At 73.1% G+C, this 55,060-nt stretch carries 56 protein-coding genes and 1 pseudogene (1 of these 57 cut by a window edge); 30 read left to right on the forward strand and 27 right to left on the reverse strand.

Annotation, left to right across the window (positions count from 1 at the left end):
* Positions 1-53: 53 nt before the first annotated feature.
* Complete coding sequence (locus ACFCY1_RS27560; protein ID WP_117491689.1) at positions 54-1,952, reverse strand: ABC transporter ATP-binding protein; 1,899 nt, start codon at positions 1,950-1,952, stop codon at positions 54-56.
* A gap of 185 nt (positions 1,953-2,137) precedes the next feature.
* Positions 2,138-3,871 carry an ABC transporter ATP-binding protein gene (locus ACFCY1_RS27565; RefSeq protein ID WP_049651919.1) on the reverse strand — a complete coding sequence of 578 codons (1,734 nt, stop codon included), beginning with the start codon at positions 3,869-3,871 and terminating at the stop codon, positions 2,138-2,140.
* A gap of 310 nt (positions 3,872-4,181) precedes the next feature.
* Between ACFCY1_RS27565 and ACFCY1_RS27570 the strand changes: the two genes are divergently transcribed.
* Together ACFCY1_RS27570 and hemW are read left to right on the forward strand one after the other, a co-directional pair.
* The gene (locus ACFCY1_RS27570; RefSeq protein ID WP_049651918.1) at positions 4,182-6,104 is read left to right on the forward strand and encodes a long-chain fatty acid--CoA ligase; all 1,923 of its coding nucleotides are present in this window, start codon (positions 4,182-4,184) and stop codon (positions 6,102-6,104) included.
* Between the two features lie 59 nt (positions 6,105-6,163).
* Positions 6,164-7,393: a radical SAM family heme chaperone HemW gene (hemW, locus tag ACFCY1_RS27575; protein WP_049651917.1), complete on the forward strand. Its 1,230-nt coding sequence runs from the start codon at positions 6,164-6,166 to the stop codon at positions 7,391-7,393.
* A 109-nt stretch (positions 7,394-7,502) separates the two neighbouring features.
* On the opposite strand, the gene ACFCY1_RS27580 is transcribed toward hemW, so the two are convergent.
* The 3 genes from ACFCY1_RS27580 to htpX are packed head-to-tail and all read right to left on the reverse strand — an operon-like array spanning position 7,503 to position 9,896.
* Positions 7,503-8,330 carry a DUF3097 domain-containing protein gene (locus tag ACFCY1_RS27580; protein ID WP_049651915.1) on the reverse strand — a complete coding sequence of 276 codons (828 nt, stop codon included), beginning with the start codon at positions 8,328-8,330 and terminating at the stop codon, positions 7,503-7,505.
* Between the two features lie 31 nt (positions 8,331-8,361).
* The gene (locus ACFCY1_RS27585) at positions 8,362-8,946 is read right to left on the reverse strand and encodes a hypothetical protein (protein WP_375876392.1); all 585 of its coding nucleotides are present in this window, start codon (positions 8,944-8,946) and stop codon (positions 8,362-8,364) included.
* 29 nt (positions 8,947-8,975) lie between these two features.
* On the reverse strand, positions 8,976-9,896 hold the full coding sequence (gene htpX, locus ACFCY1_RS27590) for a zinc metalloprotease HtpX (RefSeq protein ID WP_049651913.1): 921 nt from the start codon (positions 9,894-9,896) through the stop codon (positions 8,976-8,978).
* 287 nt (positions 9,897-10,183) lie between these two features.
* Between htpX and hrcA the strand changes: the two genes are divergently transcribed.
* From hrcA to ACFCY1_RS27665, 15 genes are all read left to right on the forward strand, one after another.
* Positions 10,184-11,218, forward strand: a complete 1,035-nt coding sequence (gene hrcA, locus ACFCY1_RS27595) for a heat-inducible transcriptional repressor HrcA (protein WP_049651912.1) — start codon at positions 10,184-10,186, stop codon at positions 11,216-11,218.
* Between the two features lie 75 nt (positions 11,219-11,293).
* On the forward strand, positions 11,294-12,430 hold the full coding sequence (gene dnaJ / locus ACFCY1_RS27600; protein WP_049651911.1) for a molecular chaperone DnaJ: 1,137 nt from the start codon (positions 11,294-11,296) through the stop codon (positions 12,428-12,430).
* 88 nt (positions 12,431-12,518) lie between these two features.
* Positions 12,519-13,268 carry a 16S rRNA (uracil(1498)-N(3))-methyltransferase gene (locus ACFCY1_RS27605; RefSeq protein WP_375876393.1) on the forward strand — a complete coding sequence of 250 codons (750 nt, stop codon included), beginning with the start codon at positions 12,519-12,521 and terminating at the stop codon, positions 13,266-13,268.
* A gap of 152 nt (positions 13,269-13,420) precedes the next feature.
* A complete protein-coding gene (locus ACFCY1_RS27610) occupies positions 13,421-16,666 on the forward strand; it encodes a PDZ domain-containing protein (protein ID WP_375876394.1) in 3,246 nt (1,081 codons plus the stop codon).
* A gap of 151 nt (positions 16,667-16,817) precedes the next feature.
* Positions 16,818-17,171 (forward strand): histidine triad nucleotide-binding protein, encoded by a 354-nt coding sequence (locus ACFCY1_RS27615; protein ID WP_049651083.1) that lies wholly within the window; start codon positions 16,818-16,820, stop codon positions 17,169-17,171.
* A 6-nt stretch (positions 17,172-17,177) separates the two neighbouring features.
* Complete coding sequence (locus ACFCY1_RS27620) at positions 17,178-18,101, forward strand: ribonuclease Z (protein WP_117487723.1); 924 nt, start codon at positions 17,178-17,180, stop codon at positions 18,099-18,101.
* Positions 18,102-18,417: 316 nt separating this feature from the next.
* Positions 18,418-19,452 carry a PhoH family protein gene (locus tag ACFCY1_RS27625; RefSeq protein ID WP_375876428.1) on the forward strand — a complete coding sequence of 345 codons (1,035 nt, stop codon included), beginning with the start codon at positions 18,418-18,420 and terminating at the stop codon, positions 19,450-19,452.
* 14 nt (positions 19,453-19,466) lie between these two features.
* Positions 19,467-19,961 carry an rRNA maturation RNase YbeY gene (gene ybeY, locus ACFCY1_RS27630; protein ID WP_049651086.1) on the forward strand — a complete coding sequence of 165 codons (495 nt, stop codon included), beginning with the start codon at positions 19,467-19,469 and terminating at the stop codon, positions 19,959-19,961.
* Between the two features lie 19 nt (positions 19,962-19,980).
* Positions 19,981-21,306 carry a hemolysin family protein gene (locus ACFCY1_RS27635; RefSeq protein WP_049651087.1) on the forward strand — a complete coding sequence of 442 codons (1,326 nt, stop codon included), beginning with the start codon at positions 19,981-19,983 and terminating at the stop codon, positions 21,304-21,306.
* Between the two features lie 33 nt (positions 21,307-21,339).
* On the forward strand, positions 21,340-21,576 hold the full coding sequence (locus tag ACFCY1_RS27640; RefSeq protein WP_063780135.1) for a hypothetical protein: 237 nt from the start codon (positions 21,340-21,342) through the stop codon (positions 21,574-21,576).
* Positions 21,577-21,614: 38 nt separating this feature from the next.
* Positions 21,615-22,166, forward strand: coding sequence for a DUF4383 domain-containing protein (locus ACFCY1_RS27645; RefSeq protein WP_049651089.1), 552 nt, complete (start codon positions 21,615-21,617; stop codon positions 22,164-22,166).
* Positions 22,167-22,194: 28 nt separating this feature from the next.
* The gene (locus tag ACFCY1_RS27650) at positions 22,195-22,548 is read left to right on the forward strand and encodes a cytidine deaminase (RefSeq protein WP_049651100.1); all 354 of its coding nucleotides are present in this window, start codon (positions 22,195-22,197) and stop codon (positions 22,546-22,548) included.
* 160 nt (positions 22,549-22,708) lie between these two features.
* Positions 22,709-22,885, forward strand: a complete 177-nt coding sequence (locus ACFCY1_RS27655) for a hypothetical protein (protein ID WP_158077653.1) — start codon at positions 22,709-22,711, stop codon at positions 22,883-22,885.
* Positions 22,886-22,955: 70 nt separating this feature from the next.
* Positions 22,956-23,885 (forward strand): GTPase Era, encoded by a 930-nt coding sequence (gene era, locus ACFCY1_RS27660; protein ID WP_049651090.1) that lies wholly within the window; start codon positions 22,956-22,958, stop codon positions 23,883-23,885.
* Between the two features lie 123 nt (positions 23,886-24,008).
* Entirely contained in the window at positions 24,009-24,713 is a 705-nt protein-coding gene (locus ACFCY1_RS27665; protein WP_049651091.1) for an alpha/beta fold hydrolase, read from the forward strand.
* 57 nt (positions 24,714-24,770) lie between these two features.
* Here ACFCY1_RS27665 and ACFCY1_RS27670 read toward each other — a convergent pair whose 3' ends face one another.
* Positions 24,771-25,037, reverse strand: coding sequence for a protealysin inhibitor emfourin (locus ACFCY1_RS27670; RefSeq protein WP_049651101.1), 267 nt, complete (start codon positions 25,035-25,037; stop codon positions 24,771-24,773).
* Positions 25,038-25,161: 124 nt separating this feature from the next.
* Complete coding sequence (locus ACFCY1_RS27675; protein WP_049651092.1) at positions 25,162-26,181, reverse strand: M4 family metallopeptidase; 1,020 nt, start codon at positions 26,179-26,181, stop codon at positions 25,162-25,164.
* Between the two features lie 342 nt (positions 26,182-26,523).
* Between ACFCY1_RS27675 and leuA the strand changes: the two genes are divergently transcribed.
* From leuA to ACFCY1_RS27695, 4 genes are all read left to right on the forward strand, one after another.
* A complete protein-coding gene (gene leuA / locus ACFCY1_RS27680) occupies positions 26,524-28,320 on the forward strand; it encodes a 2-isopropylmalate synthase (protein ID WP_375876395.1) in 1,797 nt (598 codons plus the stop codon).
* A gap of 239 nt (positions 28,321-28,559) precedes the next feature.
* Entirely contained in the window at positions 28,560-29,255 is a 696-nt protein-coding gene (locus ACFCY1_RS27685; protein ID WP_117487720.1) for a TerB family tellurite resistance protein, read from the forward strand.
* A gap of 223 nt (positions 29,256-29,478) precedes the next feature.
* Positions 29,479-30,225, forward strand: coding sequence for a DNA repair protein RecO (recO, locus tag ACFCY1_RS27690; RefSeq protein WP_049651095.1), 747 nt, complete (start codon positions 29,479-29,481; stop codon positions 30,223-30,225).
* Between the two features lie 4 nt (positions 30,226-30,229).
* Positions 30,230-31,063 carry an isoprenyl transferase gene (locus tag ACFCY1_RS27695; RefSeq protein ID WP_049651096.1) on the forward strand — a complete coding sequence of 278 codons (834 nt, stop codon included), beginning with the start codon at positions 30,230-30,232 and terminating at the stop codon, positions 31,061-31,063.
* 77 nt (positions 31,064-31,140) lie between these two features.
* Here the strand turns inward: ACFCY1_RS27695 and ACFCY1_RS27700 are convergent, their stop codons facing one another.
* From ACFCY1_RS27700 to ACFCY1_RS27715, 4 genes are read right to left on the reverse strand one after another with little or no spacing between them, the layout of a single operon-like run.
* The gene (locus ACFCY1_RS27700) at positions 31,141-31,551 is read right to left on the reverse strand and encodes a Fur family transcriptional regulator (protein WP_049651097.1); all 411 of its coding nucleotides are present in this window, start codon (positions 31,549-31,551) and stop codon (positions 31,141-31,143) included.
* Positions 31,552-31,586: 35 nt separating this feature from the next.
* Entirely contained in the window at positions 31,587-32,516 is a 930-nt protein-coding gene (locus ACFCY1_RS27705; protein ID WP_049651098.1) for a metal ABC transporter permease, read from the reverse strand.
* Entirely contained in the window at positions 32,513-33,277 is a 765-nt protein-coding gene (locus ACFCY1_RS27710) for a metal ABC transporter ATP-binding protein (RefSeq protein WP_049651099.1), read from the reverse strand. The genes ACFCY1_RS27705 and ACFCY1_RS27710 overlap by 4 nt, the downstream gene beginning before the upstream one ends.
* A gap of 14 nt (positions 33,278-33,291) precedes the next feature.
* Positions 33,292-34,335, reverse strand: coding sequence for a metal ABC transporter substrate-binding protein (locus ACFCY1_RS27715; protein ID WP_375876396.1), 1,044 nt, complete (start codon positions 34,333-34,335; stop codon positions 33,292-33,294).
* A gap of 191 nt (positions 34,336-34,526) precedes the next feature.
* Here ACFCY1_RS27715 and ACFCY1_RS27720 point away from each other — a divergent pair, with 191 nt between their 5' ends.
* Positions 34,527-35,909, forward strand: coding sequence for a glycine--tRNA ligase (locus ACFCY1_RS27720; protein ID WP_030233601.1), 1,383 nt, complete (start codon positions 34,527-34,529; stop codon positions 35,907-35,909).
* Between the two features lie 162 nt (positions 35,910-36,071).
* Here the strand turns inward: ACFCY1_RS27720 and ACFCY1_RS27725 are convergent, their stop codons facing one another.
* The 9 genes from ACFCY1_RS27725 to ACFCY1_RS27765 all read right to left on the reverse strand — a co-directional run bounded on the left by ACFCY1_RS27725 (position 36,072) and on the right by ACFCY1_RS27765 (position 44,014).
* Positions 36,072-37,232, reverse strand: a complete 1,161-nt coding sequence (locus ACFCY1_RS27725; protein WP_375876397.1) for a hypothetical protein — start codon at positions 37,230-37,232, stop codon at positions 36,072-36,074.
* Positions 37,233-37,300: 68 nt separating this feature from the next.
* A complete protein-coding gene (locus tag ACFCY1_RS27730; RefSeq protein WP_375876398.1) occupies positions 37,301-38,461 on the reverse strand; it encodes a hypothetical protein in 1,161 nt (386 codons plus the stop codon).
* Positions 38,458-39,036 carry an NADAR family protein gene (locus tag ACFCY1_RS27735; RefSeq protein WP_375876399.1) on the reverse strand — a complete coding sequence of 193 codons (579 nt, stop codon included), beginning with the start codon at positions 39,034-39,036 and terminating at the stop codon, positions 38,458-38,460. Before ACFCY1_RS27735 ends, ACFCY1_RS27730 begins: the two co-directional genes overlap by 4 nt.
* 88 nt (positions 39,037-39,124) lie before the next feature.
* A complete protein-coding gene (locus ACFCY1_RS27740) occupies positions 39,125-40,234 on the reverse strand; it encodes a threonine aldolase family protein (protein ID WP_375876400.1) in 1,110 nt (369 codons plus the stop codon).
* Between the two features lie 27 nt (positions 40,235-40,261).
* Positions 40,262-40,918, reverse strand: a complete 657-nt coding sequence (locus ACFCY1_RS27745) for a hypothetical protein (protein WP_375876401.1) — start codon at positions 40,916-40,918, stop codon at positions 40,262-40,264.
* A gap of 97 nt (positions 40,919-41,015) precedes the next feature.
* Positions 41,016-41,873 carry an alpha/beta fold hydrolase gene (locus ACFCY1_RS27750; protein WP_375876402.1) on the reverse strand — a complete coding sequence of 286 codons (858 nt, stop codon included), beginning with the start codon at positions 41,871-41,873 and terminating at the stop codon, positions 41,016-41,018.
* Positions 41,874-42,090: 217 nt separating this feature from the next.
* The gene (locus ACFCY1_RS27755) at positions 42,091-42,660 is read right to left on the reverse strand and encodes a DUF6939 family protein (protein WP_375876403.1); all 570 of its coding nucleotides are present in this window, start codon (positions 42,658-42,660) and stop codon (positions 42,091-42,093) included.
* Between the two features lie 110 nt (positions 42,661-42,770).
* Complete coding sequence (locus ACFCY1_RS27760; protein WP_375876404.1) at positions 42,771-43,208, reverse strand: nucleoside deaminase; 438 nt, start codon at positions 43,206-43,208, stop codon at positions 42,771-42,773.
* Complete coding sequence (locus ACFCY1_RS27765; protein ID WP_375876405.1) at positions 43,205-44,014, reverse strand: LLM class flavin-dependent oxidoreductase; 810 nt, start codon at positions 44,012-44,014, stop codon at positions 43,205-43,207. Before ACFCY1_RS27765 ends, ACFCY1_RS27760 begins: the two co-directional genes overlap by 4 nt.
* A 93-nt stretch (positions 44,015-44,107) precedes the next feature.
* Between ACFCY1_RS27765 and ACFCY1_RS27770 the strand changes: the two genes are divergently transcribed.
* Together ACFCY1_RS27770 and ACFCY1_RS27775 are read left to right on the forward strand one after the other, a co-directional pair.
* On the forward strand, positions 44,108-44,554 hold the full coding sequence (locus ACFCY1_RS27770) for an Lrp/AsnC family transcriptional regulator (protein WP_074000737.1): 447 nt from the start codon (positions 44,108-44,110) through the stop codon (positions 44,552-44,554).
* A 213-nt stretch (positions 44,555-44,767) separates the two neighbouring features.
* Positions 44,768-45,895 carry a serine hydrolase domain-containing protein gene (locus tag ACFCY1_RS27775; protein WP_375876429.1) on the forward strand — a complete coding sequence of 376 codons (1,128 nt, stop codon included), beginning with the start codon at positions 44,768-44,770 and terminating at the stop codon, positions 45,893-45,895.
* Between the two features lie 73 nt (positions 45,896-45,968).
* Here the strand turns inward: ACFCY1_RS27775 and ACFCY1_RS27780 are convergent, their stop codons facing one another.
* The 3 genes from ACFCY1_RS27780 to ACFCY1_RS27790 form a co-directional block, all read right to left on the reverse strand.
* Complete coding sequence (locus tag ACFCY1_RS27780; RefSeq protein ID WP_049656043.1) at positions 45,969-46,202, reverse strand: hypothetical protein; 234 nt, start codon at positions 46,200-46,202, stop codon at positions 45,969-45,971.
* Positions 46,203-46,362: 160 nt separating this feature from the next.
* Positions 46,363-46,896, reverse strand: coding sequence for a MarR family transcriptional regulator (locus ACFCY1_RS27785; RefSeq protein WP_375876406.1), 534 nt, complete (start codon positions 46,894-46,896; stop codon positions 46,363-46,365).
* Positions 46,893-47,387, reverse strand: a complete 495-nt coding sequence (locus tag ACFCY1_RS27790; protein ID WP_375876407.1) for a MarR family winged helix-turn-helix transcriptional regulator — start codon at positions 47,385-47,387, stop codon at positions 46,893-46,895. The genes ACFCY1_RS27785 and ACFCY1_RS27790 overlap by 4 nt, the downstream gene beginning before the upstream one ends.
* Before the next feature lie 159 nt (positions 47,388-47,546).
* On the opposite strand from ACFCY1_RS27790, the gene ACFCY1_RS27795 reads away from it, so the two are divergent.
* Entirely contained in the window at positions 47,547-49,151 is a 1,605-nt protein-coding gene (locus ACFCY1_RS27795; RefSeq protein WP_375876408.1) for a sensor histidine kinase, read from the forward strand.
* A 91-nt stretch (positions 49,152-49,242) separates the two neighbouring features.
* Positions 49,243-49,947, forward strand: a complete 705-nt coding sequence (locus tag ACFCY1_RS27800; protein WP_074000739.1) for a response regulator transcription factor — start codon at positions 49,243-49,245, stop codon at positions 49,945-49,947.
* Positions 49,948-50,157: 210 nt separating this feature from the next.
* Here ACFCY1_RS27800 and ACFCY1_RS27805 read toward each other — a convergent pair.
* A pseudogene (locus ACFCY1_RS27805) lies at positions 50,158-50,451 on the reverse strand (phosphatase PAP2 family protein); the annotation flags it as partial.
* Between ACFCY1_RS27805 and ACFCY1_RS27810 the strand changes: the two are divergent.
* Together ACFCY1_RS27810 and ACFCY1_RS27815 are read left to right on the forward strand one after the other, a co-directional pair.
* A complete protein-coding gene (locus ACFCY1_RS27810; protein WP_375876430.1) occupies positions 50,417-50,596 on the forward strand; it encodes a hypothetical protein in 180 nt (59 codons plus the stop codon). The pseudogene ACFCY1_RS27805 and the gene ACFCY1_RS27810 overlap by 35 nt on opposite strands.
* Before the next feature lie 320 nt (positions 50,597-50,916).
* A complete protein-coding gene (locus ACFCY1_RS27815) occupies positions 50,917-51,513 on the forward strand; it encodes an alpha/beta hydrolase (protein ID WP_375876409.1) in 597 nt (198 codons plus the stop codon).
* A gap of 526 nt (positions 51,514-52,039) precedes the next feature.
* On the opposite strand, the gene ACFCY1_RS27820 is transcribed toward ACFCY1_RS27815, so the two are convergent.
* The 3 genes from ACFCY1_RS27820 to ACFCY1_RS27830 are packed head-to-tail and all read right to left on the reverse strand — an operon-like array spanning position 52,040 to position 54,019.
* Complete coding sequence (locus tag ACFCY1_RS27820) at positions 52,040-52,456, reverse strand: type II toxin-antitoxin system VapC family toxin (RefSeq protein WP_375876410.1); 417 nt, start codon at positions 52,454-52,456, stop codon at positions 52,040-52,042.
* Complete coding sequence (locus tag ACFCY1_RS27825; protein WP_375876411.1) at positions 52,453-52,746, reverse strand: type II toxin-antitoxin system Phd/YefM family antitoxin; 294 nt, start codon at positions 52,744-52,746, stop codon at positions 52,453-52,455. The genes ACFCY1_RS27820 and ACFCY1_RS27825 overlap by 4 nt, the downstream gene beginning before the upstream one ends.
* Positions 52,747-52,777: 31 nt before the next feature.
* The gene (locus tag ACFCY1_RS27830) at positions 52,778-54,019 is read right to left on the reverse strand and encodes an MFS transporter (protein WP_375876412.1); all 1,242 of its coding nucleotides are present in this window, start codon (positions 54,017-54,019) and stop codon (positions 52,778-52,780) included.
* 78 nt (positions 54,020-54,097) lie between these two features.
* On the opposite strand from ACFCY1_RS27830, the gene ACFCY1_RS27835 reads away from it, so the two are divergent.
* Both ACFCY1_RS27835 and ACFCY1_RS27840 read left to right on the forward strand, forming a co-directional pair.
* Positions 54,098-54,460 (forward strand): MerR family transcriptional regulator, encoded by a 363-nt coding sequence (locus tag ACFCY1_RS27835; RefSeq protein ID WP_074000745.1) that lies wholly within the window; start codon positions 54,098-54,100, stop codon positions 54,458-54,460.
* A gap of 61 nt (positions 54,461-54,521) precedes the next feature.
* Positions 54,522-55,060, forward strand: partial view of an alpha/beta fold hydrolase gene (locus tag ACFCY1_RS27840; RefSeq protein ID WP_375876413.1) — the 5' portion only. 310 nt of this gene lie beyond the right edge of the window; the window shows 539 of its 849 coding nt (coding positions 1-539); it begins with the start codon at positions 54,522-54,524; its stop codon lies off the right edge, out of view.

Here is a 55,060-nt window from a genome sequence, read left to right on the forward strand (position 1 = left end):
CCTAGCATCATCACTCGACCTTCCCGCGTTCTCCGACGGTCTTCGGGGGAGCGTCAGTCCACCTCGGCCACGGCCTCGGCGAACTGCGCCTGGTAGAGCCGGGCGTAGGCGCCGTCGGCGGCGATCAGGTGGTCGTGCGAGCCCTGCTCGACGATCGAGCCGTTCTCCATCACCAGGATCACGTCGGCGTCCCGGATGGTGGAGAGCCGGTGGGCGATGACGAAGCTGGTGCGGCCGGTGCGCAGCCGGGCCATGGCCCGCTGGATCAGCACCTCGGTGCGGGTGTCGACGGAGCTGGTCGCCTCGTCCAGGACCAGGATGGACGGCTGGGCGAGGAACGCCCGGGCGATGGTGATCAGCTGCTTCTCGCCGGCGCTGACGTTGGTGCCCTCGTCGTCGATGACGGTGTCGTAGCCGTCCGGCAGGGTGCGCACGAAGCGGTCGACGTGGGCGGCCCTGGCGGCCTCGACGACCTGGTCGCGGGTGGCCGACTCGGCGCCGTAGGCGATGTTGTCGGCGATGCTGCCGCCGAACAGCCAGGTGTCCTGGAGCACCATGCCGATGCCGGAGCGCAGTTCCTCGCGGGACATCGCGGCGATGTCCACGCCGTCGAGGGTGATCCGTCCGGAGCTGACCTCGTAGAACCGCATCAGCAGGTTGACCAGGGTGGTCTTGCCGGCGCCGGTGGGGCCGACGATGGCGACGGTCTGGCCGGGCTCGACCTTGAGCGAGAGGTCGTCGATGAGCGGCTTCTCGGGGTCGTAGCGGAAGGACACGTCCTGGAAGGCGACCCGGCCGCGCACCACGTCGGGCCGTTCCGGCATGGCCGGTTCGGCGCTCTGCTCGGGGGCGTCCAGCAGCTCGAAGACGCGCTCGGCGGAGGCGACGCCGGACTGCACCAGGTTGGCCATGCTGGCGACCTGGGTGAGCGGCTGGCTGAACTGCCGCGAGTACTGGATGAACGCCTGGACGTCACCGATGGACAGCGCGCCGCTGGCGACCCGCAGACCGCCGACGACGGCGACCAGCACGTACTGGAGGTTGCCGATCAGCATCATCGCGGGCTGGATGATGCCGGAGATGAACTGGGCCTTGAAGCTGGCGTGGTAGAGCGCCTCGTTGTGCTCGCGGAAGGTCTCCGCGGACTCGTGCTGGCGCCCGAACACCTTGACCAGGGTGTGGCCGGTGTACATCTCCTCGATGTGGGCGTTCAGTTGGCCGGTGGACTTCCACTGCTGGACGAACTGCGGCTGGGCCCGCTTGCCGACCCTGGTGGCGACGACGACCGAGACGGGCACCGAGACCAGGGCGATCACGGCGAGCAGCGGGGAGATCCAGAACATCATCGCGAGCACGCCGACCACGGTGAGCAGCGAGTTGACGACCTGTCCCATGGTCTGCTGCATGGACTGGCCGATGTTGTCGATGTCGTTGGTGACCCGGCTGAGCACCTCGCCGCGCGGCTGCTTGTCGAAGTAGCTGAGCGGCAGCCGGGCGAGCTTGGCCTCGACGTCCTGGCGCAGCCGGTAGCTCGCGGCCTGGATGGCCCGGGTGGCGAGCCGGCCCTGGAAGATGCCGAAGACGGCGGAGGCGAGGTAGATGCCGAGCACCCAGAGCAGGACGGTGCCGATGGCGCCGAAGTCCATGCCCTGGCCGGGGGTGAAGTGGACGGCGGAGAGCAGGTCGGCGACGCCGCCCTCGCCGTGGGCGCGCAGCCCGTCGATGACCTGGTCCTTGGACATGCCGGTCTGGAAGCGGGCGCCGACGACACCGGCGAAGATCAGGTCGGTGGCGTCGCCGAGGATCTTGGGGCCGATGACGGCGCAGCCGATGCCGAGCACGCCGAGGACCAGGACGCCGATCAGGGTGTTGCGTTCGGGGCGCAGCAGGCCGAGGACGCGCTTGCCGGAGCCCTTGAAGTCCATGGACTTCTCGGTGCCCTGGCCGCCCATGAAGCGGCCGGGGCCGGCCGGGCCGCGGCGGGCGGCGGCGGCCTGGGAGTCGCTGGGCAGTTCGGCGTCCTTGGCGGCGTCCTTCGGGGCGCCGTTCGCCGGGGCGCCGTCCACCGGGGCGTCCTCGGGAGCGGTGCCTCTCGGGGCGGGCCCCTTGGCCAGGTCGGGCTTGTTGCCGGGCGTGGTCACGCCGCCTCCTGCTCGGTGAGCTGGGAGAGCACGATCTCCCGGTACGTCGGGTTGTCGGCCATCAGCTCGTGGTGGGTCCCACTGCCGACGACGGCGCCCTCGTCGAGGACGATGATCCGGTCGGCGTCGCGGATGGTGGACACCCGCTGGGCGACGATCAGGACGGTGGCGTCGGAGGTCTCGCGGGCGAGGGCCTTGCGGAGCCGGGCGTCGGTGGCGTAGTCGAGCGCGGAGAAGGAGTCGTCGAAGAGGTAGACGGAGGGCCGGCGGACCAGGGTCCGGGCGATGGCCAGGCGTTGGCGCTGGCCGCCGGAGACGTTGCCGCCGCCTTGGGCGATGGGGGCGTCCAGGCCTTCGGGCAGCTTCTCGACGAACTCCTTGGCCTGGGCGATCTCCAGGGCGTGCCAGAGCTCCTCGTCGGTGGCGTCGGGCCGGCCGTAGCGGAGGTTGCTGGCGACGGTGCCGGAGAAGAGGTAGGGCTTCTGCGGGACGATGCCGACGCTCTCGGCGATCGCGGCGGGGGCGAGTTCGCGGACGTCGACGCCGTCGAGCAGGACCCGGCCGGAGGTGACGTCGAAGAGCCGGGGGACGAGGCCGAGCAGGGTGGACTTGCCGCTGCCGGTGGAGCCGATGATGGCGGTGGTCTGGCCGGGGCCGGCGGTGAGGTCGATGCCGCGCAGCACCGAGGCCTCGGCGCCGGGGTAGCGGAAGTCGACGCCGCGCAGTTCCAGGGTGCCGCGGTGCGGGACCTCGGTGACGGGGGCGGCGGGCGGGACGACGCTGCTGTCGGTGCCGAGGACCTCCTGGATGCGCTCGGCGCAGACCTCGGCGCGCGGCACCATCATGAACATGAAGGTGGCCATCATGACGCTCATCAGGATCTGCATCAGGTAGGAGAGGAACGCGGTGAGCGCGCCGATCTGCATGGCGCCGCTGTCGATGCGGTGGGCGCCGAACCAGAGCACGGCGACGCTGGAGACGTTCACCACCAGCATGACGGCGGGGAACATGATGGACATCAGCCGGCCGACCTGGCGGGAGACCTGGGTGAGGTCCTCGTTGGCGTCGGCGAAGCGGGCCTGCTCCTGGTCGTCCTTGACGAAGGCGCGGATGACCCGGATGCCGGTGATCTGCTCGCGCAGGACCCGGTTCACGGTGTCGATCCGTACCTGCATGCTGCGGAACCTGGGGCGCAGCGCGCGGACCAGCAGGACCACGACGACGCCGAGCACGGGGATGACGGCGAGCAGCAGGCCGGACAGCGGGACGTCCTGGTTGAGCGCCATGATGATGCCGCCGACGCACATGATCGGCGCGGCGACCATGAGCGTGAAGCTCATCAGGGCGAGCATCTGGACCTGCTGGACGTCGTTGGTGGTGCGGGTGATCAGCGAGGGGGCGCCGAACTGGCCGACCTCGCGGGCGGAGAAGCTCTGCACCCGGTCGAAGACGGCGGCGCGGACGTCCCGGCCGAAGGCCATCGCGGTGCGGGCGCCGTAGTAGACCGCGCCGATGGAGCAGAGGGCCTGGAGGACGGTGACCGCGATCATCACCCCGCCGACGCGCAGGATGTAGCCGGTGTCGCCCTTGACCACGCCGTCGTCGATGATGTCGGCGTTGAGCGTCGGCAGGTAGAGCGCCGCGAGGGTGGACACCAGCTGGAGCAGCACCAGCAGGGTGATCGGTCGGGAGTACGGGCGCAGGTACGCCCTCAGCAGTCTGATCAGCACTAGCACACTCTTGTCGTCGCCGGTCGGGTTCGCACCCCAATTCTCGGTGTTCTGTAGCGTCGTACAGGTCATTCGGCGTCCGGGAGCCGGAGGTTTGCCGGGCCTTTGCCGAACGGCGGGGTGCGGCACCGGTCGCGCGGGGCCGTGCCGTCGGGCGCCGCCCCCTTACGGAATGACCGGTTTCCCCCTAGGCTGCTGATTGCCCCTTTGTTACTGACCGGTACCGCTCAGGTGAACCGGGGGCCCGGCGACCGCCCCCACGGACGCCGCGACAATCCCTCAGACGGCCACCCGCCACCGGAGGTCCTCGTTGAGTTCCGCGCAGTCCCTGATCGACTCCGGCAGGCCCGACCTCGTCGCCGGGCGCCCCGCCTCCGTCGCCCACCTGTTCCTGGAGCGGGTCGCCCTGACCCCGAACGCCGAGGCCTACCGCTACCCCTCGCCGGTGGACGAGCAGGCCGCCGACGGCGCGCCCGGCGCCGAGCAGTGGCGCTCGCTCACCTGGGCGCAGACCGCGGTCCGGGTCAAGGCGGTGGCCGCAGGCCTGATGGCGCTCGGCATCCGGCCCGAGGACCGCGTGGCCCTGGCCTCCTCGACCCGCCTGGAGTGGATCGTCGCCGACCTCGGCGCCATGTGCGCGGGCGCCGCGATCACCACCGTCTACCCCAGCACCAACGCGGACGAGACCGCGTTCATCCTCTCCGACTCCGGCTCCCGGGCGCTGTTCGCCGAGAACGAGGCCCAACTGGCCAAGGCCGTCGGGCAGCTCGACCAGCTGCCCGAACTGCGCACCGTGATCCTCTTCGACGCGCCCGCCGAGGCCCCCGAGACCGGCGGCCTGGACCTGCTCACCCTCGCCGAGCTGGAGGAGCGCGGCACCCGGTACCTGGCGGAGCACCCGGACGCGGTGGAGAAGGCCGTCGACGGGCTCGGCAAGGAGCAGCTGGCCACCCTCATCTACACCTCCGGCACCACCGGCCGCCCCAAGGGCGTGCGCCTGGTGCACGACTGCTGGGCGTACGAGGGCCGGGCGCAGGAGGCCAGCGGCCTGCTGGGCCCCGACGACGTGCAGTTCATGTGGCTGCCGCTGTCCCACGTGTTCGGTAAGACGCTGATCTCCGGGCAGATCGCCACCGGGCACGTGATGGCGGTGGACGGCCGGGTGGACCGGATCATCCACAACCTGCCCGCGATCCGGCCGACCATCATGGCCTCCGCGCCGCGCATCTTCGAGAAGGTCTACAACGGCATCGCGGGCCGGGCCCGGGCCGAGGGCGGCGCCAAGTACAAGATCTTCCTGTGGGCGGCCAAGGTCGCCCGCGAGCACGCCCGGGCGGTCCAGCAGAGCCGCATCGCCACCGGCACCGAGAGCGCCCCGCTGGGCCTTCGGGTGCAGCACGCGCTGGCCGACAAGCTGGTGTACGCGAAGATCCGGGCGGCCTTCGGCGGCCGGCTGCGCGGCGCGGTCTCCGGCAGCGCCGCGCTCGCCCCGGAGATCGGCTACTTCTTCATCGGCGCCGGGGTGCCGATCCTGGAGGGCTACGGCCTGAGCGAGACCAGCGCCGGCTCCTGCGTCAACCGGGCCGAGGACGTGCGGATCGGCACCGTGGGCCGCCCGCTGCCCGGCACCGAGGTGCGGATCGCCGAGGACGGCGAGATCCTGCTGCGCGGCCCCGGCGTCATGCGCGGCTACCACAACCTGCCGGAGAAGACCGCCGAGGTGCTGGAGCCGGACGGCTGGTTCCACACCGAGGACATCGGCGAGCTCAGCCCGGACGGCTTCCTGCGGATCACCGACCGCAAGAAGGACCTGTTCAAGACCTCCGGCGGCAAGTACGTGGCGCCCAGCGAGGTCGAGGGCAAGTTCAAGGCGGTCTGCCCGTTCGTCAGCAACATCCTGGTGATCGGCAACGGCCGCAACTACTGCACCGCGCTGATCGGCCTGGACGAGGCCGTCCTGCTGCCGTGGGCCGCCGAGCACGGCCTGGCCGGGAAGTCCTACGCCGAGCTGGCCGTCGAGCCGGCCGTCCACGAGCTGATCGAGGGCTTCGTCAAGCGGGTCAACGGCGACCTCCAGCGCTGGCAGACGATCAAGAAGTTCCACCTGCTGCCGCGCGACCTCGACATCGAGCACGGCGAGCTCACCCCGAGCCTGAAGATCAAGCGCCCGGTGGTCGAGCGGACCTACGCGGACGCGGTCACCGCCATGTACGCGGGCGCCAACGAGGCCTGACCGGCCCCGCCCCCGTACGGCCCGCCGGGTTCGGTCGGGCCGTACGGGACAATGGGCTCATGCCCTCCGCACTCCCCGACGGCGATCCGGTGCCGTCCGACGGTTCCCTGCCCGCACACGCCCTCGACGGGCTGGGCGACCGGCCGTTCGGCTTCTACCTGCACGTGCCGTACTGCGCCAGCCGCTGCGGCTACTGCGACTTCAACACCTACACCGCCACCGAGCTGCGCTCCTCCGGGGCCGTCGCCTCCCAGGAGACCTACGCGGACAACGTGGTCGCCGAGATCCGCCACGCCCGGAAGGTGCTGGGCTCCGCCGACCTGCCGGTGCACACCGTCTTCCTCGGCGGCGGCACCCCGACCCTGCTGCCCGCCCGCGACCTGGTCAAGATGCTCGCCGCGATCCGCGAGGAGTTCGGGCTCGCCGACGGCGCCGAGGTCACCACCGAGGCCAACCCGGAGTCCGTCGACCCGGCGTACCTGGCCGAACTGCGCGAGGGCGGCTACAACCGGCTCTCCTTCGGCATGCAGAGCGCCCGCCCGCACGTCCTGAAGCTGCTCGACCGCCACCACACCCCGGGCCGCCCCGAGGCCTGCGTGGCCGAGGCCCGCGCGGCCGGCTTCGAACACGTCAACCTCGACCTCATCTACGGCACCCCGGGCGAGTCCGACGACGACTGGCGGGCCTCCCTGGACGCCGCCATCGGCGCCGGGCCCGACCACGTCTCCGCGTACTCGCTGATCGTCGAGGAGGGCACCCGGCTCGCCGCCCGCGTCAAGCGCGGCGAACTGCCGATGATCGACGACGACGTGCACGCCGACCGCTACCTGATCGCCGAGGAGGCGCTCGCCGCCGCCGGCTACTCCTGGTACGAGGTCTCCAACTGGGCCACCACCCCCGAGGGCCGCTGCCGCCACAACGAGCTCTACTGGACCGGCGGCGACTGGTGGGGCGCCGGCCCCGGCGCCCACAGCCACGTCGGCGGCGTCCGCTGGTGGAACGCCAAGCACCCCGCCGCCTACGCCCAAGCCCTCGCCGAGCACCGCACCCCGGCCCTGGCCCGCGAGGTGCTGGCCGACGAGGACCGCCGCGTCGAACGCATCCTGCTGGAGCTCCGCCTGGTCGACGGCATCCCCCTCGACCTCCTCACCGACACCGGCCGCGAGGCCGCCGACCGCCACCTCGCCGACGGCCTCCTCGCCCCCGGCCCCTACGCCCGGGGCCGCGCCACCCTCACCCTCCAGGGCCGCCTCCTGGCCGACGCCGTCGTACGTGACCTGGTGGACTGACCGAGGGCTTACCGTGTGCGCACCTCTCCGAGCGGACCAGCCTCTTCGGCGAGGCCGTTCCTGTGGATCCGATGGGTGTGAGTCTGGTGACTGCCGACTTTCCCCGCCGTCACTCCGGCAGGGCCGTGAAGTCGATCAGTTCCTCGACCCGGCCCAGGAGTTCGGGCTCCAGGTCCTTGTAGGAGTCGACCTTCGAGAGGATGTGCTTCCAGGCCGCGGGGGTGTCCACCGGCCAGCCGAGGCGGCGGCAGGTGCCCTCCTTCCAGTCCTCGCCCCTGGGGACGGCGGGCCAGGCGGGGATGCCGACGGAGGAGGGCTTCACGGCCTGCCAGATGTCGATGTAGGGGTGGCCGACGACCAGCACCGAGTCGCCGGTGACCCGGGCGGCGATGCGGTGCTCCTTCGTGCCCGGGAGCAGGTGGTCGACCAGGACGCCGAGGCGGCGGCCGGGGCCGGGGGCGAAGTCGGCGACGATCGCGGGCAGGTCGTCGATGCCGCGCAGGTACTCGACGACCACGCCCTCGATCCGCAGGTCGTCGCCCCAGACCCGTTCGACCAGCTCCGCGTCGTGCCGGCCCTCGACGTAGATGCGGGACTCGCGGGCGACCCGGGCGCGGGCGCCGGGGACGGCGACGGAGCCGGAGGCGGTGCGGCCCGGGGTGCGGGCGGGGGCCGGGCCGGCCGGGCGGACCAGGGTGACGACCCTTCCCTCCAGCAGGAAGCCGCGCGGCACCAGGGGGAACACCCGGTGCTTGCCGAACCGGTCCTCCAGGGTGACGGTGAAGCCCTCGGCGGTCTTCTCGCAGCGCACCACGGCCCCGCAGTAGCCGGTCGCCGCCTCCTCGACCACCAGGTCCCGCTCGGCGGGCACCTCCGGGGCGGGCTGCTGCTTCTTCCACGGCGGGGTCAGGTCGGGTCCGTACTGGCGGCTGCGCATACGGGTGATCATAGGGAGGGCGGACGGCGCGTCAGAGGCCCGGCGCGCCCCAGACCGGGAACCAGCGGCTCAGGTCCTTCTCCAGCCGCAGGTCGTTCCCCAGCATCGCGTTGACCTGCAGTTCCAGCGGACTGTTGCGCCGCTCCCCGCCGCCGGGCATCGGGGCGAAGGGGTAGAACGTCCCCCGCTTGTAGAGGTAGACGAGGGCCAGCGACCGCCCGTCCGGGTCGCGGAAGCCGACCAGCGAGCAGAGCAGCTGCGGCCCGAAGCCGTTCGCCTCCAGTTCGCTGTTGACCGCGTGCAGGTCGTTGACCAGTTCGGGCAGTTCCTCGGGGCGGTGCCGGGCGAGCAGCCAGGAGTAGCCGTAGCCGTCCTTGGAGGCCTCCACGGGGACGCCGCCGCGCTCGGTGTCGGCGTCCAGCAGCGCCCGGACCTGCTGCTGGACCTGGACGAAGGCCGCGCCCTCGACGGCCGCGAAGCAGACCGAGCCGAGCCCGGTGGGGGTGAACCCGGCCCCGGCCTCCAGGGTGAGCGCGGCGGACGGCACGCCGAACAGCTGGTCGAGGTCGGGCTTGACGGGCTTGGTGCGGCCGAACAGGGCGTCCAGGATTCCCACGGCGGTCCTCTCGGGTCGAAAACTGAGGCTCAGCGGCCGAGCTGCTCGGAGATCTTCGCCAGCTGCTCCAGCCGCTTCTCCAGGCTCGGGTGGGTGGAGAACAGCTGCGAGGCGGCCTCCCGGGCGCTCAGCGCGGGGGCGAAGTAGAAGGCGTTGTACGGCTGGGCCTGGCGCAGGTCCTTGCTGGGGATGGCCGCGATCTGCCCGGTCACCTTGGTGAGCGCCGAGGCGAGGGCGCTGGGGTGTCCGGTGAGCTGGGCGGCGGCCCGGTCGGCGGCGAGTTCGCGGTAGCGGGACAGCAGCCGGGTGAGCAGGAAGCTGATCGCGTAGACGACGACCGACACCAGCGGGATGATCAGCGCCAGGACGGCCGCGTTCTGGTCGTTGTTGTTGCGCCCGCCGCCCATGAACCCGCCGTACATCGCGATCCGGGTCATCGCCCCGGCGAGGACGCCGAGGAAGCCGGCGATCGTCATCACCGCGACGTCCCGGTGGGCGACGTGCGACAGCTCGTGCGCGAGGACGCCCTCCAGTTCCTCGGGCTCCAGCCGGCGCAGCAGCCCGGTGGTCACGCAGACCACCGCGTTCTGCGGGTTGCGGCCGGTGGCGAAGGCGTTCGGCATGTCGTTGTCGGCGACCGCCACGCGGGGTTTGGGCATGTCGGCCAGGGCGCAGAGCCGGTCGATGGTGCCGTGCAGCTGGGGGAACTGTTCCGGGGACACCTGGCGGGCGCCCATCGCCCGTTCGGTGATCTTGTCGCTGAACCAGAACTGGGCCACGAACAGCCCGCCGGAGATCAGGACGATCAGTGGCCAGGCGCCGCGCAGCAGCGCGATCAGCAGGCCGGTGAAACCGACGTACAGCAGCCCGATCACGAACATCGTCGCGACCATGCGGCCGGTCAGGCCGCGGTCCGGCGCGAAACGGGTGTGCTGGCCCGAGCTCGACATCGCTTGCTCCTCCATTCGCCGTCGCTTTCGATGCTGCCACCCGGACGGCCTCCCGGCACCACCCCGGCGCCGGGAGGATCGAACCGCCGGGGCCCCGCGGGCCGTGAGCGGAACTGCGGGGAGGATCACCCCGGTCCGGCCGTTCCTGCCGTAGGACCCGGGCCTTACACTGGCAGGTACGGTTTTGGCACTCGCGTGTTCAGAGTGCCAGGGCAAGGGTCTTCGGAGCGGCCCGCAGCAGCAAGGGACACAGTCGGACAACGTGCGAAGACGGAGGTGCGTGCCCCATGGCCGGTGAGGTCCGCCAGCTGGACGAACGCAAGCTCGCCGTGCTCCGCGCGATCGTGCAGGACTACGTGGGCACCGAGGAGCCGGTCGGCTCCAAGGCCCTGGTGGAACGGCACAACCTCGGGGTCTCGCCGGCGACCGTCCGCAACGACATGGCGGCGCTGGAGGAGGAGGGCTACATCCACCAGCCGCACACCAGCGCCGGCCGCATCCCGACCGACAAGGGGTACCGCCTCTTCGTCGACAAGCTCGCCGAGATCAAGCCGATGAGCGCCCCCGAGCGCCGGGCCATCCGGCACTTCCTGGACGGCGCGGTCGACCTGGACGACGTGGTCGCGCGCACCGTGCGGCTGCTCGCCCAGCTGACCCGGCAGGTCGCGGTGGTGCAGTACCCCTCGCTGACGCGCTCCACCGTCCGGCACATCGAGCTGGTGGCGCTGGCCCCGGCCAAGGTGATGCTGGTGCTGATCACCAACACCGGCCGGGTCGAGCAGCGGATGGTCGACTGCCCGGGCCCGGTCGGCGAGACGGTGCTGGCGGACCTGCGGGCCCGGATCAACGCGAGGGCCGCCGGCCGGCGCCTCCCGGAGGTCCCGGGGCTGCTGGAGGAGCTGCCGGCGCAGTTCGAACCGGCCGAGCGGCCGACCGTCAGCACGGTCCTGGCGACCCTGTTCGAGACGCTCGCCGAGCAGAACGAGGAGCGGATCATGCTGGCCGGCACGGCCAACCTGACCCGCTTCGGGCACGACTTCCCGCTCAGCATCCAGCCGGTGCTGGAGGCCCTGGAGGAGCAGGTCGTCCTGCTCCGCCTCCTGGGTGAGACCGCGGACGCCGCGATGACGGTCCGGATCGGGCGGGAGAACACCTACGAGGGGCTGACTTCCACGTCCATCGTCTCGGTCGGCTACGGTTCGGGCGACGAGAGCGTGGCGAAACTGGGTGTGATCGGTCCGACCCGGATGGACTACCCGGGCACAATGGGGGCGGTGCGAGCGGTGGCGCGGTACGTGGGCCAGATCCTGGCCGAGTCCTAGCAAAGGCCGCCGTCGGAAATCCGACGGCGGTGACCAGTCGCAGCACTACTACAGGCGGAACAAGCGGAGCATTTGGTGGCCACGGACTACTACGCGGTACTCGGCGTCCGACGGGATGCGGGGCAGGACGAGATCAAGAAGGCGTTCCGGCGCCTGGCGCGCGAACTGCACCCGGACGTCAACCCGGACCCGAAGACGCAGGAGCGGTTCAAGGAGATCAACGCCGCTTACGAGGTGCTCTCCGATCCGCAGAAGCGCCAGGTCTACGACCTCGGCGGGGACCCGCTGTCCCCGGGCGGCGGCGCGGGCGGTTTCGGCGCCGGCGCGGCGGGCTTCGGCTTCTCCGACATCATGGACGCCTTCTTCGGCGCCGCGGCCGGCCAGCGCGGCCCGCGCTCGCGCACCCGCCGGGGCCAGGACGCCATGATCCGGCTGGAGATCACCCTGGAGGAGGCCGCTTTCGGCACCACCAAGGAGCTCCAGGTCGACACCGCCGTCACCTGCACCACGTGCAGCGGCGAGGGCGCGGCCCCCGGCACCTCGGCGCAGACCTGTGACATGTGCCGCGGCAAGGGCGAGGTCTCCCAGGTCACCCGGTCCTTCCTGGGCCAGGTCATGACCTCCCGCCCCTGCCCGCAGTGCCAGGGCTTCGGCACCGTCGTGCCGACCCCGTGCCCGGAGTGCGCCGGCGACGGCCGGGTGCGCGCCCGCCGCACGCTGACCGTCAAGATCCCGGCCGGTGTCGACAACGGCACCCGGATCCAGCTGGCCGGCGAGGGCGAGGTCGGCCCCGGCGGCGGCCCGGCCGGCGACCTGTACGTCGAGATCGCCGAGACCACCCACACGATCTTCCAGCGGCGCGGGGACGACCTGCACTGCACCGTCACCATCCCGATGACGGCGGCCGCGCTCGGCACCCAGGTGCCGCTGCAGACCCTGGACGGCCTGGAGGAGGTCGACATCCGGCCCGGCACCCAGTCCGGCCAGTCGATCCCGCTGCACGGCCGGGGCATCACCCACCTGCGCGGCGGCGGCCGGGGCGACCTGATAGTGCACGTCGAGGTGAAGACGCCCAGCAAGCTCGACCCCGAGCAGGAGGAGCTGCTGCGCCGCCTCGCGGTGCTGCGCGGCGAGGAGCGGCCGTCCGGCCAGTTCGCGCCGGGCCAGCAGGGCCTCTTCTCCCGGCTGAAGGACGCCTTCAACGGCCGGTAGCCGTCCGCGGAGGGGTGCCGGGGGGGCAATGACCCCGGCACCCCTTTCGCGTGTCCGTCCCACTTCCGCACGAAAGAGGTTCCCCGTCATGACCGCGCCCGTCTTCGTCGTCGAGACCGAGCGGATCGCCGCCGCCGCGCCCGGGGCCGTGGTGCGCCTGGACGGCCCGGAGGGGCGGCACGCGGCCGCGGTGAAGCGGCTGGAGCCGGGCGAGGCGGTGACCCTGGCCGACGGGCTGGGGCTCGGCGTGGACGGCACGGTCGCCGAGGTGCTCGGCAAGGACGCGATCGACGTGCGGGTCGCCGCCGTGCGCCGCGAGCCGGAGCCCGCGCCGCGGATCGTCGTGGTCCAGGCGCTGCCCAAGGGCGACCGCGGCGAGCTGGCCGTGGAGACCATGACCGAGGTCGGCGTGGACGTGGTGATCCCGTGGGCCGCCTCGCGCTGCATCACCCAGTGGAAGGGCGAGCGCGGCGCCAAGGCGCTCGCCAAGTGGCGGGCCACCGCGCGGGAGGCGGGCAAGCAGTCCCGCCGGCTGCGCTTCCCCGAGGTCCGCGAGCCGATGACCACCAGGCAGCTGGCGCCCGTCCTGGCGGGGGCCGCGTTCGCCGCCGTGCTGCACGAGGAGGGCGCCGAACCGCTGGCGCACGCCGTGCTGCCGGAGGGCGGGGACATCGTCCTGGTGGTCGGCCCGGAGGGCGGGGTCTCCCCGGAGGAGCTGGCGGCCTTCGCCGGGGCGGGCGCCGGGCCGTACCGGCTGGGCCCCTCGGTGCTGCGCACCTCCACCGCCGGGGTGGCCGCCGGCGCGCTGCTGCTCGGGCGCACCGGCCGCTGGTCGTAGCACCCCGGGCGCACCCCTGGCAGGCCGTCGGCGCGCCCCTCGGCGCGCCCCCGTACACCCCGGCGGCGACCGCGGCACGGCCGTCCGCGGACGGCGCCGGGAGTCTGGGAAAAACGGCGCGGACGGTCCGTGTACCTGCCTAGGCTGGCCGGGTGACGGACTCCCAGAGCACCTCCCCGAACTCCTCGGCGGGCGCCTACCTTCGCCATCCCCACCTGCACGGCGACCTGCTCGCCTTCGTCGCCGAGGACGACCTCTGGCTCGCCCCGCTGGACGGCGGCCGGGCCTGGCGGCTGACGGCGGACCACCTGCCGGTCCACCACCCGAGGTTCTCCCCGGACGGGCGGCACCTCGCCTTCACCTCCACCCGGGACGGCGCCCCCGAGGTGCACGTGGTGCCGGTGGACGGCGGCCCCTCGCGCCGGCTCACCCACTGGGGCAGCCACCAGACCCGGGTGCTGGGCTGGACCGCCGACGGCCGTCCGATCGCCGCCACCGGGGCCGGCGAGGCCAGCCTGCGCCGCACCTGGGCGCACGCCGTGCCGCTGGACGGCGGCGAGCCGCAGCGGCTGCCGTACGGGCCGGTCGGCGGGCTCGCCTTCGAGCCGGGTGGTGACCGGGTGCTGCTGAGCAGCGTCAACGGCCGCGATCCGGCCTGGTGGAAGCGGTACCGGGGCGGGCGGGCCGGAAAGCTGTGGCTCGGCCGGGAGGAGTTCGCCCGGGTCCACGCGGAGCTGGACGGGCAGCTGGACTCCCCGCTGTGGGTCGGGGACCGGATCGCCTTCCTGTCCGACCACGAGGGTGTCGGCGAGCTGTGGTCCAGCCGCCCGGACGGCACCGACCTGCGCCGCCACAGCACCGACCCGGACGGCTTCTACGCCCGCGGCGCCGGCACCGACGGCACCCGGGTGGTCTTCCACCGGGCCGGCGACCTCTGGCTGCTGGACGACCTGGCGGGTGCCGAGCCGCGCCGGCTGGACGTCCGGCTGGCCGGCCCGCGGGCCGGGCGCCGCCCCCGCCCGGTGCCCGCCGCGCACTGGCTGGACTCCGTCGCCCCCGACCGCACCGGCCGGGGCAGCGCCGTGGTGGTGCGCGGCGGCGTGCACTGGCTGACCCACCGCGAGGGCCCGGCCCGGGTGCTGGACGAGACCCCGGGCGTGCGCGGGCGGCTGGCCCGGGTGGTGCCCGGCGAGGACGGCGCCCAGGGCGTGCTCTGGGTGTCCGACGCCGAGGGCGGGGACGCCCTGGAGTTCGCCCCCGACCTGCACGGCGCCGAGCGCCGCCGACTGGCCGCGGGGCGGCTCGGCCGGGTCAACGCGCTGACGGTCTCCCCGGACGGCAAGCAGGCCGCGCTCGGCGCGCACGACGGCCGGGTGCTGCTGGTGACGCTCGCCGACGGCGCCGTGCACGAGCTGGACCGCAGCGCCGACGGCGAGCCCGGCACCCCGGCCTTCAGCCCGGACTCGGCCTGGCTGGCCTGGTCGCGCCCGGTGCGCGGGATGGGCCCGCACTCGCTGCGCCAGATCGTGCTGGCCGACCTGGCGACCCGGACGGTCGGCGAGGTCACCCAGCCGCGCTTCGTGGACACCTCGCCCTCGTTCACCGCGGACGGCCGCTACCTGGCCTTCCTGTCGGTGCGCAACTTCGACCCGGTCTACGACGCGCACGTCTTCGACCTGTCCTTCCCGAACGGCTGCCGCCCCTACCTGGTCACGCTGGCCGCCGACACGCCCTCCCCGTTCGGGCCGCAACGGGCCGGGCGCCCGCTCGGCGGGGAGGAGGACGAGCCGAAGGCCCGGAAGGCGGACGGCGAGGCGGCGGCCGCCGACGCCGCGCCGGTGACCAGGGTGGACCTGGACGGCATCGCCGACCGGATCATTCCCTTCCCGGTCGAGGGCGGCCGCTTCGAGGAGCTGGCCGCCGCCAAGGACGGCGTGCTCTGGACCAGGGCCCCGCTGACGGGCGAACTCGGCGACGAGGCCGCCTCGTTGGACGACGACCGGCCCCGTCCGGTGCTGGAGCGCTTCGACCTGCGCAAGCGCCGGGTCGAGCAGCTGGTGCACGGCGTGGACGACTTCTCGGTCAGCGCGGACGGCACCCGGGTCGCCGTGCTGGACCAGGGCGAGCTGAGGGTCGTCCCGGCGGACCACAAGGGCGGCGACGACGAGGAGGCCGCCGTCGACCTCGCCCGGCTGCGGATCACCGTCGACCCGGCCGCCGAGTGGCGGCAGATGTACGCCGAGAACGGCCGGCTGATGCGGGACAACTTCTGGCGCCCCGACCTCTCCGGCGTCGACTGGGACGGGGTGCTGGAGCGCTACCGGCCGCTGGTCGAGCGGGTCGGCTCGCACGACGAACTGGTCGACCTGCTCTGGGAGGTGCACGGCGAACTCGGCACCTCGCACGCCTACGTGATGCCGTACGGCCGGTACACCGAGCCCGCCCGGCGCCAGGGCCTGCTCGGCGCCGACCTCGTCCGGGACGGCGGGCACTGGCGGATCGGCCGGATCCTGCCCGGGGAGTCCTCCGACCCCAGGGCCCGCTCGCCGCTGGCCGCGCCCGGCGCGGCGATCCGCCCGGGCGACGCGGTGCTCGCCGTCAACGGCCGCCCGGTGGACCCGGTCACCGGCCCGGCCCCGCTGCTGGCCGGCACCGCCGGGCAGCCGGTCGAGTTGACGGTGGCCGGGAAGGACGGCACCGACCGGCGCCACCCGGTGGTCGTCCCGCTCGCCGACGAGGAGGCGCTGCGCTACCACGACTGGGTGGCCGGGCGGCGGGCCGCGGTGCGCGAGCTGTCCGGCGGGCGGCTGGGCTACCTGCACATCCCCGACATGCAGACGGCCGGCTGGGCCCAGCTGCACCGCGACCTGAGCACCGAGATGGCCCGGGAGGGCCTGGTCGTCGACGTCCGGGGGAACCGGGGCGGCCACACCTCGCAGCTGGTGATCGAGAAGCTGGCCCGCAAGATCATCGGCTGGGACGTCATCCGGGACACCGACCACCCGGTGCCCTACCCGGCGGACGCCCCGCGCGGCCCGGTGGTCGCGCTCGCCGACGAGTTCACCGGCTCGGACGGCGACGTGGTCAGCGCCGCCATCCAGGTGCTCGGCATCGGCCCGGTGGTCGGCACCCGCACCTGGGGCGGGGTGATCGGCATCGACAGCCGCTACCGGCTGGTCGACGGCACCCTCGTCACCCAGCCCAAGTACGCGCTGTGGCTGGAGAAGTACGGCTGGGGCCTGGAGAACCACGGCGTCGACCCGGACGTCGAGGTGCCGTTCGCCCCGCACCACTGGGCGGCCGGCGAGGACCCGCAGCTGTCCGAGGGCGTCCGGCTCGCCCTGGCGAAGCTCGCCGGGGCCCCGGCCCGCACCGCGCCGCCGCTGCCCTGGGCGTAGCGGCTCCGGGGCGGGACGCCGGCCGGTCCGGCGTCCCGCCCCGCGGGTGCGGCCCCGGGGCGCCGGAAGCGCCAGCAGGCCGTCGCCCGGCTCGGCTAGGCTGCGCCCGTACGGCCCCACCACCCGACACACCGATCCCGAGGAGAGAGCCATGGCCGGCGAGCCGCAGCCCGACTGCCTGTTCTGCAAGATCGTGGCGGGCGAGATCCCGGCGACCGTGGTGCGCAAGACCGAGCGCACCCTCGCCTTCCGCGACATCGCCCCCAAGGCTCCCGTGCACGTGCTGGTGATCCCGCACGCGCACTACCCGAACGCGGCCGCGCTGGCCGCCGCCGAGCCGGAGACCGCCGGCGAACTGCTCGCCGAGGCGGGCGCGGTGGCCGCGGACGAGGGCATCGAGGACTACCGGCTGATCTTCAACACCGGTGCCGGCGCGGGGCAGACCGTCTTCCACGCGCACGTCCACGTGCTCGGCGGCATGTCGATGACCGAGCGCATGGTCTGACCGCAGGTGTCCCAGCGCGAACTCGTCGTCCTCGGCACCGCCAGCCAGGTGCCCACCCGGCACCGCAACCACAACGGCTACCTGCTGCGCTGGGACGGCGAGGGCCTGCTGTTCGACCCCGGCGAGGGCACCCAGCGCCAGATGCTGCACGCCGGGGTGACGGCCACCCAGATCACCAGGATCGCGGTCACCCACTTCCACGGGGACCACTGCCTGGGCCTCGCCGGGGTGATCCAGCGGATCAACCTCGACCGGGTCCCGCACCCGGTCGACGTCTACTTCCCGGCCTCCGGCGAGGTCTACTTCGAGCGGCTGCGGCACTCCACCGCCTACCACGAGACGGCCGTGCTGCGGCCCCGGCCGATCGACGAGCCCGGGCCGCTGCCGGCGCCCGGCGCCCGCTTCGCGCTGGACGCCGTCCGGCTGGACCACCCGGTGGAGTCCTTCGGCTACCGGCTGTCCGAGCCGGACGGCCGGCGGCTGGTGCCGGAGCGGCTGGCCGCCCTCGGCGTGCGCGGCCCGGCGGTGGGCCGGCTCCAGCACGAGGGCGCGATCGAGGTGGACGGCCGCACCGTCACCCTGGCCGAGGTCAGCGAGCCGCGGCCGGGCCAGAAGTTCGCCTTCGTGATGGACACCCGGCTGTGCGACGGCGTGTACGCGCTCGCCGAGGGCGCCGACCTGCTGGTCGTCGAGGCGACCTTCACCGACGCCGACGCCCGGCTCGCCGAGGAGCACGGCCACCTCACCGCCGGGCAGGCCGCCAAGGCCGCCGCCGAGGCCGGGGTGCGCACCCTGGTGCTGACCCACTTCTCGCAGCGCTACCCGGACCTCGGCCAGCACCTGGCCGACGCCCGCAAGCACTTCGACGGGGAGCTGGTGCTGGCCGCCGACCTCGACCGGGTGCCGGTGCCGGCCCGCCGCCCGTCGTGACCGGCCCGGGGAACCGGAGCGGCACGGGAGAGTCCCGGCAGTGTCCCCGGTGAAAAAAATGGGCTCGCGCCGGCCTGCGATCTGCCGGAGCATCGTCGGGTGCGGCCCCGCCGCCCGCCACGGCGATCACGCTCGCGGCGTACCCTGGTGCCCCGGAGACACCCAGCGGCACCCGAGACCACGGATGGGATGAGGCAGGCCCCAGCGCCGACCTATGAGTGACACATCGCAGACCCGTACCAACGGACAGTCGCGCCCCGAAACGACCGACGACGGCCGTGTGAGCGCCCGGATCGTGATCCCCGAGAAGCACCCGATGGTCACCCTGCTCGGCACCGCGGACTCGCTGCTGCGCGTGATCGAGCAGGGCTTCCCCGCCGCGGACATCCACGTCCGCGGCAACGAGGTGACCGCCACCGGGGACCGGGCCGAGGTCGCCCTCGTGCAGCGGCTCTTCACCGAGATGATGCTGGTGCTGCGCACCGGCCAGCCGCTGACGGAGGACTCCGTGGAGCGCTCCATCGCCATGATCCGCAGCCAGGACCCGGACAGCCCGGCGCCGTCGCAGGTGTTCACCGCGAACATCCTGTCCAACCGGGGCCGGACGATCCGCCCGAAGACCCTCAACCAGCAGCGCTACGTCGACGCGATCGACAAGCACACGATCGTCTTCGGCCTCGGCCCGGCGGGCACCGGCAAGACCTACCTGGCGATGGCCAAGGCCGTCCAGGCCCTCCAGGCCAAGGAGGTCAACCGGATCATCCTGACCCGCCCGGCGGTCGAGGCGGGGGAGCGGCTGGGCTTCCTGCCCGGCACCCTCTACGAGAAGATCGACCCGTACCTGCGCCCGCTGTACGACGCGCTGCACGACATGATGGACCCGGACTCCATCCCGCGCCTGATGGCGGCCGGCACCATCGAGGTCGCCCCGCTCGCGTACATGCGCGGCCGCACCCTCAACGACGCCTTCATCATCCTCGACGAGGCCCAGAACACCTCGCCCGAGCAGATGAAGATGTTCCTCACCCGCCTCGGGTTCAACTCCCGGGTGGTGGTCACCGGCGACACCAGCCAGATCGACCTCCCGGGCGGCACCCGCAGCGGTCTCAAGGTCGTCCAGGACATCCTGGCCGACGTGCCCGACATCCACTTCTCCGTCCTCACCAGCACCGACGTGGTCCGCCACAAGCTGGTCGGCCGGATCGTGGACGCCTACGAGCGCTGGGACGCCCGCCAGGAGGCGGAGGAGGCCGCCCCGGCGGACCGCAAGCCCGCCCAGCGGCGCCCCGGCAAGGCCACGGCGCCCCGCGCACCCCGCGCACCCCGCCAGTCCCATCGCACCGAAAGCTGAGCACACAGCCCGTCATGTCGATCGACATCGCCAACGAGTCCGGTTGGGAGGCCGACGAGGAAGCCATCCTCGACGTCGCCCGCTTCGCACTGGACAAGATGCGGATCCACCCGCAGTCCGAACTGTCCGTGATCCTGGTGGACAGTGCGGCGATGGAGGAGCTGCACATCCAGTGGATGGACCTGCCCGGCCCGACCGACGTGATGTCGTTCCCGATGGACGAGCTGCGTCCCGGCAAGGAGGGCGACGAGCTGCCGCAGGGCCTGCTCGGCGACATCGTGCTCTGCCCCGAGGTCGCCGAGCAGCAGGGCCTGGCGGCCCCCTCCAAGCACTCGATGGACGAGGAGCTGCAACTGCTCACCGTGCACGGCGTGCTGCACGTCCTCGGCTACGACCACGAGGAGCCGGAGGAAGAGGAGGAGATGTTCGCCCTCCAGAAGCGCATCCTGGACGACTGGCGGACGGGCCGGGGCCTCGGCGGCATCTCCCCGGCCCCCACCACCCACTGAGCGCGGAGCCCGAACCCCTGTGAGTGGTGAGAGTACGAGCTTCATCCTCGGTGCCGTGCTGCTGGTCGTGCTCGGCTGGCTGGCCGCGTGCGCCGAGGCGGGCATCTCCCGGGTCTCCCGGTTCCGGGCGGAGGAGGCGGTGCGCAGCGGTCGGCGCGGCTCCGCGCGGCTGCTGACCGTCGCCTCCGACCCGATCCGCTACCTCAACCTGGCCACCCTGATCCGGGTGGCCAGCGAGATGGCGGCGGCCGTCCTGGTCACCGTGGTGTGCGTGCGCAACGTGACGCCCACCTGGCAGGCCGTCCTGCTGGCGTTCGGCGTGATGGTGCTGGTGTCCTTCGTCGCGGTGGGGGTCTCGCCGCGCACGATCGGGCGCCAGCACCCGCTCACCACCGCGACGGCGGCCTCCTTCGTGCTGCTGCCGCTGGCCGCGGTGCTGGGCCCGATCCCGCGGCTGCTGATCCTGCTCGGCAACGCGCTGACCCCGGGCAAGGGCTACCGGGAGGGTCCGTTCGCCTCGGAGGCGGAGCTGCGGGCCCTGGTGGACCTCGCCGAGAAGGACGACCTGATCGAGGACGAGGAGCGCCGGATGGTGCACTCGGTCTTCGAGCTGGGCGACACCATCGTGCGCGAGGTGATGGTGCCGCGCACCGACCTGGTGATGATCGAGCGGCACAAGACCGTCCGGCAGGCGCTGACCCTGGCGCTGCGCTCGGGCTTCTCGCGGATCCCGGTGGTCGGCGACAACGAGGACGACGTGGTCGGCATCGTCTACCTCAAGGACCTGGTGCGGCGCACCCACATCAACCGGGAGGCGGAGTCCGAGGAGGTCGGCGCGGTGATACGGCCGGCCGTCTTCGTCCCGGACTCCAAGCCGGCCGGCGACCTGCTGCGCGAGATGCAGCAGCGCCGTTCGCACGTGGCGATCGTGATCGACGAGTACGGCGGCACGGCCGGCCTGGTCACCATCGAGGACGTCCTGGAGGAGATCGTCGGCGAGATCACCGACGAGTACGACCGGGAGATCGCCCCGGTGGAGGACCTCGGGGACGGCTCGTACCGGATCACCGCCCGGCTGCTGGTGGAGGACCTGGGCGAGCTGTTCGGCATCGAGCTGGAGGACGAGGACGTCGAGACCGTCGGCGGCCTGCTGGCCAAGCACCTGGGCCGGGTGCCGATCCCCGGCTCCTCCTGCGAGATCCCGCTGCCCGACCCGGTGGAGGGCGGCCTGTCCGGCATCCTGCTGACCGCCGAGTCCTCGGCGGGCCGCCGCAACCGGATCGGCTCGATGGTCGCCGCCCCCGTCCGCCGCACCGAGGACGCCGAGGAGCCGGCGGGCGAGTAGCGGGTGGGCTGTCGCCGAGCGACCATGGAGGGCATGACGCACAAACTTCGCGCGGAGTACGGCCCGCAGGGGGCGGCCGGCGGAGTCAAGTCCTGGCACGTGGTGCGGGACGAGGACCTGTCGGTGGCGCTCTGCGGCCGGACCATGTCCGACGACGCCGAGACGCGGCCCGAGGAGGAGTGGGGCACCGGGTTGCGCTGCTGCCAGCAGTGCGGCTCGCTCTACATGCACGAGGTGCCGCACATGCAGGGGAGCCACCCCTACAGCTAGGCACCCGGCTGGACCATGGCCGAGCTCTGGAGGTCGCCATGAAGCTGCAAGACGAACTGCCCACCGTCGACCGTCGGCTCGCCATGGTGTGGCGGGTCGGGGCGGGGCTCGGGGGGGTCTTCCTGATCGTGTTCGGGTGTCTGGGGCTGGCCGGCGAGCCCGGCTTCCTGGCCACCCACGGCGACCGGATCGCCGGGCTGTCGACCAACGGGGCGCTGAGCATCCTGTCCATCGTGGCGGGCGCGGTCCTGGTGCTGGGGGCGGTGGTCGGCGGGAACTTCGCGTCCAACCTCAACATGGCGGTGGGCGTGCTGTTCGTCCTGTCGGGCTTCTACGGCCTGACGGTGCTCGGGCGGCCGGACGCCAACATCCTCAACTTCCGGATGTCGAACGTGCTGTTCGCGTTCATCTTCGGCATCGTCCTGACGACCTTCGGCATGTACGGCCGGGTGAGCGGCCACCTGCCGCACGACAACCCGTACTGGCGGCAGCGGATCGAGCGCGAGGAGGCTCGGCCGAGCGGGGCCGCGAAGACCTTCGTCAAGGTCCTCAAGCCGAACCCGGGGCCCACCCACCCGGTCGGCCACTGAACGGCGCCGGGTGCCTATGCTCGGCGGCATGAGTGACATCGTCGAGCTCGACCCCGAAGACAAGAAGATCATCACCCTGGCCCGCTCGGTCCGCGCCCGCAACGGCGTGGCCGAGGGGGCCGCGGTGCGTGACGAGACCGGGCGCACCTACGTGGCCGGGACGGTCGCGCTGGAGTCGCTGCGGCTGAGCGCCCTGCAGACGGCGGTGGCGATGGCGGTGGCCAGCGGCGCCCGGTCGCTGGAGGCAGCGGCCGTGGTGAGCGAGGCGGAGCAGCCGGCCGAGACGGACCTGGCGGCCGTACGGGACCTGGGCGGGGCCGGGACGCCCGTGCTGCTGGCCGGGCCGGACGGGACGCTGCGGGTGTCCGCCGAGGCGCGCTGAGGCCCGTCGAGGGGCCCGTACGGGGCCGCCGGGGGCCGTTGGCGGGCCTGCGGCGGCCCCGCCGCGTGCCCCGTACGGCGCTGTCGGACGGCATGGTCTTGAAGCCCAGGCCTTGCAGATAATCTCACCGGGGGAGTGGACTCGGTGAGGGGACTGGGGCATGGGGGCGGTGGCGTTCTTCGCCGGGCTGGTGCTGTTCGTGATGGGGCTGGGCAAGTGGCAGGAGACCGGGTCCGAGCTCTGGCTGTACGGCTCGCTCGGCTTCCTGCTGGTGCTGGTGGTGGTCTCGCTGATCCCCACCTCCGGCAAGGGCGGGAAGGCCGGGAAGAAGGGCTGAGCGCGCCCCGGACACCCCCGCGGGGTGGGCCCGGACGGCGGGGCTCCGGTGATCAGGGAGAATGGAGCCCATGAATGCCCCTTCCTCCTCGTACCGCTCCGGGTTCGCGTGCTTCGTCGGCCGGCCCAACGCGGGCAAGTCGACCCTGACCAACGCCCTGGTGGGGACGAAGGTCGCGATCACCTCCGATCGCCCGCAGACCACCCGGCACACCGTGCGCGGCATCGTGCACCGCCCGGACGCCCAGCTCGTGCTGGTCGACACCCCCGGTCTGCACAAGCCGCGCACCCTGCTCGGCGAGCGCCTCAACGACCTGGTCCGCACCACCTGGGCCGAGGTCGACGTGATCGGCTTCTGCCTGCCCGCCGACCAGAAGATCGGCCCCGGCGACAAGTTCATCGCCAAGGAGATCGCCGGGATCAAGAAGACCCCGAAGGTCGCCATCGTCACCAAGACCGACCTGGTCGACTCCAAGCGCCTGGCCGAGCAGCTCATCGCCATCCACCAGCTCGGCATCGAGCTGGGCTTCGAGTGGGCCGAGATCATCCCGGTCTCCGCCGTCGGCGACAAGCAGGTCGAACTGGTCGCCGACCTGCTCACCAAGCTGCTGCCGGAGGGCGACCAGCTCTACCCGGCGGGCGACCTCACCGACGAGCCCGAGCAGATCATGGTCGCCGAGCTGATCCGCGAGGCCGCGCTGGAGGGCGTGCGCGACGAACTGCCGCACTCGCTGGCCGTGGTGGTCGAGGAGATGCTCCCGCGCGAGGGCCGCCCGGCGGACCGCCCGCTGCTGGACATCCACGCCAACGTCTACATCGAGCGGCAGAGCCAGAAGGCGATCGTGATCGGCGCCAAGGGCGCGCGGCTCAAGCACGTCGGCACCACCGCCCGCAAGCACATCGAGGCGCTGCTCGGCACGCCGGTCTACCTGGACCTGCACGTCAAGGTCGCCAAGGACTGGCAGCGCGACCCCAAGCAGCTGCGCAAGCTCGGCTTCTGAACCCGGGCTCCCGACGAGGGAGTTCGGGCCTCCGGGAGGCCTGGGGCCCGTTCGGACGTTGTGCGTCCGGGCGGGCCTTCGCCGTGGTCCGGCCGTACGCGACGTCAGAAGGGTTACACCGCGATGGAGTTGCACACCCGGGAGTGGGGCAGCGGGGACCGGCTGGCCGTGCTGGTGCACGGCATCATGTCCGACCACCGCACCTGGCGGCTGGTCGGCCCGGCCCTGGCGGGGAGGGGCTACCGGGTGCTCGCCGTGGACCTGCGCGGGCACGGCGCCAGCCCGCGCGGCACCGGCGCCACCGCGCTGGAGCGCTACCCCCTGGCGGCGTACGCCGAGGACCTGCTGGAGAGCCTGCCGGCCGGTGTCGAGCTCGCGATCGGCCACTCGCTGGGCGGGATCGTCCTGGCGGACGCGGTCGAGCGTTTGAAGCCGGCCCGCGCGGTGTACGTCGACCCGGCCTGGCGGTTCGTCCAGACCGGGATGGACCCGCGGGTGATGGCGCAGCTGCGGCACCTCACCCGGGAGCAGGTCGTGGCGCTCAGCCCGACCTGGGAACCGGCCGACGTGGACGACGAGATCGCCGCCGCGGCCGCCTGGGACGAGGACTCGGCGCTGGCCCTGGCCGACCAGCGCTCGGACCTGCCGGCCGGGCCGGCGGTGCCCTCGCTGGTGGTCCTGGCCGACGGCAGCATGCTGGTGGACGCGGCGAGCGCCGAGGAGCTCAGTGCCCGGGGCTTCGAGGTGCGCACCGTCCCCGGCACGGGCCACACCGTCCACCGGGACGACCCGGCCGGTTTCCTGGCGGCGCTCGACGGCTGGCTCTGACCCCGGGGGCCGCCGCCCGACAGGCCCTGTAAGGCCCCGACCGCGGGCTCCCTGGTGCTACGCGCCCTCGCGCAGCACCAGGGAGACCAGCTCGCGCTGCGAGTCGGTGAGCTTCGGGTCGGCGCAGTACACCGACCGGCCGTCGACGGTGATCTCGTAGTGGAAGCCGTCCGGCACCCCGTACGAGGGCGCGCGCAGCCCGCCCGCGACGGCCTCGCGGGCGAGTGCGTGCACGTGCGGGGCGTCCGTGCGGTCGGCGGTGTCGATCTCCGCCTGGCGGACGATCCCCGCGAAGCCGCCGGTCCGGGTCACCTGGATACGCATGGTGTCCATGGTGCTACCCGGGGAGGGGGTTTGCCGGGCTTTTCCCGGACCGTGACCTTAAGCCCGCCTCAACCCGGTCTCAACCACCCTTCAGGCGTACTCCCGGGGCCGTCCGCGGCCCCGCTCACCCCGGGCTGACCCCGACCTGCGCCCAGGAGGCCGTGACGGTGTCCACGACCGACCGGTCGTCGGGGTAGCGGGCCCTGGCGGCGGCCACGGTGGCCCGGGCGAAGGCGGTGAAGTCGGCGTCGGCGGGCAGCGTGCGCCCGGTCAGCGCGTCGTACCAGATCCGCCCCGCGCGCTCCCAGGCCGAGCCGCCGAGCGCGGTGGCCAGCAGGTAGAACGCGTGGTTGGGGATGCCGGAGTTGATGTGCACCCCGCCGTTGTCCTGGGAGGTGTCCACGTAGTCCCGCATGTGCGCGGGCTGAGGGTCCTTGCCGAGCCGCGGGTCGTCGTAGGCGGTGCCGGGCGCCTTCATCGAGCGCAGCGCCACGCCCTGGACGCCCGGGGCGAGCAGCCCGGCGCCGATCAGCCAGTCGGCGTCGGCGGCGGCCTGGCGCAGCGCGTACTGCTTGACCAGCGAGCCGAAGACGTCGGAGACCGACTCGTTGAGCGCGCCGGGCTGGTCCTGGTAGTCCAGTCCGGCGGTGAACTGGGTGACGCCGTGGGTGAGTTCGTGGCCGATGACGTCGACGCAGGCGGTGAAGTCGCCGAACACCACGTTGTCGCCGTCGCCGAACACCATCTGGTGGCCGTTCCAGAAGGCGTTGTCGTAGTCGCGGCCGTAGTGGACGCTGGCGTCCAGCCGCAGGTCGCGGTCGTCGATCGAGTGCCGGCCGAAGACGTCGGCGTAGAGCGCGAAGGTGGCGCCGAGGCCGTCGTAGGCGTGGTTGACGGAGCTGTCGGAGGAGGCCGCGCGGCCCTCGGTGCGCACGGAGCGGCCGGGCAGCCGCTGGCCGTGGCCGGCGTCGTAGACGACCCGGTTGAGACCGGGGGCGGCGACGGGCGGGGCCGGGGAGAGGCGGGCCGCGCGGTGCGCCGCGTCGAGGGCCAGGGAGTGGACGGCGGGTTCGTGGCCGGCCTCGGCGAGGCGGTCCAGGACGAACGGCGGGACGATCGTGCAGAACGGTGCTGCTGCGGTCATGTTGCCCAGGGTGAGGCTTCGATGACCGGTTGTCACCACCCCCGGCACGACCGGTCTGCGTCTCAAGGGGTGGAACGGTGGCCCGGATCACTTCGGGGGCGCGCGGTGCTGGGTTACGCTGGGCCCATCATGCGCAACGGGCTGCTTCTTCTTAGCTGCCGCGTCGAGGGCCTGTAGTCCACTGGGGCCGGCACCCTCGCCGCGGGGAACGTGCTGTGCGCGCAATCGGCGATCCAAGGGTGTATCGCGAGCGGCAGCAGAGGCCGGCCAGTCGGTGTTGACCAGGTGTTGACCACCCCCGACCCGCCCGCACCACGCATCACAGGAAGCCGAGTCACCTCCATGACCGAGCAGAACTCCGCCGCGTCCGTCCCCGCCGGCCGCCCCTTCGTCGACCGCCCCACCCCGATCACCGCCGCCTCGGTGCGCCAGCAGCCCTCGGGCATGCGGCACGGGCGCTACCTGCCGTTCGGCACCGTCGACCTGCCGGACCGCACCTGGCCGGAGAAGGTGATCACCAAGGCGCCGCGCTGGCTGTCCACCGACCTGCGGGACGGCAACCAGGCGCTGATCGACCCGATGTCGCCGGCCCGCAAGCGCAAGATGTTCGACCTGCTGGTGGCCATGGGCTACAAGGAGATCGAGGTCGGCTTCCCCGCCTCCGGGGCCACCGACCACGCCTTCGTACGGTCGCTGATCGAGGAGGGGGCGATCCCCGAGGACGTCACCGTCTCGGTGCTGACCCAGGCCCGCGAGGACCTGATCGAGAAGACGGTGGAGGCGCTGGTCGGCGCCCCGCGGGCGACCGTCCACCTGTACGCCGCGACCGCGCCGCTGTTCCGCCGGGTGGTGTTCCGCAACGACCGGGCGGCCACCAAGGCGATCGCCACCGAGGGCACCCGGCTGGTGATGGAGTACGCGGAGAAGCTGCTGGGCGACGACACCGTCTTCGGCTACCAGTACTCGCCGGAGATCTTCGTCGACACCGAGCTGGACTTCGCGCTGGAGGTCTGCGAGGGCGTCATGGACGTCTGGCAGCCGGGCGAGGGCCGCGAGATCATCCTGAACCTGCCCGCCACCGTCGAGCGGGCCACCCCGAACGTCCAGGCCGACCAGTTCGAGTGGATGTCGCGCCACCTGTCCCGCCGCGAGTTCGTCTGCCTGTCGGTGCACCCGCACAACGACCGCGGCACCGCCGTCGCCTCCGCCGAGCTGGCCTACATGGCGGGCGCGGACCGGATCGAGGGCTGCCTGTTCGGGCAGGGCGAGCGGACCGGCAACGTCGACCTGGTGACGCTGGGGATGAACCTGTTCTCGCAGGGCATCGACCCGCAGATCGACTTCTCCGACATCGACGAGGTGCGCCGCACCGCCGAGTACTGCAACCAGATGGAGGTGCACCCGCGCCACCCGTACGCCGGCGACCTGGTGTACACCTCCTTCTCGGGCTCGCACCAGGACGCCATCAAGAAGGGCTTCGACGCCCTGGAGGCGGACGCGAAGGCGGCCGGGGTGCCGCTGGAGGAGCACACCTGGGGCGTGCCGTACCTGCCGATCGACCCGAAGGACGTCGGCCGCACCTACGAGGCGGTCATCCGGGTCAACAGCCAGTCCGGCAAGGGCGGCGTGGCGTACGTGCTGAAGAACGACCACAAGCTGGACCTGCCGCGCCGGATGCAGATCGAGTTCTCCCGGATCATCCAGGCCAAGACCGACGCCGAGGGCGGCGAGGTCAGCCCGGCCGAGATCTGGCGGGTCTTCGAGGACGAGTACCTGCCGACCACCGGCAACCCGTGGGGCCGGATCTCGCTGAGCGGTTCGCGGACCCTGACCACCGAGGACGGCCGGGACGCGCTGACCGCCGAGGCCCGGGTGGACGGCGTCCCGGTGACCCTGACCGGTACCGGCAACGGCCCGGTCTCGGCCTTCGCCGACGCGCTGGCCCGGATCGGCGTGGACGTGCGCGTCCTGGACTACGCCGAGCACGCGCTGAGCGAGGGCGGCGACGCCCAGGCCGCCGCGTACGTGGAGTGCGCTGTGGACGGCAAGGTGCTGTGGGGCGTGGGCATCGACGGCAACACCGTGCTGGCCTCGCTGAAGGCCATGATCAGCGCCGTCAACCGCTCGCAGCGCGGCTAATTCGAACGGGTGGTATGCGAAGGGCCGTCCCACGGGGCGGCCCTTCGTCGTCCCCGCCCCGGATTGTGGCCTGCGCCACATTTTTTCGAATCGGAAGCCGTTCGAGGTACTGACACGTGCCGGTAACCGTGGCAACATCGATCCACCGGAAAGCCGGGTCGGTGGGACGGCCTCGGTGTCCGGTCGCGTGACCTGCCCATAGTCGAGCAGGCCGCCTGCCATGTCTGGGGAGTGGCGCCGTGACCAGGTTGTGGGGTGTTCGCCCGCGGTGGCGGACTGACGTTCTCGGTGACTTCTTCTGCCCGGGCTGCGGCGGGGACCGCAACTACCGCCGGCAGCACGGCCGGCGGTGGCTGCGGTTGCTGGGGACCCCGGTGGTCCCGCTCGGGCCGGTGCTCGGCAGCGTGCAGTGCACCAGCTGCCACGGCCGGTACGGCGTCGAGAGCCTGGAGCAGCCCACCTGCGTGCGCCTCGGCGCGATGCTGCGGGACGCCCAGTACACCATCGCGCTGGCCATGCTCGCGGCCGGCGGCACCGCCCACCGGGCGGCCCGCGAGGCGGCCTGCGCGGCGGTCCGCGAGGCCGGGTTCGAGGACTGCGGCGAGGCCCAGGTGCTGGCCGCGCTCGCCGCGCTCTCCGGGCTCGGCGGCGAGCTCTACCACGCCCACGACCTGGAGGTGCCCCCCGGCCGGGGGCTGGCGGAGGCCGGCGGCCTGGCCGTCGAACTGCACGCCGTGGTCGAACCGCTCACCCCGCACCTGGCCCACTCCGGCCGCGAGCGGCTGCTGCTGCAGGGCGCGGCGATCGCGCTGGCGGACGGGCGCTACCTGCCGCAGGAGCGCGAGGCGCTGGCCGCGGTCGGGCGCTGCCTGGACCTGCCGCGGTCCCGGGTCGGGGCGCTGCTGGAGGCGGCGACCAGGACGCCGTACCAGTAGCGACCGCCCTTCCGTACCGTCCACCTCCGAAGATCCGCGGACCACCTCAGACCACCTCGGAATCCCCCACAACGGGCCTGGCCTCCCCACCCCGGGCCCGCCGTGACCCGCACCGCCGTGGTCTCCCCCACGACCGCCGGTGCGGGCAACACGGCTGTCCGGAGCCCGGTGCGGGCGGGCGGGGCCGTCCGGAGCCGGGGGCGGGTGGGGGAGAATGGTCCCCATGAGTCTTTTCCGGGACGACGGCGTCGTGCTGCGGGCGCAGAAGCTCGGCGAGGCCGATCGGATCATCACCCTGCTGACCCGCCAGCACGGCAAGGTGCGGGCGGTCGCGCGCGGGGTGCGGAAGACCAAGTCCAAGTTCGGCGCCCGGCTGGAGCCGTTCTCGCACGTGGACGTGCAGTTCTTCAGCCGGGGGAGTGAGCTGTTCGGCCGCGGATTGCCGCTCTGCACCCAGGTGGAGACGATCGCCCCGTACGGCGGCTCGATCGTCACCGACTACGGCCGCTACACGGCCGGCACCGCGATGCTGGAGACGGCCGAGCGGTTCGCCGAGAACGAGGGCGAACCGGCCGTCCAGCAGTACCTGCTGCTGGTCGGCGGGCTGCGCACGCTGGCGGCCGGGGTGCACGAGTCGCACCTGGTGCTGGACGCCTTCCTGCTGCGCTCGCTCGCGGTGAACGGGTACGGCGCGAGCTTCACCGACTGCGCCAAATGCGGCCTGGAGGGGCCGAACCGTTTCTTCTCCCTCCCCGCGGGCGGGGTGCTCTGCGGCGACTGCCGAGTGCCCGGATGTGCCGTACCCTCCCCTGAGACACTGGTACTGCTCGGGGCGCTGCTGTCAGGGGACTGGCAGACGGCCGACGCCTGCGAGCCGCGGTACTGGCGGGAGGGCAGCGGCCTGGTCGCGGCCTATCTGCAGTGGCACCTGGAGCGGGGCATCCGCTCGATGAGATACGTGGAGAAGTGAGCACATGGCAGCGCGACGGCTCTTCGGCGGCGGCAAGCAGAGGACGTACGTCCCCCCGACCCCCCACCCCAGCGGCGCACAGCCCCCGAAGATCCCCGGCGAGCTGGTCCCCGACCACGTCGCCATCGTGATGGACGGCAACGGCCGTTGGGCCAAGGAGCGCGGACTGCCCCGCACCGAGGGCCACAAGGTCGGCGAGTCCGTGGTGCTGGACGTCCTCAAGGGCGCGATCGAGCTCGGGGTCAGGAACATCTCGCTGTACGCGTTCTCCACCGAGAACTGGAAGCGCTCGCCCGACGAGGTGAAGTTCCTGATGAACTTCAACCGGGACGTCATCCGCCGCCGCCGCGACGAGATGGACGCGATGGGCGTGCGGATCCGCTGGGCCGGCCGGATGCCCAAGCTGTGGAAGAGCGTCGTCCAGGAGCTCCAGGTCGCCGAGGAGCAGACCAAGGACAACGACGCCGTCACGCTCTACATGTGCGTCAACTACGGCGGCCGGGCCGAACTCGCCGACGCGGCGCAGGCGCTCGCCCTGGACGTCGCGGCCGGGAAGCTCGACCCGAAGAAGGTCAGCGAGAAGACCCTCGCCAAGTACATGTACCACCCGGACATGCCGGACGTGGACCTGTTCCTGCGCCCCAGCGGGGAGCAGCGCACCTCCAACTTCCTGCTCTGGCAGTCGGCTTACGCCGAGTTCGTGTTCCAGGACGTGCTCTGGCCGGACTTCGACCGCCGCGACCTGTGGCGCGCCTGCGAGCAGTACGCGATGCGCGACCGGCGCTTCGGCGGGGCGATCCCGAACGAGGTCGGCGCGCCGGTGCCGTCCCCGCGCTGACGGGCGCATACGACGGAGGGGACCTACCGGGATCTGCCCGGTGGGTCCCCTCCGCCGTACGCGCGCGCGGACGAGCCTCAGACCTTCTTGGCGCACTCCGCGCAGGTCCCGAAGATCTCCAGGGTGTGCGCGATGTCGCTGAAGCCGTGCTCGGCGGCGACCGAGTTGGCCCAGCGCTCCACCGCGGGACCCTCCACCTCGACGGTCGCGCCGCAGTGCCGGCAGACCAGGTGGTGGTGGTGCCCGCTGCTGCAGCGGCGGTAGACCGCCTCGCCGTCGGCGGTGCGCAGCACGTCCACCTCGCCGGCGTCCGCGAGCGACTGGAGCGTGCGGTAGACCGTGGTCAGACCGACGGAGTCCCCGCGGTGCTTGAGCAGGTCGTGGAGCTCCTGCGCGCTGCGGAAGTCCGCGATCTCGTCCAGGGCCGCCGAGACGGCGGCTCGCTGCCGGGTCGAGCGGGCGCGCGGCGACGGGCCTGCGGTGGTCACCGTGGGTCCTCCTGGGGTCGTGGGCGTCTCGCACATCATTGTGCCAGCCCCGCCCGCCCCTCAGGTGTGGTCGTGCCGGACGGTTCGCCGGAGGCCTGTTCCGGCAGTTCGACGTCGCACACCTTCGGCCCGTGTTCGCCGGTGCCGCGGTGGCGCCGCCGGGCGAGCGGCGCGGCGAGCAGGCTGAACACCGCGAAGACCGCGATGGCGAGCAGCACGATGGCCGGGCCGGAGGGCACGTCCAGGTGGTAGGAGCCGGTGACGCCGGCCAGCGAGACGACCACGCCGAGCGCGATCGAGGCGGCCTGGGTGGCGGCGAAGGACCGGGTGAGCTGCTGGGCGGCGACCACCGGGACCACCATCAGCGCGCTGACCAGCAGCAGCCCGACGACGCGCATGGCGACCGTGACGGTGACCGCGGCCATCACCGCGAGCAGCAGGTTGAGGGTGCGCACCGGCACACCGGTGACCCGGGCGAAGTCCTCGTCCTGGCAGATCGCGAAGAGCTGGCGGCGCAGGCCCACGGTGACCGCGACGACCACCGCGCCGAGCACCGCGATGGTGGCCAGGTCGGCGGGGGCGACGGTGAGGATCGAGCCCCACAGGTAGCTCTCCAGCGAGCCGGCCCCGGCCTGGGCGGACATCGAGACCAGCAGCTTGCCGCAGGCCATGCCGCCGTAGAAGAGCATCGCGAGGGCGATGTCGCCGCGCTGGTTGCCGCGCGAGCGGACCAGCTCCATGGTGACGGCGCCGAGCACGCAGACCAGCACGGCCATCCAGACCGGGCTGGTCTGGAAGATGAAGCCGAGGCCGACGCCGGTCATCGCGACGTGGCCCATGCCGTCGCCCATCAGCGCCTGGCGGCGCTGCACCAGGTAGATGCCGACGGCCGGGGCGGTGATCCCGACCAGGACGGCGGCGAGCAGGGCCCGCTGCATGAAGTCGTAGGAGAGCATCTCGGTCATGCCAGCAGCCTCGGCGGGGTCAGGTCGGCGTGCGGGTGGACGTGGTCGTGGCCGGGCAGCGCGTGCAGCCCGGTGTTGGGCACGGGCGGGCCGTCGTGGGCGACGCAGCCGTCCCGCAGCACCACGGCGCGGTCGATCAGCGGCTCCAGCGGCCCGAGTTCGTGCAGCACGAGGAGGACGGAGGCGCCGCGGCCGACCTCGGCGCGCAGGGTGTCCGCGAGCACCTGCTGGCTGGCGGCGTCCACGCCGGCCATCGGCTCGTCCATGATCAGCAGGTCGGGGGTGCCGACCAGGGCGCGGGCGATCAGCACCCGCTGCTGCTGGCCGCCGGACAGGTCGGCCACGCCGTCCCCGGCGCGCTCCAGCATGCCGACGGCGGCCAGCGCGCGGTCCACCGCCTCGCGGTCCCGGCGGCGGAAGGGCAGCAGCCGGTGCTGCGGCAGCCGTCCGGTGGAGACCACCTCGCGGACGGTGGCGGGGACGCCGGAGGCGGCGGTGGTGCGCTGCGGGACGTACCCGATCCGGTGCCAGGCGCGGAAGGAGCCGTACGGGGTGCCGAACAGCTCCAGGGTGCCCCGCTCCAGCGGGACGGAGCCGATCACGGCCTTGACGGTGGTCGACTTGCCGGAGCCGTTGGCGCCCAGCAGGGCGACGACCTCGCCGGGGCGGACGGTGAGGTCGACGCCGCGCAGCACCGGCCGGCCGCCGCGCGAGGCGACGGCGTCACGGAGGCGGACGGCCGGGGGTATCGGGTCGGTCATGGTGCTCGGTCCCGTCAGTTCGCGGGGGCGGGGGCAGGGGTGGTGGCGGCCGGGGCGGTTCCGGCCGGGGCGCCGAGGGCGGCCTGGAGGTTGGCCAGGTTCTGCTTCATGACGGTCAGGTAGTCGTCCTTGGCGGGGTCCTTGACGCCCTCCAGCGGGTCCAGGACGGCGGTCTTGAGGCCGAGGTCCTTGGCGACGGTGTCGGCGAGCTTGGGGCTGACCAGGGTCTCGAAGAAGACGGTGGTGACGCCGTTGTCCCTGGCGGCCTTCTGCACCGCGGCGAGGCGGGCCGGGGTGGGCTCGGACTCCGGGTCGACGCCGTTGATGGCGACCTGGGTGAGGCCGTAGTGGTCGGCGAGGTAGCCGAAGGCGGCGTGGCTGGTGACGAAGGTCCGGGTCCCGGCGTCCTTCAGCCCGTCCCGGAACTGCTGGTCGAGCGCGGTGAGCTTGCCGACCAGCTCGTCGGTGTTCTTCCGGTAGTCCTCGGCGTGCGCCGGGTCGGCCTTGGCGAACTCGTCGCCGACGCTCTTGGCGATCGCCGCGTAGCGGGTCGGGTCGAGCCAGATGTGCGGGTCGCCGGCCGTGTCCTCGTGCTTGTGGCCGTCGGCCCCGTGGGCCCCGTCGGCCGCGCCCCCGGCCTCGGTGCCCTCGTCGAGGTGGTGGTCGACCAGCGGGCTGGCGGCGGTGGCGTCGATCTTGTGCTTGCTGGACGACTGCGCGACGGCCTGGTCGACGGTGGGCTGGAGGCCCTTGAGGTAGATGATCGCGTCGGCCTTCTGGACCGTGCCGACCTGCTTGGCGGTGAGCTCCAGGTCGTGCGGCTCGACGCCGGCGGCGGTCAGGTCGGTGACCGCGACGTGCTCCTTGCCGATCTGCTGGGCCAGGAACTCCATCGGGTAGAAGGACGCGACGACCTTCAGCCGGCCGCCGCCGCTGTCGGCGCTGCTGCTGCCTCCGCAGGCGGTGAGGGCGAGGGAGGCGGCGAGCGCGGTGGTGCCGAGGGCTATGGAGCGGCGGGTGCGGCGGGAGAGTCCGAGTCGAGGCAGTCCGATCATCATGACAATCATTCTCATCTCACATGGAAATGATTGTCAAATCACTCGGACGGGTGAACGAGAGGTGACGGAGGGTGGGAGCGGCCGGACGATACCGATTTGAATCACGTACCCGTATGGCCGGTAACCTGAGGTATTCGGGTACGCGCAACCAGCCGTGCCCTGACCGTGCCGTACGTACTGAAGAGAGCACTGTGGCCGCCGACAAGATCGACACGATCGTCAGCCTGAGCAAGCGCCGTGGCTTCGTCTACCCCTGCAGCGAGATCTACGGCGGCACGCGTGCCGCCTGGGACTACGGGCCGCTGGGCGTCGAGCTCAAGGAGAACATCAAGCGCCAGTGGTGGCGCGCGATGGTGCAGGCCCGCGAGGACGTCGTCGGACTCGACTCGTCGGTGATCCTCGCCCGCGAGGTCTGGGAGGCCTCCGGCCACGTCGCCACCTTCAACGACCCGCTGACCGAGTGCCTCTCCTGCCACAAGCGCCACCGGGCCGACCACCTGGAGGAGAAGTACGAGGCCAAGCACGGCTTCCCGCCGCCGAACGGCCTCAAGGACGTCAACTGCCCCGACTGCGGCACCAAGGGCCAGTTCACCGAGCCCAAGGACTTCTCGGGCATGCTGAAGACCCACCTCGGCGTCACCGAGGAGGCGAGCGGCCTGGCGTTCCTGCGCCCCGAGACCGCCCAGGGCATCTTCACCAACTTCAAGGCCGTCCAGACCACTTCGCGCAAGAAGCCGCCGTTCGGCATCGCCCAGACCGGCAAGAGCTTCCGCAACGAGATCACCCCCGGCAACTTCATCTTCCGGACCCGCGAGTTCGAGCAGATGGAGATGGAGTTCTTCGTCAAGCCGGGCGAGGACGAGCAGTGGCACGAGTACTGGCTCCAGCAGCGCTGGGACTGGTACGTCGGCCTCGGCCTGCGCACCGAGAACATGCGCTTCTTCGAGCACCCGAAGGAGAAGCTCTCCCACTACGCCAAGCGCACGGTGGACATCGAGTACCGCTTCAACTTCGGCGGTAGCGAGTTCTCCGAGCTGGAGGGCGTCGCCAACCGCACCGACTACGACCTCCGGGTGCACAGCGAGGCCTCCGGCCAGGACCTGAAGTACTTCGACCAGGAGTCCGGCGAGCGGTACTTCCCGTACGTCATCGAGCCGGCGGCGGGCCTCAACCGCGCCATGCTGGCCTTCCTGATCGACGCCTACTTCGAGGACGAGGCGCCGAACGCCAAGGGCGTTATGGAGAAGCGCGTCGGCATGCGGCTCGACCCGCGCCTGGCCCCGGTCAAGGTCGCCGTCCTGCCGCTGTCGCGCAACGCCGACCTGTCCCCGAAGGCCCGCGGCCTCGCCGCCGACCTGCGCACCGCGTGGAACGTCGAGTTCGACGACGCCGGCGCCATCGGCAAGCGCTACCGCCGCCAGGACGAGATCGGCACGCCGTTCTGCGTCACGGTCGACTTCGACACCCTCGAGGACAACGCGGTGACCGTCCGCGACCGCGACACCATGTCGCAGGAGCGCGTGTCGCTGGACCAGGTCAAGGCGTACCTGGGCGCGCGGCTGATCGGCTGCTAGCAACGGGTGGCCGAGCTTCGCTCGGGGAGCCCTCGTCCGCCCTGATGGGGCGGGCGGGGGCTCCTTGCTGTTCGGGGGCTTCGCGGGCCCTTGGCGCGCCTCCTGCGCTTGCCCGCGGTCCTGCCCTCGGCCCTGTCCTCGGGCCGCCTGCCGGTGCTGCCGCTACCGGCGTCCCCAGCGGGAGCGCGGGGCCGCGGGCGGGCGGGTCGGCAGGCCGGCGGTGCGCAGGGCGGCGAGGGTGGTGCGGTGGCGGGCCTCGTCGGCGAGCAGCGCGGCCAGCAGCTGCGCGTACAGCTCGGAGTTGCCCGCGCCGTCCAGGGCGGTGGCCAGCCCGACCACCTCGGCGGGCGGGCGCAGGACGGCCAGTTCGCCCAGCAGGAGGGTGGCGAGTGCGGGCGGCAGTCCGGTCGCGAGGGCGGCGAGGTCGGCGGTGGAGCGGCCGGCGGCCTGGCGCAGCAGCGTCCGGACGTCGTCGGCGCGGCCGTGCTGCTGGAGGCAGGCGGCCAGGGAGGTCAGCTCGGGCATCGGCGCCGACCCCCACTCCCAGAGCAGTGTCGCGCTGTCGGCGGCCAGTCCGGCCTGGTCCAGTGCGGAGAGAAGGCCGGGCACGGAGGCGGCCGGGTAGCCCCAGAAGGCGTGGAACACCTCGGCCGCCTCCTCGGCCAGGCCCAGTTCGCGCAGCTCGGCGAGCACGGCGACGGAGTGGTCGGGCGCGGTCCGGGCGATGCTGCGGGCGAGGTGGAGCGAGCCGCCGGTCGGGCCGTACCGGGCCAGCATGCCGACCAGCAGCGCGGCGTCGGCGGAGGTGAGGCGGGCGGCGGCCGTGTCGATCACCTCGGTGGCCTCGGCGAGGGAGCCGGCCCGGTGGAGGGCGGTGATCCGCTCGGTGAGGGCGCCGAGGTCGGGGCGGACGGGCGGCGGCGGGGCCTGGTGCCGGGGTGGCTGGTGGTGCTGTCGCGGCGGTTGCGGGGCCGGCTGTTGTTGCTGTTGCTGCTGGGGGTGCTGGTGGTGCTGCTGTGGCGGTGGCGGCTGGTGCTGGTGGCGGATCCGGCTCTCCAACGCCTCCAGCTGGTCGCTGAGTTGGAGGCAGCGGGCGCCCAGGCCCTCGCGCAGGGTCCGGGCCTGGGCGAGCTGGCGCAGCAGCTCCCCGTCCGGCCGCTGACGGCCCGGGGTCGCCCGGATCGCCTCGTTCAGGCGCCGTTCGCGTTGGCTCGCGTAGCGGCTCGCGCGGAGTAATTCGTCCAGCTCCGCGCGGAGTTCGGCGGCCTGCAGCTCGCCCTCCGGCTGCCCGCCCGCGGGTTGTTCCGTCGGCCGCATGCGCATGATCGCCCCAACCTGTCCATCCGGACCCTGACTGCGTGACATCTTGGCGACAGTATGTGGCTGGGGAGTTACGAGCGCACGACCAGTCGTGCCCGAGTGGTGTCAAGGAGCGCGCAGAGGGCGGTCGTTGCGAGAAGTGCGCCGGTCGCGCTCCGCAGGAGGGTCGCCTCGTAGTACGGGCCGGGCGCGAGGGCCGCGACGGCGTATCCGACCACCGCGCCCGCCAGGGCGGGCAGCAGGAGCCGTGGTGCGTCCCGGCGGGCCGCCGCGCCGATCACCAGGAGCCCTGCCAGGGCGGCGAGTTCGGGAGTGCCGAAGGACTCCGCGTAGCGGATCGACAGGGCGGGGACGAGGAACAGCGCGAGCGCCCGACCGATCGTCCCCGCGAGGGTGGCGGTGTACGGGCCGGGTTGCGGGCGCGGGTGCGGGCCTCGGGGCGGGACGGTGCGGGTGGCGACGAGCACCGCCAACGCGGCCGCGGCGGAGGGGAGATGGTCGCCGAGCCGGGCGAGGTTGTAGAGCAGCGCGGTGTCGTACAGCACCAGCATCAGCTGGCCGTACGCCCACAGGTCGAGGGCGAAGCGGAACAGGCCGGGGGCGGGTCCGGGCTCGGGTACGGGCTTGGCCTCGGCCTCGGCTCCGGGTTCGGCTCCGGTTTCGCGTCGGGCCAGCCAGGCGATCGGGGGAGGGGTGAGGCAGGCCGCGAGCGTACGCAGGACGAGGTCGTCCACGGTGTACGGGTTCCGCAGGTCCCACTCCACCGCGCAGAACGCCACCGTGTACGAGGCGGCGGCCAGTGGGACCAGCGGCGAGCGGGCCAGCCGGACGTACAGCGCGCGGTCCAGCCGGCGGACGACGGCGACGAACGCCAGCAGTACCAGCGGCAGTTCGAGGAACGCCTGGACCCGCAGGACGGACGGGGCGAGGAGCTCCGGGGCGGGGAAGCGGGCGGCGAGGGCGTCGAGGCGGGGCACGTCGAACCAGCCGGGCTGGAGGTAGCGGGTGATGAAGGAGACGTCGCCGTGGTGGACGCGGTTCACGTAGACCGCGACGAGCACCTGGTTGAGGTAGATCAGCGCGACGACGGCCGCCAGCACCGGCTCCGGCCCGTACGAGCGCCCGCGCCGCGCGGGCCCGGCCTCCCGCCGCAGCACCCTCGGCGCCAGGAACAGGGCGGCGGCGGCCGAGGCCACGACCGTCCCGTCCAGCAGCGGAGCGATCCCGCTCATGCGGTCAGTCGCGCCCGCGCCTCCATCAGGGCGAAGCCGAGCAGGTTCAACCCGCGCCACTCGGCGGGCTGTTGGGCCCGGATGTCGTCGGCGGCGAGCCCGATGCCCCAGATCCGGTCCACCGGGCTGGCCTCGACCAGCACCCGGTCACCCGTGCCCAGCAGGTAGGTGCGCAGCGCCTCGTCCTGCCCGAACTTCGCGACGTTGCCCGCCACCACCAGCTCGAACCGGCCGTCCACCCAGGCCTTCTCGTCGAAGTCCTTGACCAGCCGCCCCAGCTTCTTCGCCTCGGCGGGCGTGCGGGCCGCCAGCACCTGCCGCACGATGTCCTCGTCACCGAACATCCGGGCCTTGCCGGCCATCATCCAGTGCTCGGCGGAGGCGTACGCGACCCCGTCGACGGTGAACTCGCCGGGCCACCACTGGCTCAGGCACTCCTGCCGGGTCCCGCCGCCCTTGCGCTCGGTGTGCCCCCAGAACATCACCCACTTCGGCCGCACCCCGTCGGCCATCGCCACGGCCAACTCCTCGCGGCTGCGGACGGTGGACAGGTCCCCCACGTGCATCTCGCTCATATCGTCAGTCTGACATGAAGGGGTGGGTGCCGCGAACCGTTTCGCGGTGAATCACCCTCGGGGTGGTGACCCGGCGAGACTTCCCCGGTCAGGCCTTGGCGGTCATCTCCAGGAAGCGCAGGCCGACCTCCGTCACCTCGTCCGCCGTCCATCCCAGGGCCGGTTCGCCGAGGCTGACTTCGGCCATGGCGAGGCCGGGGGCGGCGTCCTCCCAGTGGGAGACGAACCAGATGCCCTCTTCCTCGGCCAGTGCCAGGTGGGCGGCGTTGAGGGCCTCGGCCGGGTGGGGGAGCCAGAGTTGGTACTCGTGGGTGGGCGGCACCTCGGGGTACAGGCGGGCGCCGGGGAGGGCGGCCAGGGCCGGGGTGAGGGCGGTGGCGGCGTGGTGGATGTGGGCGGGGATGCGGGGGAGGGCGGTGTCCAGGCCGTGGAGGGCGGCGAGGGCGGCCGGCCACTGCTGGGAGAGCTGGCCGCCGTAGCGGTGGCGCCAGGTGCGGGCGTAGGCGGTGAGGGCCTTGTCGCCGGCGAGGGCGGCGCCGCTGATGCCGCCGAGGTCCTTGTAGTAGGACACGTAGACGCTGTCGGCGAGGGCGGCGATCTCGTCGAGCCCCTTGTCGAAGTGGACCGTGGTGTTCCAGAGCCGGGCGCCGTCGAAGTGCACCCGGGCGCCGGTCTCGCGGGCCGCGGCGACGAGGGCGGTCAGCTCGTCCCAGGTGGGGAGGAGGTAGCCGGGGTCGCGCAGCGGGAGTTCGACGACGAGGGTGCCGAAGGGCTCGCCGACCGCGTGGAGTTCCCCGGGGGTCGGCTGGCGCTGTTCGGTGGTGGGCCAGAGGCCGCGCAGGCCGGTGAGCTGGGTGTAGGCGTGCCGCTCGTGCCGCTCGATGTGGCTGAGCGGGTGCAGCGCCACGGCCGGGTTGCCGGTGCGTTCGGCGTGGTGGCGGAGGGCGACCTGCTGGGCCATCGTCCCGGTGGGGAAGAAGACCGCGTCCTCTTTTCCGAGCAGTGCGGCGGTCCGTTCCTCCAGCTGCCGCACCGGCCCGTCGCTGCCGTAGAAGTCGGGCAGGACGTCCAGACCGTCCAGGGCCGCGAGTTGGGCGAGGCGTTCGCGGATGCTGAGGACGCGGTCGGTGGAGAGGAAGCGCTCGCAGGTCATGCGGGCCGCGCGGCGCCGGCGGAACTCACTCTGGTCGTCGGTCATCCGGCGATTGTCAGCCCGGTGGCACGGTCAGACCAACCGCTTTTCCCACCGCAGGGCGGGGTGTCCGGGTACCCACGCCGTCTGGGTGTCCGCCGTGACGCGGAGCCGGATGGCGGTGAGGTCGGGGCGCCCGGCCTCCTGCCAGGCGGCGAGGAGCCGCTCGATCTCGTCCCAGAGGGCGAGCCGGCCGCCCTGGTGGACCGTCCAGCCGTAGGTGTCGTCCTGGATCTGGGCGGAGGCGCCGGGGACGGAGAGGCAGTAGACCGACTCCAGGTCCTCGCCCGTGGTGACCCAGAACCACGCCTCGGGGAAGGCGAGTTGGACGAGAAAGGCGGGCGTCGGGTCGTTGAGGAGGGTGGGGGAGGTGTCGGTCGGACGCCCGGTGCCGTCGGCGCCGGACCAGCCGGGCAGGAACGGCGGGCGGGGCGGGCGCGGGACGGCGGCCCGGCCGGTGACCCGGCCCTCGGCGGTGCCGTCGGGGAGCACGGTGAGCTCGACCCGGCCGGCGCCCTCCTGCCAGGCGCCGAGGACGGCCGAGACGGTGCCGCCGGGCTTGGTCTGCCGCACCCAGCTGTAGGGGATCAGGCGGACCGGGTCGGTGGCGCGGACCCCGTCGTACGGCGGGTGGGCGGCGGCGGTCGGGGAGCCGACCTCCAGGATGTTCCGCGGGCCGTCGGGGTTCATCGTCCTCCTCGGGGTGGGGCCGGAGCGGGTCGGGGCCGCGAGGCCGTCCGCCCACGCCGGGAACGACGCGGCGGACGGCCTCCGGCTCCGGTCAGGACTAGGCGGGCAGCAGCGCGGCGATGTCCTCCAGGAGCCGGGCCGCCGGCGCCGGGTCGACCAGCCACTTCAGGTGGCTGCCGGGGAGCGTGTGGACGTCGAAGGGGTTCTCCGGGGTCAGCGCGTCGCCCTCGCGGATCATGCGGTCCTGCATGGCGAGCGGGATGCCGGCGTCCTCGGCCAGCCGGACGTACGACTTGGGGATCCGTCCCCAGGTGTCGGGCCGGGCCCGGTCGTCGGGGGTGCCGGTGTCGAGGTTCTCGTCGGGCTGGAAGGTGTTGAGGAAGAGCATGAACTCGTCGTCCGTGCCGTCGGCGAGGAAGGACGCCTTGAAGGAGGCGAGGACGCCGGGGTCGGCGGTGCGGAAGTTGATGCGCAGCAGGCCGAGTTCGGCCGGGTTCCCGACCAGCGCCGCCATCAGCCCCGCGGCGTCGGCCGTGGCCATCTCGGGCTCGGCGTAGTAGGCGTTGACGTCGAGGTCGACGGGGCACCAGGCGGAGACGTAGACGATGCGGTCGATCAGGTCGGGCCGCTGGTTGGCCGCGGCGGTGGCCGTCAGGCCGCCGCGGCTGTGGGAGACGAGGACGACGGGCCCGTTCCGCTTGGCCCGCTCCAGTATCCCGATGAGGTGCGCGACGTTGTCGGCGAGTGTGACGCCCTTGATGGCGCCGGGCGCGGTGGCGAGCCCTTCGAGGTCCTGCGGCGCCTGGTAGGCCCGGGGGTACGTCGCGGCGAAGCCGTGCCCCGGGAGGTCGACGGCGACGGAGCGGTGCCCGAGGAGGCCGAGTTCGGCCTGGAGCGGCGCGAAGGAGAAGGAGTTCGCGAAAGCCCCGTGGACCAGGACGAAGGTGGGTTGCATCTGTCTACTGCTCACTTTCCGGTCCCCTGCGGCGCACTGGCCGGCCGCGGGGACTGCTTCGTGCGTGGCAGGCGCCGGCGGTCACCTGCGGACGCGCGAGGGCGGCGTGCGAACGGCTGCCCACGGTCCGGTGATTCACCCTACTCAGTGAATGATCATCAGCCCACCCTCCGGCGGCACGGCTTCGGTGCTCCACCGCCCACCGCTCACCCCGGGGTTACTCGGGGTGCGGGTCCGTGCCGTCCTCGGCGGGCCAGCGACCCTCCGCGTACAGCCGGACGAGCGCGGCGTGGGAGAGCGGGCTGCTGGGGTCGGCGACGTCGCCGTTGGTGGTGTAGTCCAGGAGCACGACCTCGTCCTTCTCCCGGAGCCGCTCGACCAGGTCGGCGGCGCGGTGTTCGAGGACCCATCGGTAGGCCGGCAGGTAGATCCGGCGGCGGGCCGTCTCGTACGACAGGAGCCGGTCGCCGTGCAGGCCGGTCCGGTGGCCCTGGACGGGGCCGAAGCGGCGCACCGTCCGCTTGAGGCCCTTCATCGAGGTGACGTGCAGCTTGGCGGGGTCGACATCGGCGTCCCGGAAGACCTTGAGGGCCTGCCAGATCCCCTCCACGGACTGGCTGGTCGCGCCGTCGCCGTAAGGGACCGGGATGCCGCCGTGCGGGTAGAACGGGCTCAGCCGCACCCACGGGTCCGGCGCCCTGGAGGTGACGTCGATGATCTCCGCGCCGGGGAACGCGGCGGTCAGTGCGGCCGCCGTACGGCGACGGCCGGCGATGTGGATCGGCATGTGCGGGCTCTCCTGCTCGACGGCGCGGGCCACCGAGTGTCCCCGGTGCCACTGACATTCCTCGCCGGAGTGCGGGCGGCCGGGAGCGGATTCGGCGCGGGGGCCGGTGGTCAGGTGCGCCGGTAGTAGGCCGCGACCGGGGCCCGGGCCTCCTCGGGCAGGGCGGGGCCGTCCGTCGGCACCGCCGGCCAGGCGCCCGAGTCGGGGTTGAGCTCGACGAGTTGCTCGGTGGCGAGCGCGTACACGACCCGGCCGATGCCGGAGCGGAGGATGCCCCCTTCGCACATGCCGCAGGGCTGGCAGCTGGTGTACATCGTGGTGCGCGCGGCGGCGCCCGGGGTGAGTTCGCGGGCGGCCCAGCGGGCGAGCTTCAGTTCGGGGTGGGCCGTGATGTCGTCGTCGCGCCGGACGGTGTTGTGGGCCTCGGCGAGGACCTCGTCGTCCGGGCCGGCCAGCAGCGAGCCGTACGGGGCGTCGCCGAGGGCGACCGCGTTGGCGGCGAGGGCGATGGCGCGGCGCAGCAGGGCCTCGTCGGCTTCGGTGATCACGCGGTCCTCCAGTGGGTGGCGACGGTGGTGAGGGTCCGCCAGGCCTGCCGCGGACGACGGGTGTCCTCCGGATCGCCGTGGTAGGGGTCGAACACGACGGTCTCGGCCCCGAGGTCGCGCAACTGGCGCAGGTCGTCGAGGACCTGGTCGAGGGTGCCGACGCCGGCGGGCCGTTCGGGGTCGTCGACCGGTGCGGTGGTCAGCCGCAGGGCGATGCGGGGGGCGAACCCCGGCAGCCGGTGCTCGGCCAGGACCGACCGCATCCGGGCGACGGGGAGCCGTAGCGGGTGCCAGGCGTCGCCGAACCGGACCGCCCGGCGCAGCGCCGCCTCGCTGTGGCCGCCGACCCACACCGGTACCGGCCGGTGGCCCGAATCGCCCGCCCAGGTGTCGCGCAGCGTGGCCAGGTACTCGTCGGTCAGTCTGCCGCGGGCGCCGAACGGCACGCCGAGGGCCTCGAACTCCCGGCGCGCCCAGCCGATCCCCACGCCCAGGACGAACCGGCCGCCGCTGAGCCGGTCGAGGGTGCTCGCCGTCCGCGCCACCAGCAGCGGGTGCCGGTAGGGCAGGACGAGGACGGTCGTGCCCAGCCGTAGGCCGGGGGCGATCCCGGCGAGCCAGGACAGCGTGGTGAACGGCTCGTAGAACGGCTCCGGGTACCGCTCGGCCACGTCCGGGGTCACCGCGACGTGGTCCGACACCATGAGGAGGTCGAAGCCGAGGCCCTCCGCGGTCCGGGCCCACTCGCGCAGCACGCCGGGGTCGGTCCCGGGGCCGAAGTTCGGTACGTTGACGCCAAGTTGCATGGATCGAGGCTATCCCCGTGATCATGGCGGACGGAACGGCATCCTCCCTCTGTCACCTGCGGATCGCCGGGGATTTCCCGGTAGATTCGCGCCATGGCCGTGAATCTTGACGACACCGACTGGGCGATCATCGAACAGCTGCAACAGGAGGCCCGCATCTCGCTCAGCGAGCTGGGGCGGCGGGTGTCCCTCAGCCCGTCGGCGACCACGGAACGGGTGCGGAACCTGGAGTCGCTGGGCGTCATCACCGGCTACCACGCGACGGTGGACCTGGCGAAGGTCGGCTACCCGGTGCTCGCCGTCGTCCGGCTGAAGTACCCGGGCAACCGGCACGAGCCGCTGCGGCGACTGCTCGCCGAGCGGCGGGAGGTCCTGGAGTGCCTGCGGACCACCGGCGACGACTGCTACACCCTCAAGGTGGCGGCGACCTCCATGGAGCACCTGGAGACCCTGGTGGACGAGCTGGCCGGCTTCGGCAGCACCACGACGAGCGTCGTCTACAGCCGGACGCTGCCGCTGCGCGGGCCCGCTCGGCCCTGATGCCGGAGGGGCGTCGGACTCGGCCCTGATGTCGGAGGAGAGCCGGAGGGGCGTCGGAGGGGCGTCGGAGGGGAGTCGGGAGGGAAAGGTGCTCCCTCGATCGGGGGAGGTCGGCCGGCCGTCGCGCGGACAGACTGGCGATCGTGACCGGGGGTTTCCTACCCCCCACGATTCCACAGGAGTTGACCCGTGCGTCGTTCGCGCATCCGCCACATGGCACTCGCCCTCACGCTCTCGACCGTCGGGGCCGTCGCGGCCGTCGGGGCGTCGGCACCGTCCGCCATGGCGGCACCGGCGGCCGCGCCGGCCGCGGCTTCTTCGGACGCCGTGCAGCAGGGACTGAACGCGCTGGTGCGGACGGACGGGATACCCGCCGCGCTCGCGACCGTCCGGGACGGGCGCGGCCGGACCCGCGACTACACCGCGGGGGTGGGGGACCTGGCCACCGGCGCCAAGGTCCCCGTCGACGGGCAGGTGCGGATCGGCAGCAACACCAAGACCTTCACCGCCGTCGTCGTGCTCCAGCTGGTCGGGGAGGGGAAGGTCGACCTCGACGCCTCCGTCGACACGTACCTCCCCGGCCTGGTCCGCGGCGAGGGCATCGACGGGCACGGCATCACCGTCCGGCAGCTGCTCCAGCACACCAGCGGACTGCCCGACTACGAGGGGCTGCTGGAGGAAACCGCCCTGCGGACCCGGTACTTCGAGCCCCGGGAGCTGCTGGACATGGCCTTCGGGCAGAAGCCCGCCTTCGCGCCCGGGGAGAAGTTCGGCTACAGCAGCACCAACTACGTGCTGGCCGGCCTGATCGTCCAGCGGGTGACCGGACGGCCGATCGCCGAGGAGATCGACCGGCGGATCATCCGGCGCATCGGGCTGCGGCACACCTACTTCCCGGCCGTGGGCGACCGGACGATCCGGGAGGCCCACCCCAAGGGCTACCGAAGGGATTCCGCCGACGCGCCGCTGACCGACTTCACGGAGCTGGACCCGTCGGCGGCCTGGGCGGCCGGGCAGATGATCTCCACCAACTCGGACCTCAACCGCTTCTTCACCGAACTGCTGGTCCCGGACCGCCTGCTGCCCGCGGCCCAACTCGCCCAGATGCGCACCACTGTCCCGGTCGGCGACGGCATGGCCGCCGGACTGGGCATCTTCAGCCGGACACTCACCTGCGGCGGGGTCTACTGGGGGCACGGCGGCGACATCCCGGGCTACGAGACCCGGGGCGGCGCCACCGACGACGGCCGTGCCGTGAACATCGCGATGACCACCATCCCGGCCGACTACGCCGTCACCCGGCACCTCGAAGGCGTCGTCGACGCCGCCCTGTGCCGCTGAGCTGGTAGCCGTCCTGTGTCGCTGAGGTGATAGCCGCCCTGTGTCGCTGAGCTGGTGGCCGGGCCGTGAGCGGTCAGGAGCGGTGGTGGTTCCCCTCGTCGCCGATCACACCGTTCCCGTGGTGGACGGACACGCTGGAGTACGTCGCCCGCATGCGCGTGGCGTGAGCCGTCCGGTGCTGTTCGATCAGCATTCCCTCGGCGTTGTCGGACTGGTGCCGCCGCGCGCGTTCCCGGAGTACCAGGAAGGCCGTGGCACCGACGATGGCGCCGACGAGCGCGACCAGGAACACCGTGACGAAGACCATGCCGTCACCTTCCCCCCGTTCGAATGCGTCCAACCTTTATCTCACGGGCGTAGGGCGGTCGCACCCGAGTCGTCGGAACAGCCGGAACAGCCGGAACAGTCGGGCGGTCGGGACGGCAGACCGTCGCGACGGCCGACTGTTCCGGCGACCGTACGGGGCGTCAGGGGTGGGCCTGTTCGGCGTTCGCGCGCTCCGTGACCAGCGCCAGGACGCGGCCCGCGACGGCGAGGTCCTCGGCCGGGATGCCGGCGTACAAGCGGGCGGTGATCCCGGCGGCCTCGGTGGTGGTGCGCTCGTACAGTTCGCGGCCGGCCGCCGTGAGGTGCAGCCGGGACGCCTCCGCCGGGTCCTGCGACAGCAGCCCGGCGGAGGTCAGTTCCCCGATCACGCCATGGACGACCGACTCCTCGGCCTTCAGCGACCCGGTGACGTCGCGGACGAGCGCGTCCCGGGCGATGGAGCCGCCCGCGACCGTGACGACCCGGAGCGTCACGCTCTGGTGGAAGGTGGCTCCGTGGCGGTCCAGCACGCCCTCCAGGAGGGCGCGCGCCGCGTAGTGGGCCAGGGCGATGACCCGGCCGTTGACGGCGGTGGGGGCTGTGGGGGCCGTGGGGGCCGTGGGGGCCGTGGCCGGTGCGGCGTTGGCCGTGGTGGCGGTGTTGGTGGCGGTGTCGGGCGCGGCGGCGGTGGTCATGACGGCTCCTCGGCGTTCTCGACGGTCTCGGCGTGCGGCGGATCCAGAGGTGCGTCGAGCAGGGCGGCCAGTTCGCGGGTGAACTCCCGGGCGCGGGGGCTGTCCTGGCCGCCGAGTGGCGCCAGCAGCTGGTCCAGGAGGCCCTGGACCACCGTGATCGCGCGGCGGGTGACGTCGCTGCCCTGCTCGGTGAGCGACAGCTGCATGGCGCGCGGGTCGTCCGGGTCCCGGGTGCGGGCCACCAGCCCGGCGGCCTCCAGGGCGCGGGCGAGCTTGGAGACGTAGAGCGCTTCGAGGCCCGTGTGGTCGGCGAGGCGGCGCTGGCTGGGGCGCAGCCCGGAGCGCGACATGCCGTACAGGGAGGCCAGCACCGCGTACTGGGCGTGCGTCAGACCCAGCGGTGCGACCGCCCGGTCGACCGCCACCCGCCACTTCATCGACAGGCGCCAGACCAGGAATCCTGCGGTGGCGCCCTCAGCTGTTGAACTCACGGCAAATACAGTACATAGCTACTATGTCCATGGCTACTATTTTTCGGGGCCGGGGCCGGGGCCGGGGCCGGGGAATGGGGCTCGGGGTGCCGGGTGGAGCGCCTCGGGCATGACTTTCGACAGATCCGGTGCGGCGGCGGCCCTCGTAGGGTCGTGGGCATGCGGATGAGTGGGGCGGCGCTGCCCGTGGTGGCGTCGGTGTGTATCGGGCTCGGTGTCACGAGCCTCTGGTGGGCGCTGCCGGCGATCGGATTCTCCTTCCTGGCCGGGCTGCGGATGCAACGGGTGCGACCGGCGGCGGTGGTGTTCGCAGTGCTGGTCGCGGCCGGGGTACTGGTGGTCGGGGCGGTGCCCTCCTGGATCGTCCTGGGGCTGCGGTTCGTCGCGCTCGCCGTGAGCACCGGGATGGGCCCCTGGCTGCTGGGCCGGTTCTGGCGGCAGTCGCAGGAACTCGTGCGCGCCGGGTGGGAGCGGGCCGAGCGGCTGGAGCGCGAGCAGCAACTCGTCGCCGAGCAGGCCCGACTGCGCGAACGGGCCCGGATCGCCCAGGACATGCACGACGCCCTCGGCCACGACCTCAGCCTGATCGCCCTGCGCGCGGGGGCCCTCAAGCTCGCCCCCGACCTGGCCCCGCCCCACCGGGAGGCCGTCCAGGAGATCCGGGCGGGCGCGGCCGCCGCCGTCGACCGGCTCGGCGAGGTGATCGGCATCCTGCGCGACGGGGACGAGAGCGGCGCCGCCGCCCGCGCGGCCCACGGACCGGCCGACTCGGACATCCCGCATCTGGTCGCCGAGGCGGCCGCCGCCGGCCTGGACGTCCGCTCGGAGATCACCGGTGAGCCGGACGGACTCCCGCGCGCCACCGAGCACGCCGCGTACCGGGTGGTGCAGGAGGCGCTGACCAACGTCGCCAAGCACGCACCACGAGCGGCCGTCACCGTGGAGGTGGCGTACTCGGCCGACGGCGCCCGCCTCCGGGTGGCCAACGGCCCCGCGCCTGTGCCCGCGGCCGTGCCCATGCCCGCACCTGCGCCCGTGCCCGCGTCCGCGCCCATGCCCGCACCTGCGCCCGCGCTCACCGTCGCCCGGGCGACGGGCTCGGCACCTGCGTCAACCCCGCGCGGCGCAACGCCCACCGGAACGTTCACCGGAGCGTTCGTCGGCACGTCCGCCGCACCCGCCGGAAGGTCCGCCTCGACGCCTGCCGTGCCGCCCACCGGTGGCCGCGGCCTGGTCGGGCTGGCCGAGCGGGTCCGGCTCGCGGGCGGCACCTTCGCCCACGGGGCCCGCCCGGACGGCGGGTTCGAGGTCGCGGCCACTCTGCCGCGCCGCGCCGTCGGGCCCGTCCCGATGCCGCCCGCCGCCCCGTCGTCGCCGGTGCGCGAGCTGCGACGGGCGCGGCGCAGGGTGGGCCGTACGCTGGCCGCCGTGGTGCTCGTCCCGCTGGGGACGGCCGTACTGCTGACCGTGGCGCTGCGAGTATGGACGCTCTACGTGGTCAGCCTGTCGGTGCTGGACCCGGAGGTCTACGCCGCCCTCCAGGTGGGGCAGGACCAGGCCTCCGTCGAGCGTCTGCTGCCGGGCCACCGGCTGCCGTACCGCCCGCCGAGCGGGCCGGCGACGCCCGCGCCGCCGCCGGGGGAAGGGGTCTCGTGCGCGTACTACGCCATCACCGCCCAGCTGTTCGTGGACCGGGCCGGCGATGCCTACCGGCTCTGCTTCCAGGACTCCCGGCTGGTCTCGCGGGACGTGCTCGTCTCCTGAAGCCCTGGCTTCCGGCCTTCCACCTCCCGCGCTCCCGCCGCAACTCCCTTTCCCCAGCACCTCCGTACCGAGCGACCGACAGGAGCCGCCGATGACCACCGCACCGATCCGGGTGCTGCTCGCCGACGACGAGCCCATGATCCGCGCGGGACTGCGCGCGGTGCTCGCCACCGACCCGGGCATCGAGATCGTCGCCGAGACCGGGGACGGCCGGGAGGCCGTCGAACTGGTCCGGCGCCACCGGCCGGACGTCGCCGTACTGGACATCCGGATGCCCGGGACGGACGGCATCACGGCCGCCGCCGAGATCCGCCGGAACGGCCTGGCCACCGGAGTACTCATGCTGACCACCTTCGGTGAGGACGACTACATCCTGCGCGCGCTCAGCGGCGGCGCGAACGGCTTCCTGATCAAGTCCGGCGAGCCCGAGGAACTGCTCGCCGGGGTGCACGCGGTGGCCGGAGGGGCGGCCTACCTGTCACCCAAAGTGGCCGCCCGGGTGGTCGCCCACCTGGCCGCCACCGGGGCCGGCGGCCCCGCCGACCGGCGTGCCGGCGCCCGGGAGCAGGTGGCCGCCCTGACCACCCGGGAACGGGATGTGCTGACGCTGATCGCCGCCGGGCTGTCCAACGGTCAGATCGCCCGTCGGCTGGGGGTGGTGGAAGGCACCGTGAAGGCCCATGTGAGCTCCATCCTGGCCCGGTTGGGCGTGGCCAATCGGGCGGCCGCCGCCGTCCTCGCGCACGAGGCCGGACTGACCCTCGGCGCGACCTGCGCGGGCGGTCCACGGGACTGAGGCCGCCGCGCCCGGGGCGGTGCCCGAGCCCGGGGCCGCGCCTGAGCCCGAGCCCGCGCCCGACGGTATCGGCGGTGCCGACAGCAGCCGCCCGAGGACCAGGACCCCGGCCAGCGCCGTCACGGCGGTGGTGGCCGCCGGCCGCAGGGCGAGGACCGCCGCCGCCGTGACCGTGCCGCCGAGTGCGGCACCGGCGATCACGTCGTGCGGGTAGTGCACCCCGGCCGCCACCCGCAGCGCTGCCGTGGCGCCGCCGACGGGTATGACCAGCACCGCCCAGCGCGGGCGCAGCAGCACCAGCCCCGTGGCCAGCGCGACCGCCAGGGTGGCGTGGTTGCTGGGGAAGGACCAGTCGCCCGGCGGCGGACACGCGGCGACCGCCGTGCCCGGCAGCCCGGTGAGCGCCCGGCAGGGCCGCTCCTCGTCGAGGACCACCTTCAGCACCTCGCTCGCCCCGTAGGCCAGCACCGTGCCCAGCCCGACCAGCGCCACCGCCGCGACCACCCCGGTGGCCCGCCGGGCCCGGGCCGTCCACCAGCAGAACGCCAGCAGGAGACCCAGCACCAGCAGCCCGACCTCGGTGGCCGGCTCCAGCAGCGAAGCCATCGCGTGCGGGGCCTCGCCGACGGCTTCCGCCACCCGCCGGTAGCCGCCGGCCGACCACCCGGCCGACACCCGCACCGGCCCCGCCCCGCCACCCCGCTCCGGCGCCAGCCACGCCACCACCCCGGCCCCCGCGCAGAGCAGGGCCACGGCGAGGACGGGCCTGGGCCTCACTCCGGGTTTGGCCCTGGGCCTGGCGATGGCCCTGGTGGCGCCGGTCTGCCTCGAATCCCTGTCCGTGTACGTCATGGTCCGGACGGTAGAGGCCGAGACCCCCTTGGCACCCGACCCGAAAGTCAAGCAATGCCCCTGACGATGGTCAGGGTTGACATCACGTCACAGAGACCGGCCACGTACCCTGCGCCCATGCCGGATCCCTCCCCGCTCGCCGTCCCCACCCGCTTCGACGGAGCCCCCGACCGCGTCGCGCTCGTCGTCCCGGGCGTCGGGTACACGCCCGCCAGGCCCCTCCTCCACTTCGCCCGCTCGGTGCTCCTCCGGCACGGCTGGACGGTCCAGGAGCTGTGGTGGCAACTCCCGGACGAGTTCCGAGCGTTCGAGCCGGAGGACCGGACCGCCTGGGTCGAGCGGCAGGTCGCCGAGGCCGTCGACGCCGAGCGCGGCGCCTGCCGCCTGCTCGTCGGCAAGTCCCTGGCCTCCTTCGCCTGCGGCGTCGCCGCCGACCGCGGCCTCGCCGCAGCCTGGCTGACCCCCGTCCTGACCTCCGAGCCGGTCGCCCGCGCCCTCGCCCGCGCCGAAGCCCCGACCCTCCTCGTCGGCGGCGGCGCCGACAAGCTGTGGGACCGCCGGATCGCCGAATCGACCGGACACGAGGTCCTCGAAGTACCCGCCGCCGACCACGGTCTGGAGCTGCCGGACGACCCCCTGGGCTCGATCGACGTCCTGCGGCAGGTCACCTCCCGCCTGGACCGCTTCGTCGCCTCCCTGGCGACGGGGGCGTAGGGACGGAAGCCCTGCGGGGCAGAGACCGCCGTGGCCGGGCCGAGCCGCTGCTACCGGTGCGGCCGCACCGGCTTCGCAAGCCCGGCCGTCGGCCGCTGGGCGACCGGGGCTGTCCGCAGGGGAGCCTGTTCGTGTCGCATACCGGGATCCAAGGGGATTGGCCGCCGCGGGAGCCCGGCTTCGGCTCGGGCATGACCTGCCGGCGCCGACCGCGGGGACCGGCACCAGGCCAGGGAGCGGCCGCGCCCGGCCGCTTGAAGCATCACGTGGTCACCGCCGGCCGGGGCACACCGCCGGCCACCGCCACGACGTCACCCGGCTGCTGCCGCTGCCGCTGCCGCACGCGATTCCGCGCATCCACGGGAGGACCGGTCGGCCGCGCCAACGGCCGTGGCGGTTGTTCCCCGACCGCGGCTACGACGTCGGTATCACTGCCTGGTTTCGTGGAAGCGCGGCAGCGAGCCGGTCACCGCCCGCCGGTGCCACCGTCCGGCGCCGACGTGGCCAAGGGCGCCCGGATGCCCGCTTACCGGGAGTCGGTCGGCCGTCCGGGCGCGACGACTGGCAGGTCTCGCTCCTCGGCTGCGTCGGCCAGGCGCTTGTCGTAGGTGACGAAGGCGGTGAGCGCGTGCTCGAGGTGCTCGGCAGTGGCGAGGTGGATGGCGTCGAGGGTGCGGAGGTGTCGGGTGGGGAACTGGCAGGCGGCCCTGAGGACGGGATCGGAGAGCCGGACGCGGAGAAGCCGGTCGAGCAGGTCCACCGACGCGTCCAGCAACTCCTGTGGTGCACCGACCCGGATCAGCGCGCGCGGCACCTCGACCTGGGCCAGCGCGCTGGTCGCGTGGCCCTCGGAGCCGTGCGAGGAGAGGAACGTGCGCAGTGCGGTGGATTCGTCCTCAGGTACCAGAAGTTTGAGGATCGCGCGTGAGTCGAGGTAGATCAATGGCCTTCCTCCTCCCGCATGGCGTGCAGGGCGTCGGCGGCCGACGCGAGCCCGGCGCCGGATTCGGGCAACGTCCACTCGGCCAGGCCACGCGCGGTGGCGGCGTTCTCGGGGGTGATCGTGCCGTCTCGAACGAGGTCCTCCAGCACCCGCTGTTCCGGGTCGGGCGGCGCGAGGACGGCGATCAGCCGCCCGTTGCGGGTGATCTCCACGCGTTCGCCGGCCGCGACCCGGTCGATCAACTCGCTGGCGTGCTGCTGGAGCTGTCGGATGGGGACTCTGGCTGCCATACGACTCACGGTAGAGCCAAGCGTGCGGCGATCACGAGGAATGTGCGTCGATTTCACACGAACGAGTGCCGCCATGCCCCGGGAACCCGTGCCGGCGCCCGCCGATGGTGGTGGCGAGGGCGGCGGCCAGCAGGACGAGGGCGGACCAGGGCAGGGCGGTCGGCCCGGTGTGGTCGAGGAGGAGGCCGCCGGCCAGGCCGCCGATGGCGATGCCGAGGTTCCAGCAGGTGACGAGCAGCGACTGGGCGATGTCCCCGGCCGGGCCGGCCGCGTCGGCGACGGCGGTCTGGAGGAGGGTGGCGGCGCCGCCGAAGCCGAGGCCCCAGAGCGCGGCGGCGGCGTAGGCGGGCCGGCCGGTCGAGCCGAGCAGGGCGGCGGCGAGGAGCAGGGCCGCGGCCGCGAGGAGGACGGAGGCGGCGATGGTCAGGGGGCGCAGGTACCGGTCGATCAGGGCGCCGGTGCCGAGGATGCTCACCAGCGAGGACAGTCCGATGACGAGCAGGACGGTGTCCGTCCGGCCGTCGAGCCCCAGCGGCGCGAGCAGGGCGGCGACGTACGTGTAGAGGACGTTGTGGGCGAGCACGAAGGTCGCGGTGACGGCCAGGACGGTGGCCACGCCCGGCGTCCGCAGCACCTGCCGGACGGGGACGCGGGCCTGGTTGGCGCGGCCGGGCAGTGGCGGGAGCGCGAGCAGCATCCAGCCGGCCAGTGCCACGGCGATCACGCTCATCAGCCCGAAGGTGACCCGCCAGCCCACCAGGCCGGCGAGCAGGGTGCCGGCGGGTACGCCCACCGACAGGGCGACGGTCGAGCCGGCCATGGCGACGGCCATCGCCCGTCCGCGCTGTTCCGGCGCGACGATGCCCCGGGCGTACCCGGCCAGTAGCGCCCAGAGCAGTCCCGCGACCAGGCCGGCCGCGAACCGGGCGGCCATGGTGAGCGGGTAGTCGGGTGAGACGGCGGTGACGGCGTTGGCCGCGGCGAAGCCGCCGACGGCGACCAGCAGCAGGCGCTTGCGCGGCAGGCGGCCGGTGACGGCGGTCAGCGGGATGGCGGCCGCGATGGAGCCGACGGCGTAGAGGGTGACGGACTGCCCGGCGGCGGACTGGCCGACGCCGAGGTCGGCGCTCATCGCGGGCAGTACTCCGGCGGGCAGGGCCTCGGTCATGATCGTGACGAATCCGGCGGTGCTCATGGCCAGCAGAGCGGGCCAGGGCAGCCTCGGTGCGGGGGTCACCGGCTGTGCGGGGGCGCGGAGTTCGGGAGTGGGCATGGGCCCGATCGTCTATCGTTGACATTCGTGTCAAGGTCCAGCCGGGATGGCGCCGGCCAGGGGTGAGGGTGGTCACACATGCGCATCGGCGAGCTCGCCCGGCGGGCGGAGACCACTCCGCGCCTGCTGCGCTACTACGAGCAGCAGGGGCTGATCACACCGCGCCGTGAGGCGAACGGCTACCGCGCGTACGACGAGTACCTCGTGGACCGGGTGCTGCAGATCCGCGGGCTGCTGGACGCGGGGCTGCCGACCCGGATCATCAAGCAGATCCTGCCCTGCCTGGACGCCCCGCGGACGATCCACTTCGCCGACGCCACACCGGAGATGCTCGCCACCCTGGAGTCCGAGACGGACCGGATGACCCGCCGGATCCTGTGCCTGACGCGCAACCGGGACGCCATCCGGGAGTACCTGGACGTGGTCAAGGGCCTCTCCTGATCCACCACCCGGACTCGACGGCTTGACCTTGCCACGGGTGTCAGGGTTGGACGCTGCCGTCATGACCGACACGACCGACCTGAACGACGCCGTCGCCGCGACCGACCCGACCGACACGACCGCCCCCGCGATCCACCACACCGCCTTCGGCGACGGCACCCCGATCGTCCTGATCCACGGCTACACCGTCGACCACCGCGTCCTGCTCCCGCTCGAACCCGCCTTCGCCGACCGCCCCGGCTGGCGGCGCCTCTACGTCGACCTCCCCGGCCACGGCGCCAGCCCCCGGCTGCCGGGCCCGACCTCGGCGGCCGCCCTGGCCGAGGTGCTCTCCGAGTGGATCGAGGCCCGGGTCGGCGGGCGGCCCTTCGCCGTGGTCGGGCAGTCCTTCGGCGGCCAGCTGGCCCGGGCGGTGACCGCGCGCTTCGGCGAGCAGGTGCTGGGCTCGGCGCTGCTGGTGCCGGTGGTGCGCTGGGGTGCCGACCGCGACCTGCCGGAGGAGTCCGTGGTCGAACGCGACGAGGACCTCCTCGCCCGGCTCCCGGCGGCCGACCGCGACCTGTTCCGGTACGTCATGGCCCGCCACACCGGCCCGAGTTG

Origin of the sequence: Kitasatospora sp. NPDC056273, from assembly GCF_042268845.1 — a bacterium.
GTDB lineage: Bacteria > Actinomycetota > Actinomycetes > Streptomycetales > Streptomycetaceae > Kitasatospora.

What these genes read in the sequence shown, in the direction of transcription:
- ACFCY1_RS27815 (WP_375876409.1), top strand. Translation starts at nt 50,917, where the DNA reads ATGCCGGATCCCTCCCCGCTCGCCGTCCCCACCCGCTTCGACGGAGCC.
- hemW (WP_049651917.1), top strand. Translation starts at nt 6,164, where the DNA reads ATGCCCTCCGCACTCCCCGACGGCGATCCGGTGCCGTCCGACGGTTCC.
- ACFCY1_RS27745 (WP_375876401.1), bottom strand. Translation starts at nt 40,918, where the DNA reads ATGAACCCCGACGGCCCGCGGAACATCCTGGAGGTCGGCTCCCCGACC.
- ACFCY1_RS27650 (WP_049651100.1), top strand. Translation starts at nt 22,195, where the DNA reads ATGAGTGACATCGTCGAGCTCGACCCCGAAGACAAGAAGATCATCACC.
- ACFCY1_RS27640 (WP_063780135.1), top strand. Translation starts at nt 21,340, where the DNA reads ATGACGCACAAACTTCGCGCGGAGTACGGCCCGCAGGGGGCGGCCGGC.
- ACFCY1_RS27780 (WP_049656043.1), bottom strand. Translation starts at nt 46,202, where the DNA reads ATGGTCTTCGTCACGGTGTTCCTGGTCGCGCTCGTCGGCGCCATCGTC.
- ACFCY1_RS27800 (WP_074000739.1), top strand. Translation starts at nt 49,243, where the DNA reads ATGACCACCGCACCGATCCGGGTGCTGCTCGCCGACGACGAGCCCATG.
- ybeY (WP_049651086.1), top strand. Translation starts at nt 19,467, where the DNA reads ATGTCGATCGACATCGCCAACGAGTCCGGTTGGGAGGCCGACGAGGAA.
- ACFCY1_RS27580 (WP_049651915.1), bottom strand. Translation starts at nt 8,330, where the DNA reads ATGCGCAGCCGCCAGTACGGACCCGACCTGACCCCGCCGTGGAAGAAG.
- hrcA (WP_049651912.1), top strand. Translation starts at nt 10,184, where the DNA reads ATGGCCGGTGAGGTCCGCCAGCTGGACGAACGCAAGCTCGCCGTGCTC.
- ACFCY1_RS27775 (WP_375876429.1), top strand. Translation starts at nt 44,768, where the DNA reads ATGGCACTCGCCCTCACGCTCTCGACCGTCGGGGCCGTCGCGGCCGTC.
- ACFCY1_RS27715 (WP_375876396.1), bottom strand. Translation starts at nt 34,335, where the DNA reads ATGATGATCGGACTGCCTCGACTCGGACTCTCCCGCCGCACCCGCCGC.
- ACFCY1_RS27730 (WP_375876398.1), bottom strand. Translation starts at nt 38,461, where the DNA reads ATGAGCGGGATCGCTCCGCTGCTGGACGGGACGGTCGTGGCCTCGGCC.
- ACFCY1_RS27795 (WP_375876408.1), top strand. Translation starts at nt 47,547, where the DNA reads ATGCGGATGAGTGGGGCGGCGCTGCCCGTGGTGGCGTCGGTGTGTATC.
- htpX (WP_049651913.1), bottom strand. Translation starts at nt 9,896, where the DNA reads ATGTCGAGCTCGGGCCAGCACACCCGTTTCGCGCCGGACCGCGGCCTG.
- ACFCY1_RS27670 (WP_049651101.1), bottom strand. Translation starts at nt 25,037, where the DNA reads ATGCGTATCCAGGTGACCCGGACCGGCGGCTTCGCGGGGATCGTCCGC.
- recO (WP_049651095.1), top strand. Translation starts at nt 29,479, where the DNA reads ATGAGTCTTTTCCGGGACGACGGCGTCGTGCTGCGGGCGCAGAAGCTC.
- ACFCY1_RS27665 (WP_049651091.1), top strand. Translation starts at nt 24,009, where the DNA reads ATGGAGTTGCACACCCGGGAGTGGGGCAGCGGGGACCGGCTGGCCGTG.
- ACFCY1_RS27835 (WP_074000745.1), top strand. Translation starts at nt 54,098, where the DNA reads ATGCGCATCGGCGAGCTCGCCCGGCGGGCGGAGACCACTCCGCGCCTG.
- ACFCY1_RS27615 (WP_049651083.1), top strand. Translation starts at nt 16,818, where the DNA reads ATGGCCGGCGAGCCGCAGCCCGACTGCCTGTTCTGCAAGATCGTGGCG.
- ACFCY1_RS27705 (WP_049651098.1), bottom strand. Translation starts at nt 32,516, where the DNA reads ATGACCGAGATGCTCTCCTACGACTTCATGCAGCGGGCCCTGCTCGCC.
- ACFCY1_RS27675 (WP_049651092.1), bottom strand. Translation starts at nt 26,181, where the DNA reads ATGACCGCAGCAGCACCGTTCTGCACGATCGTCCCGCCGTTCGTCCTG.
- ACFCY1_RS27735 (WP_375876399.1), bottom strand. Translation starts at nt 39,036, where the DNA reads ATGAGCGAGATGCACGTGGGGGACCTGTCCACCGTCCGCAGCCGCGAG.
- ACFCY1_RS27770 (WP_074000737.1), top strand. Translation starts at nt 44,108, where the DNA reads ATGGCCGTGAATCTTGACGACACCGACTGGGCGATCATCGAACAGCTG.
- ACFCY1_RS27785 (WP_375876406.1), bottom strand. Translation starts at nt 46,896, where the DNA reads ATGACCACCGCCGCCGCGCCCGACACCGCCACCAACACCGCCACCACG.
- ACFCY1_RS27645 (WP_049651089.1), top strand. Translation starts at nt 21,615, where the DNA reads ATGAAGCTGCAAGACGAACTGCCCACCGTCGACCGTCGGCTCGCCATG.
- ACFCY1_RS27625 (WP_375876428.1), top strand. Translation starts at nt 18,418, where the DNA reads ATGGTCACCCTGCTCGGCACCGCGGACTCGCTGCTGCGCGTGATCGAG.
- ACFCY1_RS27755 (WP_375876403.1), bottom strand. Translation starts at nt 42,660, where the DNA reads ATGCCGATCCACATCGCCGGCCGTCGCCGTACGGCGGCCGCACTGACC.
- ACFCY1_RS27725 (WP_375876397.1), bottom strand. Translation starts at nt 37,232, where the DNA reads ATGCGCATGCGGCCGACGGAACAACCCGCGGGCGGGCAGCCGGAGGGC.
- era (WP_049651090.1), top strand. Translation starts at nt 22,956, where the DNA reads ATGAATGCCCCTTCCTCCTCGTACCGCTCCGGGTTCGCGTGCTTCGTC.
- ACFCY1_RS27605 (WP_375876393.1), top strand. Translation starts at nt 12,519, where the DNA reads ATGACCGCGCCCGTCTTCGTCGTCGAGACCGAGCGGATCGCCGCCGCC.
- ACFCY1_RS27710 (WP_049651099.1), bottom strand. Translation starts at nt 33,277, where the DNA reads ATGACCGACCCGATACCCCCGGCCGTCCGCCTCCGTGACGCCGTCGCC.
- ACFCY1_RS27655 (WP_158077653.1), top strand. Translation starts at nt 22,709, where the DNA reads ATGGGGGCGGTGGCGTTCTTCGCCGGGCTGGTGCTGTTCGTGATGGGG.
- ACFCY1_RS27830 (WP_375876412.1), bottom strand. Translation starts at nt 54,019, where the DNA reads ATGCCCACTCCCGAACTCCGCGCCCCCGCACAGCCGGTGACCCCCGCA.
- ACFCY1_RS27765 (WP_375876405.1), bottom strand. Translation starts at nt 44,014, where the DNA reads ATGCAACTTGGCGTCAACGTACCGAACTTCGGCCCCGGGACCGACCCC.
- ACFCY1_RS27560 (WP_117491689.1), bottom strand. Translation starts at nt 1,952, where the DNA reads ATGGGCGGCCAGGGCACCGAGAAGTCCATGGACTTCAAGGGCTCCGGC.
- ACFCY1_RS27825 (WP_375876411.1), bottom strand. Translation starts at nt 52,746, where the DNA reads ATGGCAGCCAGAGTCCCCATCCGACAGCTCCAGCAGCACGCCAGCGAG.
- leuA (WP_375876395.1), top strand. Translation starts at nt 26,524, where the DNA reads ATGACCGAGCAGAACTCCGCCGCGTCCGTCCCCGCCGGCCGCCCCTTC.
- ACFCY1_RS27695 (WP_049651096.1), top strand. Translation starts at nt 30,230, where the DNA reads ATGGCAGCGCGACGGCTCTTCGGCGGCGGCAAGCAGAGGACGTACGTC.
- ACFCY1_RS27740 (WP_375876400.1), bottom strand. Translation starts at nt 40,234, where the DNA reads ATGACCGACGACCAGAGTGAGTTCCGCCGGCGCCGCGCGGCCCGCATG.
- ACFCY1_RS27750 (WP_375876402.1), bottom strand. Translation starts at nt 41,873, where the DNA reads ATGCAACCCACCTTCGTCCTGGTCCACGGGGCTTTCGCGAACTCCTTC.